Below are 57,671 nucleotides of genomic sequence, written 5' to 3' on the forward strand. Positions count from 1 at the left end.
GCATGAATGAGAGACGGAAACGACGATACCCACGGCTCGGATTCGACCCGGATTCGACCCCACGAGTTTGTTTAGCCGATAAACATACGCCCTGACCTGCGAAAATGCAGAGCGGCAGACGAGTCGGGCTGTACGCCGGGTATTCCTGAGCACCCTTCTGACCTGCGCTTTTGCGGGCCGTATCGGTTGTGACCTGCTAGGACGGGTTGCAGAGGCGATCGGAGGCAGTCAGAGGAAACCGCTCTGATTCGACCCGGGTTCGACCCGAGCTGCTCGGAGCCAGTCAGAGGCAATCGCCCTCTGCTTGGCCCCGAATCAGCCGAGGTCAGGACCGTGTCGAACTGGTAAGGACTCCTCTGGCGGCCCTCCGAGTCGTACTCGGTCGAGCCGCGATGGGGACGCCTGCCTCTGATGCGGGGGCCAGGCATACGAAGGCCTCCAGGACGGCAATCCTGGAGGCTTCGCCTGGCACCGATTGGAGGTCGGTTCCGGACACCACCCGTGGTTTTAGCGGGCCTCGGTGGCGTCCACGTCCTTGCGAGACGACCCCACAGTGCCCCACCACACCCACCAGGCAGACCCATCCCAACGACCCATTCACCCGAGCGAGCGACTGGGGCTTCACCGGCTGTCTCCGGCTGCGGCTGACCTGGTTCTGCTCGGAGACCTCACCGGCCGCTACGCGGCGGGAAGCTACAGCAGGCTCGGCTCCGACCGTCGGAGCGTGGTCCTGCGCGCGGACCGTCAGGGCGCGGCCGAGCACGGTCACCGGATCACCGCGGCCATCGCCTGCCACGTGGCCCGTGCCGGCGGTACCGTCGACCAGCTCACGCAGCTCCTGCTGCACCCCGAGCACGAAGGCGGACGGCACACCCGGCACATTGCGCTGCGTTCCGGGCAGTCGCGCGCCCTGGACTACATCCGCCGGGTGTGGGCCAGCGCCTCGGACGCGATCAGCACCACCATCGCGCTGAGTTCCCGGCACGAGGCGTACGAAGTCCTCGCCGCACTGCGCGACCGGATCGAAACGACACCGTGGCGCGGGGAGCGGGGACGGACCGCGCTGCGGGTGCTGCGGGCGCACCTGAACTTCGCCGAGACCGCCGGCGGGCCCCTGCACCTCGCCAGTGAGCGGCAGACCGCGGAGGAAGCCGGGGTCTCCCGCACGACCCTGCGGGTCGTCTACGAGACGGTCCTCCGGCCACGGGGCTGGCTGCGGCGTCTGCGGGTGGGCCATGGCAGGGAGGGCTCGACCTGGTATCTGGGCAACGGCGACGGCAAGATCCCCGACCGCGGTGGCCCGGCTCTGCTGTCTCGTTTCCGGTCCACTCAGTTCCCCCCCGACCCGGCACTTGAGGAGTGGACCACCCCTGAGACGGCCACGACGGCCGACATCGACTCCACCGTTCTCGGCCGCCTGATGGGCCACGACGCCTTCGCACACCACGCCCTCGGCAGCGCCGCCCTCCTGATCATCAGCGCCCTGCACCAGCACCCCCACCAGACCGCTGCCGAACTCGTCGATACGTCCTCGGTCTCCCGCGCCACCACCTACCGGACCCTGCGACGCCTCGCCGACCACGGCCTCGTCCAGCACACCGGGGAGACCTGGACCCTCGCGCCACATGCTCTGGAGGGCTTCGGTATCCGCCTCCCGGACGCCGACAACGGCCGCACCACAGCGCCGGCACAGGGCTGGGACAAGGTCGCCGAGCAACACGGCACCTGGGGAATCGCGACCAGGCGGAAGGCCCTGCACGCGGCCGAGCGGGCGGTCTACCAGGAGGCACTGAACCGGCTTGCGGAGCACCGCAGCAGGGCTGTGGTGATCGTCCGCGACGGCCGTCAAGTCCTGGTGCCAGTGCCGCGTCCCGACGAGATCCCACCGCCGTGGCACGCCCCGGGCGGGCGGGTCATCGACCCGGTCACCGGTCGTCCGGCCGCCGACTGGCGCATCGCCACCGACGGCCGCCTGATCCTCATCACGCCCGCCGACCAGCGCAGCTACGACGAGCTGTCTGCTGCCCATGCCGAAGCCCTCAGCGAATGGGAGTCCGTCGCATGAACCCACATCCCCCGGTCACGCCCGACACGAGCAAAGCGGTGACGCCCCAAGCCCTGCGCGAGCAGTACGAGTCCGGTGCCACGGTCGACGAACTCGTCACCGCCAGCGGCCTGTCCTACGGCACCGTCCTCAACCGGCTGCACGACGCCGGAACCGTCATGCGCACCTCCTGGCAGACCCGCCGGATGCAGCAGAACCCACAAGCCCGCAGGCGACTCGCGGCCCGTCTGCGCACCCTGTACGAGCAGCACGGCGCAACCCTCACCGAACTCGCCACGGCAGCAGGAGAGACGAGGCGCGGTGCCCGGCGCCTGCTGATCGAGGCCGGCGGCACCGTGCGCACCAGCCAGCAGACCCTGCGGATGCGCGCCGCAGCACGGGCCGCCGAACGGCACAAGGTCGCGCTGTCCCTGCGCACACGGTACGAGGCCGGAGCCACGGTGCCGGAACTCGCCAGGGAGCACAGCTACTCCGTCGCCACCGTCTATCGGCTCCTGCACCAAGCAGGCACCCGCATGCGGCCCCAGCACAAGCACGGCCCGGCCCGCGACACGAGGGAGCGGCCATGAGCCCCCACATCCGCATGGGTGTTCCCCACCCTGCCTGGCAGATCAAGAAGGCGGCCGTGGCCGGCCGCGGCAAGCCAGCACGGGCACCCCCGTCGTCGACCCGCTCGCTGACGCGCACAACACGACACCCCTTCCAGTTTCAGGAGATCAAGCACACGTGAACGAGAACGCCCGTCACAAGACCCTGGCCGCAGCCACAGAACACGACCGAGACGCCTTCGTCATCGTCCTCGGCATGCTCAAGGGCGGCACCGGCAAAACCACCTCAGCCTGGTTCATCGCCCTCTACTACGCCGTCGTCCTCAACCTGCCGACGCTCTTGCTGGACGCCGACGCCACCAGCCAGTCCGCCTACGACTGGTTCAAGGTCGCCCAGGCCGCCGGCTTCGAGATTCCCGAGAACCTGATCGTCGAGCGGTACCCGTTCGACGACATCGCCGAGTACATCCGTGCCAAGCGCGCCGAGTTCGGCGCGATCGTGGTCGACGCCGGCGGCGGCAGCGCCCGCATCTTCCACGAGGCTGTCACCGAAGCGAACCTGCTGCTCGTGCCGGTCGCCCCCACCAAGATCGAGCGCCGCAAGCTCGTGGCCACCTTCGACGAGGCCGAGCGCGCCGCCGCACGCAACGAACACGGCGTCACCGCCCACGTCGTCATGGTCAAGGCCGACGACCGCACCAGCCTGCCCGGCCGGGCAAAAGACCAGCTCCTCGACCCCGCCGAGGGCGAGGGCATCGGCCCGGAACGCGACGAGGCGTTCCCGCTCGCCGAGACCACCATCCACTCCTGGGTGCACTACATGGAGGCCTTCGGCGAGATCCCGACCGAGCTGAGCGAGTACGCCAAGCTGATGAAGGAGCTGACCGCAGCATGACCGAACGCATGAAGCCCCCAGCCCGACGTACGGGCGGTCGTGCCTTGGGCGGAGCCAGGAAGACGACCCCTCCGCCTCCTCCCCCGGCCGCCGAGCTCACCCCCGAGCAGTACGCTGCCGAACAGGCCGCCGCCCCGGGCGAAGGCCGTCCCGCAGCCAGCAAGCCGCAGGTTCAGCCCGCTCCTTCCACCGTTCCCAACCCCGAGGGGTCGGCACAGGGCCGGGCCGAGGCGATGCCCAAAGTGGCACAGACCGCCGCCCAGCCGACTGCCGAGGCACCGAGCGGCCCCGTCCCGGAGCCGGCCGCCAGTCAGCCAGTTCGCCCGGCCGTCGCCGCCACCGAGGCGGGGACGGAATCCGCCGGTCAGCCGGTGGAGCGGCAGGTATCGCCTGCACTCCCAGTCGCCGAGCCCGCAGCACCTGCCATCCAGCCCACGCAGCCAGCCGAAACCGTTGTGCAGCACGGCACGTCCGCGGCTCCTGGCGCAGCCTGGGGCGCCGAGGTGGCGCTTCGCCCTGCAGATTCTCCGACGGCAGGCGGCAACGGGTTCCCGGTGAGGACCGATGTTCCGCAGGCTCACCAGGAACAGGCTGCGCAATCGCAGGCAGCGCCCAGCGAAGGAACACCGTGGGCTCAGGGATCCGGCCGTCCCAAGGACATTCCTGAGACCGCCGTCGTTCTCAACCAGCGCATCATCGCGCGCGAGAGTCTCGACTCGTCGGTCCCCGCGGCGCTGAAGCTGAAGAAGCGGCTCAAGCGCTTCGCGCTGGACAACGAACTCGACCACCTGCCCATCGGCGACATCGTCTCGGTCGCACTGGACGAGTGGCTCACCACCCGCGGGTTCTGACCCGACCGCCAGGCACAGGGCGGCCACCCTCACGCAAGGGGCGGCCGCCCCTTGCCGACTATTCCAATAACCCAATAGGCGGATAGCTATCCACCTAACCAGATCGACCGGAGCAACTCACGTGCCTGATCACTCCCCCTACGCCCGCCGACTACGTGAAATCGCCGACGCGCTCGACGCCGAGCCCCAGCCGACCGATGACGTTCTCACGCCGCACCCGGACACCCTGGACGTCATCAGAAACCGGCACACCAAACGCGGACAGTTCAACCACGCCGTCCCCGAAGTCCTCCAGCTCCAGCGCCGGATCCGCCGCTACAACGCCGACACAGGCCTCCCCCACGGCGACATCGTCGCCCTCGCCCTCGACACCTGGCTCCGTGTAAAGGGCTACCCGCCCGGCCCCGCCTCGACCGGGCTGGAAACGCCATGACCGAACAACCCGACAACTGGGTCCGGCGGGTCAGCTCTCGTGGGCGTCGCGCGTGGGAAACGTAGTGGTGTCCACCGTCACACGCTCCCCACCGACGGGGAGAAAGGGGGACCGGATCTGTAGGCGAGTTCCTCGGACTCCTGCCGACGGCTGCCTGACCGGATGTGGCGCGCCTGCCTGCCCGGGTCAGGCGTCGTCAGCGGTCGCGGGAGCGTCGGCGTCACGGGCGGACACCGCGGCCACGCTGGGCCGGGTCTCGACCGCGGGGGCGAGGAAGGCCGCACAGCCGACGCAGGCGAGGACGATGAGCATGGCGAGGCGCAGGCCGAGGTGGTCGCCGAGGAATCCGAGGCCGGGCGGCCCAACGAGGAAGGCGACGTAGCCGATGATGGCGACCAGACTGACCCGAGCCGTCGAATCGGGGCCGGACTCCCCGGCCGCCGAGAGTGCGAGGGGGAAACCGAGCGAGGCGCCCAGCCCCCACAACAGCACGGCGGCTCCTGCGAGGACGGCGTTGTCGGAGACGATCACAAGGAGCAGGCCGAGTGCCCCGGACACGGCACTGGCCCTGACGACGACGGCGCGGCCGAAGCGGTTCACAAAGAACGTGCCGGAGAAGCGGCCCAGTGTCATCGCGGCGGCGAATCCCGCGTAGACGAGAGAACCCGATGTGGCGTCCATGCCGTGCCCGTCGACCATGAGCAGCGGCAGCCAGTCGTTGGCCGAGCCCTCGGAGAGCGCCATCGCCAGCACGATCGCACCGATGAGGAGGAGCTTCCCGTCCCTCCACACCGCCGGGCGGTGGTGCCCTCCACCATCTGCTCCGCGCGGTTCCTCGGGGAGGACACGGCCGGTGCCCTCCGGGATGGCGCGCGCCGAACAGAGGTAGAGTCCCGCGGCGAGCGGAACGACCGCCGCGAGGTGCCACTGCACCGGCACCCCGGCCGCCGTCGCTGCCATGCCCGCACCGGATCCGACCACCGTGCCCAGGCTGAAGAAGCCGTGCAGGGCGGGCAGGGTGGTCCTGCCACTGACCCGTTCCACGTCCGCTCCGTCTACGTTGACGGCGACGTCACCGACACCCAGACCGGAACCGAAAACGCACAGTCCCGCGGCCACCACCACTGCCGACGCGGCGAGACTGCCGACGCTGATCACGGCCATCCCAGCCATGAGCAGCCATGTCCCCCAAGCGATCACGCGCCGCGTCCCGAACACCGCCACCAGCCGCCCGGATAAGGAGATCCCGGCCATGGAGCCGAGCGACAGCCCGAACAGCACCAGCCCCATCTGTGCGGTGGACACGTCCAGGCGGTCCCGGATCGCGGGCGTGCGGGTCACCCACGACGCCATCGCGATTCCGGCCAGCAGGAAAAGCAGAAACAGCGCGTGACGGCGCCGACGCACGGACTGGTCCATGAGAATGCTTCTCCGAGGGGTGAGACAGCTGTCGGCCGGGCATCGGCACCCACCCGGTTCGGATCAATGTACATGCCCGCTCCCGGCCGCGAGAAAGCGCTTGCAATTGCTTCGGACCACCTCTGCCGCAGGCGCGGCGCGGCTCGTCCGTCTGCTGCTTCGACGATCCGATGCAGCCGCTGCCAGGGGGTCCGCCGGAGCTCTCCTACGGCTGCTCCAGTCGCGTGTATGCGTGCACGCGGCTTTCCAGCCCCTGCGGGTTGGGGCCGTAGACGGCGAGCATACGGGCATACTCCGGCGCCCAATAACGCCCGACGCTGCCGGCCGGGACCCGGATCACGTCGCCCGTGACCGCGTCGACGGTCTCTCCGTCGCACTCGACGAACAGGTGGCCTTCCAGGACGTAGTTGAACTCGTCGTGCGGATGCTCGTCCGTCCATGATTCGCCCCGCAGTTCCCACTCCATGAGGGCGACTTCCGGTCGGCGGCCCTCACCCGGCGACACGAAGGCGTGGCCTCTGGGCCAGTTCTCCTTCCGGCGGGCGAGAGGTCCGGAGGGGTATTTCCGCGGCGTCATCGTCTGTCCATTCCTCTGGCCTTCACGGGAGCTTCGATGGCGGCCGGTCCTCAGTCCTTCGCGACTTCCAGCAGAGCGAGGGTCGCGGTGCGCGCCTTCTCGACCAGCGCTGCGAGCGAGCGCGGCCTGCCGTCCCACATGGCCCAGCGGTTCGCGCCTTCGAGGACCGTCATAGCGAGCTTGACCTGCTGGACCGAAGGGCCGAAGCCCATGTCCTCGGCCGCGGCGCGGAAGAGCGCCTCGTACAGGTCGACCCAGGCGTCGACCTCCTCGCGGAGTTCCGTCGGGAGGAAGTGGACGACATGGTCGGTCGCCACCAGCAGGTCCCAGAGGTTGCTTTCAGGAAGCTGGATCTGCCGGGTCAGGTGGACATGCACCATGCGGCGCCAGCCCTCCCTGGGGTCGGAGACACCTCGCACCTCGTCGAGCACGGCGATGCCGAACTTGTAGAAGTGCCAGCGGAGGGACTCGGCGACGATCTCGTCGCGGCCGTCCGGGAAGTGGTTGTACAGGCTCGGGGCCTTGATCGCCATCTCCCTGGCGATCATGCGCATGGTGACCGAGTTGAACCCGTTCTCGGTGGCGAGCCGGAGGAACACCTCGAGGATCGTCCGCCGGGACGCGCTCTGGCTGCTCCAGTCGAGCTTGCCCAGGTGCTGGCCGAACTCCTCGACAGCGCCGGGCCACCGTTCCTTGCCCACCGACTTCTCCTTTGCCGCCGTCCGGGACGGGACGTCGAAAACTACCTTACGTTAGTGAGGTCCACCCCGTCGCGCCTCATCACGCTCCGCACGGCAGTAGCGAAGCTACCTTACGTTAGTTAGTCTGAAGTATGCCGATCCACGCACATCCCGCATCCGACGAATCCCGGGAAGGCTCATCGACGGCCCCTCGCGATGACCTCGCCGCCGCCCTTCGCGCGGCCGGAGTCGAGTTCGACGACTCGCCGGTGACCCGAGCGCTGTACTCCTCCGACGCGAGCCTGTACCGCGTCGTCCCGTCCGCGGTCGTCAGGGCACGGAACGCGGAGGACGTGATCGCCGCGCATGGGGTGGCGCGTGAGCTGCGGGTTCCGGTCACGATGCGCGGTGCGGGCACGAGCATCGCCGGCAACGCGGTCGGAAGCGGCCTCGTCATCGACACCCGCCGGTTCAACCGGATCCTCGACATCGACCCCGTCGCGCGTACGGCACGCGTGGAGCCTGGGGTGGTGCACGCAGACCTGCAGCGGGCGGCGGCGCCGCACGGACTGCGGTTCGGTCCGGATCCGTCCTCGCACAGCCGCTGCACGGTCGGCGGAATGATAGGGAACAACGCCTGCGGGTCGCGGGCGCTGGGCTACGGCCGGACGGTGGACAACGTCGAGTCGCTGCGCGTGCTCTACGGGAACGGCGAACTGGCCCTGGAGCAGGGTGGTCGGCCCGGCGGCGTCACCGCGGCGCGGCTCGCGGCCGTCGGGGAGGCGAACCTGGCCCATCTGCGGACCGAGTTCGGCCGCTTCGGCCGCCAGATCAGCGGCTACAGCCTGGAGCACCTGCTCCCCGAGAGGCGCCGCGTCGACCGGTTCCTCGTCGGCAGCGAGGGGTCGCTCGCCACGGTCCTCGAAGCCACCGTCCGGCTCGTCGACGACCGGGTCGAACGCAGGATGCTGGTGCTCGGCTACCCGACGATGGCCGACGCGGCCGATGCCGTACCGGCCCTGCTCGCCGCGGCGCCGGGGCGTCTCGTCGCGTGCGAGGGCATGGACTCACGCATCGTCGGTCTGGTGCGCGAGAAGGGTTCGCCCGTCCCCGACCTGCCACGGGGAAGCGGCTGGCTGTTCGCGGAGGTCGCGGGCGAGGACGCGTCGGACGCGATACTTCTGCTCGTCGCGGCCGGCGCCGCGCTGGACACCAGGATCGTCGACGACCCGCGTGAGGCAGCTGCTCTGTGGCGCATCCGCGAGGACGGCGCCGGGCTCGCGGGCCGGTCGCTGCCGACGCCGGCGTACGGAGGCTGGGAGGACGCAGCCGTTCCGCCGGAGAACCTGGGCGCTTGGCTGCGCGACTTCGAGGAACTTCTGCGGGAGCATGGCCTTCAGGGCATTCCGTACGGGCATTTCGGCGACGGTTGCATCCACTGCCGCATCGACTTCCCGTTCCGGCCCGGCGACCCGGCTTCGGCCGGGGTGTTCCGCGACTTCATGACCGCCTGCGCGAAGCGGCTGCGTGACTACGGCGGCACGCTGTCGGGGGAGCACGGCGACGGCCGGGTCCGAGGCGAGCTGCTGCCCCTGATGTACGACGAGACGTCCCTCGCCCTGTTCCGGCAGGTCAAGGCGGTCTGCGACCCCGACGGCATCCTCAACCCGGGGATCATCGCCGACCCGGTTCCGATCACCGACGATCTGCGTCCTGTACGCCCTCAGGCACCGGTGCGCTCCGGTCTGCGGCTGGTGCACGACGACGGGGACCTCGGTGCCGCGGTGCACCGTTGCACGGGCGTCGGGAAGTGCGTGGCGCCGAAGACCGCCGGGGTGATGTGCCCGTCCTATCTCGCCACCAGGGACGAGCGGGACTCCACCCGTGGCCGTGCCCGGGTGCTCCAGGAAGCGCTCGACGGCGGGCTCCTGCGCGGCGGTCTGAGCGACCCGGCCGTCGCCGAGGCACTCGACCTGTGCCTGGCGTGCAAGGGATGCTCGAGCGACTGCCCGAGCGGCGTCGACATGGCCACCTACAAGAGTGAGGTCCTGCACCAGCGGCACGACGTCGCCGGGATGAGACGGCCTAGGTCGCACGTGTTCCTCGGGCAGCTCCCCAAGTGGGCCCGCCTCACCGCGCCGCTGGCGCCGCTGACCAACCTGCTGCTGCGCGTCAGGCCGCTCGCCGGTCTGGCCAAGTGGGTCGCCGGGGTCGACCGCCGGAGGTCCCTGCCACGGTTCGCCTCCCCCACGCTGCGACGGGCGACGGACACCTCCCGGGTGGCGGACGCACCGGCCGACGTGCTGATCTGGGCCGACTCCTTCACCGACCACTTCTTCCCGGAGTCCGGCCTGGCGGCGATCCGGTTCCTGAAGTCGCACGGCCTCGTGGTCCGCGTCATCCAGGAGGACGCCTGCTGCGGCCTGACCTGGATCACGACCGGCCAGCTCGACCACGCGCGGGCCCTCGTCGCGCGGACCGTGGGAACGCTCGCGCACTACGTCCGCAGCGGGATCCCGGTGATGGCTCTGGAGCCGTCCTGCCTCGCCACGCTGCGCAGCGACGCGCGGGAGCTGTGCGACTCCGAGGAGACCGACGTGGTGGCGTCGGGGGTGCTGAGCTTCGCCGAGCTCGTCGAGCGCCTCGACCTGACGCTGCCCGACCTGACTGGTGTGGAGGTGGTGGCGCAGCCGCACTGCCACCACAGCGCGGTCATCGGCTGGGACACCGACCAGCGTCTGCTGGAGCGGGCGGGGGCGACCGTCACCAAGGTGCCGGGGTGCTGCGGCCTGGCGGGCAACTTCGGTGTGGAGAAGGGACATTACGAGGTCAGCGTCGCGGTGGCCGAGTCGCACCTCCTCCCGGCGGTGCGGGCTCACTCGGACGCGGTGGTCCTGGCGGACGGCATGTCCTGCCGCATCCAGCTGGGTGACCTGGCCGGTGTGCCGACTCTGCATCTGGCGGAGCTGTTGGCTTCGCGCGGCTGAGGCCCGGGACGACTGATGAAACGCGTTTGCGGAGCCGGCCCCTGGGGCCGGCTCCGCGAACGTGAGAGGGGGGGGTTCAGACGACCTGGTTGCTCAGCACCCCGATCTTCTCCAGGCGGACCTCGACCTTGTCGCCGGGGCGCAGCCACAGGGGCGGATTCCGCTTCGCGCCGATGCCCTCGGGCGTACCGGTGGCGATGACGTCGCCGGGGCTCAGGGTGAGGAACTGGCTGACGTAGGAGATGATCCTGGCGATCGGGAAGATCATGTACTTCGTGTTGGAGCCCTGGACCCGGCTGCCGTTGACGAACGTCTCGATGTCCAGGCTCTGCGGGTCGCCGATCTCGTCCAGGGTGACGATCGCCGGTCCGAACGGCGTGGCCCGGTCCACGGCCTTGCCCGCGAGCCACTGTGTGCCGCGGTACTGCAGGTCGCGCGCGGTGATGTCGTTCAGGACGGACAGACCGGCGACGTACGACAGCGCGTCGCTCTCGTCGACACGACCACACTCCTTGCCGATGACGACGGCGAGTTCACCCTCGAAGTCGAGGTTGTCGGTCACGTCGGACCGGTCGATGCTGTCGTAGGGGCCGATGAGGCTGCTGGCGAACTTGGCAAACAGGTCGGGGTGGGTGGGCATGGCGCGGCCGGTCTCGCCGACGTGGTCGGAGTAGTTCAGGCCGACGCAGAGCACCTTGAGCGGGTCGGTGACCGGCGGGCCGAGGACCACGGAGTCCAGACTCCCCACAGCCTCCGGGGTTCCGCCGTCGAGGACCGGTCCGACGGCTGCGGCGATCTGGGGCAACTGGCCGCCGTGCTCCTGGAGGAAGGCGCGGACGGACGGCAGGTCCGAGGAGGCCCGGCGGCCGGCAGCCCAGAGCGCGGCGTTGAGGTCGAACACCTGGTCGCCGTGGAGGACGCCCGGCTTCCAACCGGTACCGCGGTCGTAGGAAACGAGCTTCATGGCATGTCCTTCGGGGGTGAGTCGTAGGGCGGGACGTGTGCCGTTCACGGCTGCGCCCTGCCCGCCGGGGAGGGTTGCGGGCAGGGCGCCGTGTGAGGGCCGAAAAACCGTCAGGAGAGGCGGACGGTCTTCTTGTTGGCGAACTCGTCGAGGCCCAGGCGGCCGAGCTCGCGGCCGATCCCGGATGCCTTGACGCCGCCGAACGGCATGTCGGGCTGGCTGCGGATGAGGGTGTTGAGGCCGACCATGCCGACCTCGAGCCGCTCGGCGATGTCGGCGGCCAGGTCCTCGTCGCGGGTGAAGACGGCCGAACCGAGCCCGAAGCGGGAGTCGTTCGCCAGCGCGACGGCCTCCTCGACGGAGTCGACCTTGTACACGACCGCGACGGGGCCGAAGAGTTCCTCGCCGTAGGCCCGCATGTCCGGGGTGACGTCCGTCAGGACGGTGGCCGGGTAGAAGGCACCGGGGCCGTCGGGGACCACGCCGCCGAGGTGCAGCCGAGCGCCCTTGGCCACGGCGTCCGCGACCTGCTCGGCGATCTCCGTCCGGCCGGACGCGGACGCCATCGGGCCGATGCGGGTCTCCGGGTCCAGCGGATCGCCCGTGTTCCACTGCCGGGCGCGGGCGACGAATCCCTCGAGGAAGCGGTCGTAGACGTCGCTGTGGACGATCATCCGCTTGGAGGAGGTGCAGGACTGGCCCGCGTTGCTGAACCGGCCCGTCGCGGCCAGGTCGAGCGCGAGGTCGAGGTCGGCGTCGGACAGGACGATGAACGGGTCCGAGCCGCCGAGTTCGAGGACGCACTTCTTGAGATGCCGGCCGGCCTGGGTGGCCACGATCCGGCCGGCCTCCTCCGAGCCGGTCAGCGAGACGCCCTGGAGGCGGTCGTCGGCGATGAGGTCGCCGATCTGCGAGGACGACACGATGAGGTTCTCGTAGACGCCCTTCGGGGTGCTCGCGTCGGCGATGACGGCGTCGATGAGCAGCGCCGTGCGGGTGCAGGAGCGGGCGTGCTTGAGGAGGACCGTATTCCCGAGCAGCAGGTTGGGGGCGACGAAACGCGCCACCTGGTAGAGCGGGAAGTTCCACGGCATGATCCCGAGCACCGGGCCCGTGGGGGCAGTGCGGACGACGGCCCGTCCGCCGGCCTTGACCTCGATGACCTCGTCGGCCAGCAGCTGGGCACCGGAGCGGGCGTAGTACTCGTAGATCGACGCCGAGAGGGCGATCTCGCCCTCGGCCTGGGCGAGCGGCTTGCCCATCTCGGTCGCCATGGCCTCGGCGAGTTCGGCGCTTCGCTCGCGGTGGAGTTCGGCGATGCGGGCCAGGACGGCGACCCGGTCGTCGAGGGACACGCCGGCCCAGTCGCGGTAGGCGTCGGTGGCACGGGTGAGCGCCGCGGTGACCTCGGTGTCGGTCATCATCGTGTACTCGGCGAGCACCTCGCCGTTCAGCGGCGAGACGGTCTTGTACGTGTGCATGGCTTGCTTCTCCAAACCGCTTGCGGGGGGGTGGTCAGACCACGGACGGGACGCGGACCTCGTAGCTGGGGTATCCCTGGGCTGCCTCGGCCTCGGAGATCGCGATGAACTTGTCGAGGCCGCCGACGTAGAAGTTGGCGGTGCGGGCCTTGCGCTTGCCGGGGATGTTGTTGCCGAAGATCCACGAGCCGGTCTCCAGGAACAGGGAGCCCTTGAGTTCGTCGAGGCAGGTCCGCAGCCAGTTCTCCTCGGCCTCCTCGCGCAGCCGGATGGAGGCGCCGTGGGTGTCCTTGACGGTCTTGACTGCCTGGGCGATCCACTTGGCCTGGACGCCGATGGCGGAGGGGAGGTTGACGAACGGGCCGTTGGGGCCGAGGACCATGAACAGGTTCGGGAAGCCGGACACGGCCATGCCCATGTGGGTGCGCGGGGCGTCGGCCCAGTGCTCCTGGAGGGTCCTGCCGCCCGTTCCGCGGATGGACATGTTGCGGTAACTGCCCTCGACGGCGTCGAAGCCGGTCGCCAGGACCAGGACGTCGAGTTCGTGCAGGATGCCGTCCTCGGTGACGATGCCGCCCGCCACGAACTCCGCGATGGGGTTCTCCCGCGTGCTGACGAGGGTGACGTTGGGCCTGTTGAACATCTCGAAGTACCCTGAGTCGCAGATGGGGCGGCGGGCGAACAGCTCGGTGGGGGTGAGCTTGTACGCCGTCTCCTCATCCTTGACGATCTCCCTGATCTTCCGCTTGATGAAGTCCGCGGCGAGCTCGTTGGCGGCACGGTCGCTGGTGACGTCGCAGAAAGTCTCGTTGGCGAAGGTGTAGTTGCCGCCCTTGCGCCAGGCCCACTCGAAGATGGCCTCGCGCTCCTCCTCGGAGACGCTCCAGATGCTGCGCGTGGTCTCGTCGATACCGAAGCCGATCTTGGAGGTGCGGAACTCCTCCCAGCGGTCCTCGCAGGTGGCCTTGAACTGCTCCAGCTCCGCCTCGGACCACTCGCGGTTGCCGGCGGGGACGGAGTACTGGGCGGTGCGCTGGAACGTGGTCAGGTGCGCGGCGGTCTTGGCGGCCTCGGTCATGAACTGGATGCCGGTGGAGCCGTTGCCGATGACGCCGATGCGCAGGCCGGCGATGTCGAGGTCCTCGGGCCAGTCGGCGGTGTGGACGATGCGGCCCTCGAACCGGTCGATGCCGGGGAAGTCGGGGATGTTGATCTGGGAGAGCAGCCCGGCGGCGGTGATCAGGAAGCGGGCGCGGAACCCTCCCTGGTCGGTGACGACGTGCCAGCGTGCGTCCTCCTCGTCGAAGGCCGCGCTGATCAGCGTGGTGTCGAGCTGGATACGGGAGCGCAGGTTCCAGAAGTCGACGGCGTCCTCGACGTACTGGCGGATCTGGGGTGCGGGGACGTAGCGGGTGCGCCAGTCGGTCCGCTGGAACAGTTCCTTGTCGTAGGGCAGCTGGTACATGAAGCTCTGCGTGTCGGAAAGGGCACCCGGGTAGCGGTTCCAGTACCACGTGCCCCCGACCTTCGGCGCCTTGTCGATCGCGATCGCGTCGAGGCCAGCGTCGGCGGTGAGTGTACGCAGGGCCATGACACCGCCCAAGCCGGTTCCGACAACGAGTGCGTCGATTTCGCGCACGGTTTCTTCGCTGCCCATGGATGCTCCTTTGCGGGGTCTCGCGCACAGAAAAACGACTCGACCGGCGGGGCGAGTACCGCATTGTTCTGCGCGGCCATTCGTTTCCCCGATATTGCCGGGGAGAGTCGAGTACGATTTCGACAACGCGACGTTACTTCTCGGAAATGTTCAGCACCAGACGGAATTGATGCGAAGGCCACGGGTGATTGTTTCCGGAACCGGAACAATCGGTGCGGCCAAGAGCGAGGTTCAGGCTGCGACCGTCGGCCGGTCCTGGTGCAGACGGCGGCGCAGGTGACCGAGCGCGGCCGCGACGGGCGGGGTGACCGCCCCGGATCTCCACGCGGCGCGCAGGTGCACATCGGGCACGAGTTCGCATTCGCGTTGGGCGAGCGGGACGAAGACGACGTTGGGGTTGGTCGTCGACCGGGCGACGGACCGCAGGGCGAGGTGGCAGCCGACCTCGGCTCCGACCAGCGCCAGACAGGAGGGGGTGTCAGGGGCGAACTGGACGTTGTTGACACCGCCGGCGCCGTGGGCGTAGCCGAGGCGCCAGAGCCGGTCGGTGGTGACCGAGCCGGTGGCGTAGGGCAGGGAGACGAACGGCTCGGCGGCCACGTCCCGGAAACCGACGACCTGGGCTCCGGCGAGCCGGTGGGCCCGGGGCACCGCGACGACGAGTGAATCGCTGATCAGGACCTCGCTGTCGAGGCCGGGCGGCAGGTTGTCGAAGCGGCCGAGACCGACGTCCACCTCCTCGTCGAGGAGGCGGCGGATCGTCGGCCTGGACACGGCCTGCGAGGTCAGATCGAGGCGGATACCGGGATGGTCCGCGCGCATGCCCCGGGAGAGCGCGGCCACCAGGGGGTGTGCCGCGACCCCGCAGAACTCGACACGGACGGTGCCGGACTCACCGGAGACGGCGGCACCGACGGCGGACTCGGCGCAGGACACCGCCTCCAGTACGGCGCGGGCGGGCTGGACGAGGGCCTGGCCGGCCGGCGTGAGGGAGACCGAACGTGTGTTGCGCTCGAACAGGCGGGCGCCGAGATCTCCCTCCAGGGCCTGGATGGTGCGACTGAGGGGCGCCTGGGCCATGAAGAGTTGCTCCGCGGCGCGTCCGAAGTGCAGGTGTTCGGCGACCGCGAGGAAAGCCTGAAGTTGTCGCACGTTCACGGTCGTACACCTCCGGTTGCGATGCTCGACACCCAGCCTATGCTTACGACCGTTAGTTCGCTAGAGTTCGAAAGGAACGGGTTGCGGAGCACCGCACCAGCGATCTTGGGTGATCCCGCGCCATGGCTTGAGCCTCGCGGAGACCAATCCGGTTTCGACAACACACTGTTCCCAATCGAGTCCTATTCCGATCCCGTGCGGACGGAGTCGTTGACGGATCATTCGGCCGTCCTTACGTTTCATTTCACTTTCCACACGAACACGTTTAGGCGCCCTGAGATCACGGCTGCCGAACACCTTCGCCCTGATCCGAGAGGGTTGAAATGTCACTTGCAAGCAGCACCGAAATACCGGCCCGCATCCCCGATCGTGCCGGTGGCCTGCTCCTTGTCGGTCCTCAGCAGTACCCGAGCCTGGAGCGGGAGCGGGCACTGGCCGAGGAGTTCGGGCTGGAGTTCGCGGTGGCGGCGGACCGGAAGGCCTTCCGTGCGTCGATCCCGGAGGCGACCGTGGTGCTGGTGACCCCGTACGCGCCCGTGGAGGCCCAGGACTTCGCCGCGATGAAGAAGTGCGTCGCCGTGGTGAGGTACGGCATCGGCTACGACAACATCGACGTGTCGGCCGCCCGGACGACGGGTGTCCCGGTCGCGATCGTGCCGGGTGCCGCGACCGAGGAGGTCGCGTCGCACGCCCTCACCATGGGCCTGCTGCTGGCGCGGCGCATCCCGGCGGGCCAGTCGGCCATCGCTGCCGGCCAGTGGGCCGGCAGCGTCGGAATGGACACGCCACGGTTCTCCCAGCTGGACGTCGCGGTCGTGGGCATGGGCCGGATCGGCCGCCAGGTAGCCCGGTGGTACGCCGCCCTCGGCACGAACGTCCGCGCCTACGACCCGTTCGCGACCTTCGACTCGGTACCGGCCGCGCCGCTGAAGGAACTGCTCGAACAGTCCGACGTGGTGTCGCTGCACCTGCCGTTGTCGGCCGAGACCCGCAACCTGGTGTCGACCGAGGTCATCCGCCGTATGCGGCCCCGCTCGGTCCTCGTCAACGTCTCACGCGGCGGGCTCGTCGACGAGGCCGCGCTGGCGGACGCGCTGCGCTCCGGCCACCTGGCAGGCGCGGGTCTGGACACCTTCACAACCGAGCCACTGCCGGCGGATCACGTGCTGCGCGACGTGCCGAACCTGGTGATGACCCCGCACGTCGCGTGGCGGTCCGACCTGGCCATGGACGCACTCCAGGAGGCCGTAGTGCTGCGCGCCCGGCAGGCGCTGACAGGCAAGCCGCTGTCGGACCTGGTCACCTGACCGGGCCGGCCCCTCGCCACGGCCACCTCCCCCCACTCCAGAACGTCTGCGCGGGCACCGGCCGGCGCAGCGAGCTCCACGCGGTGAGCGCGTACCTGAACAGGACGGGCGTTCCCCAGGGAGGCGACACCAACCCCAACCGGCCCCGCGGTAGCTCGGGTGGGCCCCACCAGGAAGAGAAACTCATGGCAAGACACGAGCAGGTCCCCACCGTGAGTGGTGAAAGACGAATGGCTGAAGTCGTGGAAGAGCCGCGGCGTCTGCAGGGCAACATGGGCGTCGGTGAGCTCGCCATGAGCGTGCTCGCGTTCTCCGCGCCCCTGACCACGGTGGCGGGCTTCATCCCGGTGCTGCTGATGTTCGGCGGCAAGACGGGACCGGCGATCTACATCGTGGCGACGGTCATACTCATGGTCTTCTGTGTCGGCTTCACCCTGATGGGCCGCGCCGTTCCGAACCCGGGAGGCTTCTACGCCTTCGTGACCCAGGGGCTCGGACGTCCGGCCGGACTGGGCGGCGCGTTCCTGGCGACGTTCGGCTACTTCATGATCGGGTTCTTCGCCCCGCCGTTCTTCGCCATCACCGTCCAGAGCTACGTGGAGAAGAACCTCCACGGTCCGCACATCGCGTGGGGCTGGTACGCGCTGGCGATCGTCGCGGTGACCACCGCGCTGGCCTACCGGCGCATCGACCTGTCCGCGAAGGTGCTGACCGCGGTCATGGTGCTCGAAGTGATCGTCGTCATCGTCTTCGACGTCGCGTCGTTCCTCCACGGCGCGCCGTCCGGCTCCGGGGGCCCCTCCCTCGGCGTACCGTGGGTCACCGACCCCAACATCGGTCTCGCGCTCCTGTTCGTGGTCGGCAACTTCTTCGGGTTCGAGGCGACCGTGATCTTCCGCGAGGAGGTCAAGGACCCCGACAGGACCATCCCCCGGGCCACCTACCTGTCCGTGGCAGGCATCGGCGTCTTCTACGCCCTGGCCGCATGGGCCTACATCGCCTTCACCGGCGCGGACAAGGCGCAGGCGGCCGCCACGGCCAACACCGGTGGAATGTTCACCGACGCGCTGACCGTGCTGGTCGGCAAGACCGTGGTCGACATCGTCACCGTGCTGCTGATGACCTCGATCCTGGCGTCGATGCTGTCCATCCACAACGTCACGGCGCGCTACATGTACTCGCTCGGCACGGACGGTGTGGTGCCGACGGTTCTGGGCAAGGTGCACCCCCGGCACGGGTCGCCGTACGTCGCCGCGTCCATCATCGGTGCGCTGTGGGCCGTCGGCGTGGTCCTCTTCGTGACCCTGGGCAGCGACCCGAACGTGCTGTACGCCCGGGCGTCCGGCATCGGTTCCTTCGCGATCCTGCTGCTCCTGTTCGCGGCGAGCGTAGCGGTGTTCGTGTACTTCCGTCGCAACCCGTCGCAGGAACCCGTGTGGAAGACCGCCGTCTCACCGCTCCTGTCGGCCCTCGGTATCGGCGTGGTGGCGTATCTCGCGGTGATCAACTACTCGGACCTGCTCGGCGGTTCCGGATTCGTCACGTCGTTCTTCCTGATCTTCACCTTCGCGCTGTTCCTGATCGGGATGGCCGTCGCGCGAGTCCTGCGGAGCCGGCGTCCCGAGGTGTACCAGCGCATCGGCCGCCAGGAACTGTGACCTCGTGTTACGTGCGACCGCGACGGTAGGTGGTTCGCTTACACGACAGGGAAGGGCCGGCACGCCGGCCCTTCCCTGTACCGACAATCGCCCCCTCTGTACTAACAACCGTTAGTTAGTTACCGTTCATCTCGTCTTCTGAACTCCTTCGCAGTAACCGAGGTAGCCATGAGAACTCCGGCAGAGACAGCCAACGGCTTTCCGCTCCAGGTCGCGGTCGTCGGCGCCGGCCCCAGCGGGTGCTACGCGGCCCAGGCTCTGCGCAAGGGACAGCCGGACATCGGGATCGCGGTCTTCGACGCGCTGCCGACGCCGTACGGACTGGTCCGGTACGGCATCGCGCCGGACCACCAGGGCGCCAAGGCGGTGTCGCGCCAGTTCGACCGGCTCTTCGGGCAGCCGGGGGTGGAGTTCGTCGGCAATGTGTCCGTCGGGACCGACGTGAGCCTCGAAGCACTCCTGGAGAGCTTCCACGCGGTCGTGCTGGCGACCGGACTGGGGACGGACCGGCAACTGGGCATCGAGCAGGACCCGGACGCCCTGGTCATCGGCGCCGGTGACCTGATCCGGCTGCTGAACTCCGACCCGGACGCTCGCCTGCGCCACCGGCCGGCCGGTCCTCGGCGCCTGGGGTCCGAGGTCGTCATCCTCGGTACCGGAAACGTCTCGGCGGATGTCGCCCGACTGCTGTCCAAGTCCGACCTGGACTTCATCGCGTCGGACGTCGACGACGACGCACTGCGCGCGGTGGCGCCGGCCCCGGTGCGGACCATCCACATCCTGGGCAGGTGCGAGCCGCATGCGGCGAGGTGGGACGCGTCGATGGTCAGGGAACTCGCCGAGATCGTCGGTGTTCACCTCAGCGTCGACGGCGTGCCTCTGCTCGGCGAGCCCGCGGCCGCGCCGCGTACCACGGTGAACGTGCGGTTCCGGCAGGTTCCGGTTTCCGTTCGGCGGCACGACGGCCGGGTCCGTGTGACGACACATGACGCGGGGGACAGCACACGGGTCGGCCACCTCGACGCCGACACCGTCATCACGGCGCTCGGCTTCGACCCTTCTCCGGCGCAGTCGGCGCGGTTCGGTGGCATCGAGGCGTCGAACGTGTTCCGGGTGGGGGGTCCCGCCACCGGTCGGCTGGGAAATCTGGCGGAGAACCGGAAGCTGGCGGCAGAGACGGCGAAGGGCGTCCTCGAGTTCCTGCGCGATCAGGAACCGCCGCACCGTACGGGCCTGGCGGGGCTCCGCGACCGGCTGCCGGCCTCGGTGGTGAGTTTCGAGGCGTGGCAGCGCATCGACGGCGCCGAGGTCCGGCGCGCCCGGCCCGACAGGTGCCGGACGAAGTTCACGACCAGGGACGAACTGCTCGCCGCGGCGGCGGGCTCCGGTGCCCTGGTTTCCATCCCGACGGCCACGACCGCGGCCCTCGACACCACAGGAGAAGTGAAATGACTGTCGTACATGTCCTGTACGGGACCGAGTCGGGCAACGCGGAGATGGTCGCCGACGACATCGCCGCCGCGTTCCGCGACCAGGGGTTCGAGACGGTGACGGCGGAACTGACCGACGTCGAGGTGTCCGACCTGGCGGCCATGAACCTCGCCGTGTTCGTGAGTTCCACCTACGGGGAGGGCGGTCTGCCGGAGACGGCGGCGCCGTTCCACGACGCCCTCGTGACGGAACGCCCCGACCTGTCCGGTGTGCGGTTCGCGGCGTTCGGGCTCGGCGACAGCATCTACGAGACGTTCAACAACGCCATCGACACCCTCCGCAGAGCGCTCCTGGAGCTCGGCGCTGAGCAGATCGGAACCACGGCCAAGCATGACGCCGCGTCGACGACCCCCGCCACGGAGCTCGCCGACGCGTGGGCCCGGGACCTCCTGACCCTGATACCCGCCTGACCCGGCCTGACCGGACCCGAAGGAGTGACGGAGATGAGCTTGACCATCGAGGAAGCCTCGGCGCTGTTCCCGTGGAACGACGAGGGATTCCGGACGGACCCGTACCCAGCCTACGAGCGGGCCCGCCGAATCGCGCCCGTGCACCGGACGACCGAGAACACGTACGTGGTGCTGAACCACGCGGACACCACGCACAACGCGAAACTGCCGTGTATGCGGATCGCGGAGCCGCCGGCTTTCGCCGCCACCTCCGCCGTGGAACACCCTCACCCGTGGACCGCGTTCGACAACACCGTCCTGTCGAAGGACGCGCCGGAGCACACCCGGATGCGGCGGCTGACGAATCGTTGGCTGACGCCGAAGATGATCGGCACCTGGGCGCGGCTGACGCACGACTTCACCGTCGAGGCGCTCGACGGGCTCGCGCCGGGCGAGGTGGTGGACGCCCACTTCGACCTGGGTGTGATGCCGACCCATCTGACGATGTGCCGCATCCTCGACATGCCCGTGGGTGATGTGGAGGGGATGTTCTGGGCACTGTGGGACGCGATGCTCATCAACGCGACCGCACCCGGTGAGGGAATCCATGCGCGGTCGCTGGCCGGGATGAACTTCATGTTCGCCGAGACCGAGCGGTATGTACGGGAGAAGCAGGCCGCAGAGGAGCCCGGGAACGGGCTGGTCGACGAGCTGCTCGCGGCCCACGGGCGCGGCGAGCTCACCTGGCGCGAGGTCCTGGAGACCACGGTGCTGCTCTACATGTCGGGCGGCCCGAATCCGGCCTACCTCATCGGTGCGGGCTTCAGGCTGTTCGCCGAACGGCCGGACCTGATGGCCGAGTTCAGGGACAAGCCGGAGATCCGGGACGCGTTCATCAACGAACTGGCGCGGCTGAACCCGGTCGAACTGATCATCACGCGGTTCCCGAACGCGGACATCGAGATCCAGGGCGTGCACATCCCCGCGGGATCCTGCATCAAGTACCCCATCGGGGCGGCGAACCGGGATCCGGAGGTCTTCGAGAACCCCAACGAGTTCGACTACAACCGACCGCCGGACGCCAGCCGGAACCTGACGTTCGGGCTCGGTACGCACGCGTGTGCCGGGCAGTTGCTGGCGCGGGCCGAGACCAGCGTGATCCTCGGCCTCGTCGCCGAGCGGTACTCCTCGGTCGAGCTCGCCGGCGATCCGCTCGAGGTCCGCACCGATCGTCTGGTCGCCTTCGACAAGCTGCCTGTCCGCCTCTCCTGAGCCCGGCTGTCGGTCCCGTGCCGAATGCGGTGCACGGGACCGGCGGCCGGTACGGACGCCCCGGTGTCAGTCGGTCGACATCGTGGCCAGCATGGCGGCCGGGTACCGGCTTCCCGCGGAACCCTGCGGAAGGATCTGCCTGATCCGCTCGAGGTCGGCGTCGGTGAGTTCGACGTCGACCGCGGCGGTGTTCTCCGCCAGGCGGTCGGCGTTGCGGGTGCCGGGGATCGGGACGACGTCGTCACCCTGGGCAAGCAGCCAGGCCAGCGCGAGCTGCGCGGCGGTGATGCCCTTCGCGGCGGCAAGCTGCTTGAGCTGCTCGGTGGCGTTGAGGTTGTACGTGTAGTTGTCGCCCTGCCAACGCTCGTCCCAGCTGCGCATGTCGTCCGCCGGGTACTCGGCGGCGGGCTTGACGACGCCGGTCAGGAAGCCGCGGCCCAGCGGGGAGTACGGCACGAGACCGATGCCCAGCTCCCGCACGACCGGCAGGATCTTCTCCTCCACCCCCCGTTCGAAGAGCGAGTACTCGGACTGCAGGGCCGAGACCGGGGTGACGGCGTGGGCGCGGCGGATGTACTGCGGGCCGACGTTGCTGAGGCCGAAGTACTTCACCTTGCCCTCGGCGATCAGTTCGCCGACCACGCCCGCGACCTCATCGGCCGGCACGTCGGGGTCGGCCGCGTGCTGGTAGAAGAGGTCGAGGTAGTCGGTCTGCAGATAGCGCAGGCTGTTCTCGGCGACCTTGCGGATGTTCTCGGGGCGGCTGTCGAACCCGGCACCGATCTGCTGCGCGGTCATGTCGAAGCCGAACTTGGTGGCCAGGACCACCTTGTCGCGGAAGCCCTTCACCGCCTTGCCGAGCAGGATCTCGTTGCTGCCGGTGCCGAGGCCGTACAGCTCGGCGGTGTCGAAGAAGTCGACCCCGAGTTCATGGGCACGGCGGATGGTGGCGGTGCTCTCGTCGTCGTTCGAGGAGCCGTAGGCGAGGGTCATCCCCATGGTGCCGAGGCCGAGTGCGGAGACGCGCAGGCCCTGGGAGCCCAGATCGCGGTGGTGCATGAGTTCTCTCCAGACGTGGGTACCGGTCCGGCCAGCATCAAACCAGACCGTTTGGTTTGACCATAGCCGTCGATCGCCCGAATGCCAAACCAAACAGTTCGGCGGCTTATCCTGGTCGTATGCCTCGCTCGACCCCGACCGACCCGACCTCCGAGCCCGCCGCTCCGGAAGGTGCCGACTCCACGCGTGCGCGGATCGTCGCCGCCGCCACGGACGAGTTCGCCCGCCACGGAATCGCCGGGGCCCGGGTGGACCGCATCGCCAGACAGGCCAGGACCAGCAAGGAACGCGTCTACGCGTACTTCCGCGGCAAGGAGGCGCTCTACGCGCACGTCTCCCTGCTCGAACTGGCCCGGGTCGCGGAGGCCACCCCCATGGACCCGGCCGATCTGCCGGGCTACGCGGGCCGCCTCTTCGACCACTTCACCCTCACCTGCCCCGACCACCACCGTCTGATCACCTGGGGTCGCCTCGAACTCGCCGACACCGCCGCCTCCCCCGGCGCCGACCCGATCCGGAAGACCGTCGCCCGCAAGATCGAGCAGCTGCACGAGGCACAGCGGGCGGGGCAGCTCGATCCCACCTGGGATCCGGTCGACGTCCTCGCCCTGGTCAACCAGATCGCCACCACCTGGGCGGCCCAGACCGAGATCGGCGCCGTCGCGGCGGAACAGGCCGCGGACCCGTCCCTTGCCGCTCGCCGCGCCGCCGTGGTCAGCGCCGTGGAACGTCTCTTCCCCCGGGCGACGGGGTGAGCCGATCGGCGCCTGCCCGTCCACGACGACCGCGGGCACGTACGGCAATGCCACGGCGGGTCCCCGCGCCGTTGAAGGCTGCGGCGCAGGGGCCCGCCGTGGCCGTTTCCGTGCTCGTCCGGCCGACGGACGAGCCTCAGGGGATCAGCCGGTGGTGCACCACCTCGGCGCGGAAGAGCCCGCCGCCTCGAACTGCCGCTCCCAGAACAGCGGGGTCCCCTCGACGGCGACGGGGAACGCGAGGCGCTTCACCGGGCGGCCGTCACCGCTGACGTGGACGCGGTCCTCGTACGGCCCGTCGAGTGGCAGCCGGATCTCCGGTTCCTCGGCGACGTGGCCGGCGCCGACCAGCATCGCCGCGGTCCGGGCGAGCGAGAGCCGGGAGACCGAGCCTTCGCCGGTGGTCACTCTCCGCGTCAGTCCCCGGATCGCGGCCGCGGCGATCTGGTATCCGGTCGCGAAGTCCAGTGCCTCGACGGGCAGATGACGGGGCCGACTGGCGTCGACCAGTCGGCCGAGCGCGTTGATCGGTGTCCTGTGCTCCGGGTCGTTGAGCGCCCAGATCGTCGTGGCGTCGGCGAGGCCGCTGCTGTACTGAACGAGGGTGTCGAAGCCTCTGCGGTCCTTCCAGGGACCTGTCCAGCCGTACGCGTTGAGCGCCACTTCGACCAAGCCGGGCCGGGTGGCGGCCCGGACCTCGGGGGCGACGAGGCTGTCCAGTCCGCCGGGGCGGTATCCGTGGACGAGCACGTCCGCCTCGGCCAGCAGTCTGAGGAACCTGTTCCGTCCGTCCTCGGTCCGCAGGTCGAGGAGTGCCCACCGCTTGCCCAGCATGATGTCGCTGCCCCGTCCGAAGACGCCGCTGCTCTCGTCCGAGCCGGGACGGTCGAGGCGCAGCACCTCGGCGCCGCAGGCGGCCAGGAACCGGGTCGCCATCGGTCCGGAGATGACCCGGGTCAGGTCGAGCACGCGGAGACCGGCCAGCGGGCGTCCGGGCGTCGGCCTCCAGATGTCGTCGCCCGCGTCGCCGGTCTCGATGCGCACGACGGGCTCCGTGGCCACAGCGCGGCCCTGGGCGTGTGCGCGCCATTCCCTGACCGTGCGGCTGATGGCGACGGCAGCGCCCGCATCGACCAGGAACCGCTCGATGTCCTCCGCGGGGTGCCTGCGGATCTCCGCCTCGAACGCGGCCGGGTCCTCCGCCGTTCCGAGTGCGCGCGCGATACGGGAGCGCAGGGTCGGGAACGTCGCCTGTACGCGGAGCCACCGGTCGTCGGCCGTCTGGAACTCGCACATCCAGGTGTGCGGAACACCTTGCCGCGCCGACGGATCGAGGGGCTGGGAAGGCCCGACCGGCAGATCGAACCAACCACTGGCGAGAACCCGGTCCACCCGGACCCCCGGTCCCCCGCCTCCGGCCGTGGCGACGAGATCGCTGAGGGCCAGTCCGGCGGCGGCGAACGAGGCCGCGGCAAGGTCGGTGACCGCGAAGGGGGACCGCAGCGCGCCGTGTCCTTCGAAACGGACTCGCTCCAGCGCTTCCTTCTCTCCGCCGAGCGAGTCCCAGATCTCCGCAAGGAAACTCCGAGCGACGGGGTGATCGGGATCGTTCATGACGCCGTCCTTCCCGTTGCCGCCGGTGCCGGAAGCTGCAGCGCCTTCGGCTGGAGGAACTCCTCCAGACCGTGGACGCCCAGTTCACGACCGTTGCCGGACTGCTTGTAGCCGCCGAAGGGAGCGAGCAGGTTCAGCGTCGCGCCGTTGATGTGGACCATGCCGGTGTCCAGGCGGCGGGCGAACGCGACGGCCCGTTCCTCGCTGGCCGAGAACACCGCTCCGGACAGGCCGTAGAGGGAGTTGTTCGCGATGCGCAGGGCGTCCTCCTCGTCCGCGTAGGGCATGAGGACGACGACCGGGCCGAAGATCTCCTCCTGAGCGATGGTCATGTCCTCGGTGACGTCGGCGAAGACGGTCGGGCGGACGTAGTAACCGGTGGACAGGCCGTCCGGCGGCTCGACGCCGCCCGTCACCAGCCGGGCGCCCTGCTCAATCCCCTCGGCGATGTACGCGCGCACCCGGTCGCGCTGGGCCGCGGAGGCGACCGGTCCGACCTGGGTCCGCTCGTCGGCGGGATCGCCGACCACCGTGCTCTCGGCCGCCTCCCGGGCCAGTTCCACCGCGCGCTCGTAGGAGTCCCGGTGCACGAGCATCCGGGTCCATGCCGTGCAGGTCTGGCCCGAGTTGCTCAGGACGTTGGCCACACCGTCGCGGACCGCGGAGTCCAGGTCCGCGTCCGGGAGGACGACGTTGGCCGACTTGCCGCCGAGTTCCAGGGCGACCCGCTTGACGGTGGCCGCGCCAAGTTCGCCGATGCGCTTTCCGGCGCGGGTGGATCCGGTGAAGGAGACCATGTCGACGTCCGGATGGGCGACCAGTGCCTCACCGGCGACCGCCCCGGTGCCGGGCACGAGGTTGAAGGCCCCCGCGGGAAGTCCGGCGGCGTCGAGGATCTCGGTGAGGAGGTAGGCGTCGAGCGGGGTCACCTCGGACGGCTTGAGGACGACGGTGCAGCCCGCGGCGAGCGCGGCCGCCACCTTGGCGACGACCTGGTGCAGCGGGTAGTTCCAGGGGGTGATGGCGGCGACGACGCCGACCGGCTCCCTGACGACGAGAGAGGCGGCTATGCACTCCTCGAACTCGTACGTCTCCAGCAACCGGGCGTACGACTCGGCGACCGCGATGGGCAGGCCCGCCTGGACCCTCGACGCCAGCTGCCGAGGAGCGCCCATCTCCGCGGTGACGGTCGTGGCGATCTCGTCTGCCCGCTCCACCAGACCTTGGTGGAGCCGGTCCAGGAAGACCTTGCGCTCGGCCGGGGTCGTCCGGGACCAGGCGGGCAGCGCCGCGCGGGCGGCGGCCACGGCCGCGTCGACATCCCTGGCCGTGGCGGCCGGCACGGTGGCGATGACCTGCTCGGTGGCCGGGTTGACCACCTCGGTCACGTCGTCATCGGAGGGGCGGCGCCAAGCGCCGCCGATGTAGAGGTCTTTGTGCTCCAGCACGGTGATCGGAAACTCCCTCGTGTCAGCGCCGGCCGAACATCTGCGGGTTGCCCTCATCGATCCACACGGACTTGGTCTCGGTGTAGTCGTCGAGCGCGTCGGGGCCGAGTTCTCGGCCGATGCCGCTCTGCTTGAACCCGCCGAAGGGCACGGCGTAGTGGACGACGCGGTAGGCGTTGACCCAGACCGTGCCCGCGCGCAGCCGCCTGACCATGCGATGGGCGCGGCCGACGTCCCGGGTCCACACTGCGGCCGCGAGACCGAAGTCGACGTCGTTCGCGAGCCGGGCCGCATCGTCCTCGCCGCTGAACCGCACGACACTGGCGACGGGCCCGAAGATCTCCTCCTGGGCGAGACGCGAGGAGTTGTCGACTCCGGCGAAGACGGTGGGCCGTACGAACAGGCCGCGCGTCAGCTCCGTGGTGGAGGTGTCCCGTACGCCGCCGGCGGCCAGGCGGGCCCCCTCGGACTGCCCGATGTCGATGTAGTCGAGGACCTTGTCGAACTGGTTGCGGCAGGCGAGCGGGCCCACGTCGGTCGCCGGGTCGAGCGGGTCACCGAGGACCAGCTTGTCCGCGGCCGACGACAGGGCGTCGACGAACTCGTCGTACACGTCGTCCTCGACCAGGACCCGGGATCCGGCCATGCAGGTCTGCCCGGTCGCCGCGAAGATGCCGCCCATGACGCCGTGCACGGCGTTGTCGAGGTCGGCGTCGGCGAAGACGATGTTGGGTGACTTGCCGCCCAGTTCCAGGGTGACCCGCCCGATTCGGGGGGCGGCAGCGCTCAGCATGGCCTTGCCCGCGGCAGTGGAACCGGTGAACGCGATCTTGTCGACGCCGGCGTGCCCGGCCAGTGCGGCGCCGGTCGGCTGCCCGAAGCCGGTGACGACGTTGACGACACCCTTGGGGAAGCCGGCCTGCTCGCAGAGTTCGGCCAGGCGGAGGGTGGAGGTGGGGGTCACCTCGGACGGCTTGATGACGAGAGTGCAGCCAGCCGCGAGCGCGGGGAACAGCTTCCACGACAGCAGGGTCAGCGGCGAGTTCCAGGGGGTGATCGCCGCGACGACGCCGACCGGTTCGCGCACGGTGTAGGCGGTGAAGCCGGGGTGCGCGGGGAGGGTGGAGCCGTGGTGGCTCTCCGCCAGGCCGGCCACGTAGCGGGCGTGGGCCGCCATCGCGCGGGCTCCGGGCAGCATCTCGCTGATGAGCTTGCCGTTCTCGTGGACCTGGATGAGGGCCAGTTCCTCGGCGTGCTCCTCGATGAGGTCGGCGAGCTTGCGCAGCAGTCCGGCGCGCAGCGAGGCCGGGGTGCGGGACCAGCCGTCCTCGTCGAAGGCCCGCCGGGCCGCGCGCACGGCCCGGTCGACGTCCTCCGTGGTGGCGGCGGGGACTCGGCCCCAGGAACGGTTCTCGTACGGGTCGGTGCAGGAGAAGGTCTCGCCGTCGGAGGCGGGGATCCACTCGCCGTCGATGAGCATCAGGTAGTCGCGGTCCGTCCCGGCCGGAAAGCGCTCCGAGCCCGAGGAGGCCGCCGGGGCCGCCGTCTGGTCTGTCATGTCTCGATTTCCCATCTGGATGGTTCAGAGCAGTTGCTTGAGGGGGACCGACAGGTCCCGGAGCGCTTCGGGCGCGACCCGGGCCCGGGCCGCTACCAGCTTTCTGGCGGCGGTGAAGTCCCGGGGGCTTGAGACCACGTCCGCGGCGCGGACCTGGCCGTCCTTGAGGTAGAAGGCCGCGAACGACCGCCCGGCCTCGGAGGTGCCCCGGATGACGACGTCGTCGTAGCCGGTGGACAGCCCCGTGGTCTGGAGCTTCACGTCGTACTGGTCGGACCAGAACCACGGGACGGCGGTGTACGGCTGGAGGCTGCCGGTCACGGTGGCCGAGGCGACCCGCGCCTGCTCGGAGGCGTTGGGAACCGATTCCAAGCGGCGACGTCCGCCGTGCTCGCCGCAGGGGTGGCTGGTGCAGTCGCCTATGGCGAGGACGGCGGGGTCCTCGGTGCGGCAGTGCTCGTCCACGACGATGCCGTTGTCGACCGCGAGCCCGGCCTGCTCGGCGAGTTCGGTGGCGGGGACCAGGCCGATCCCGACGAGGACGATGTCGGTGTCGATCCGCTCGCCGCTCTTGAGCTCCACCGCCTCCACCGAGCCGTCGGGGGCGAAGACGAACCCGGTCACCGCGGTGTCGACGCGGATGTCCACGCCTTCCTCGGCGTGCACCCGCTGGTAGAACGCGGAGACCTGCGGGGCGGTCACCCGGGCCAGGACGCGGGGCAGCGCCTCGAGGACCGTGACGTCCAAGCCGAGCCGCCGGGCGACCGCTGCCACTTCGAGCCCGACGTAGCCTCCGCCGACGACGACCAGCCGGGCGCCCGGCACGAAGCGGGGACGCATGGCGGTCACGTCGGCGAGGGTTCTGAGGTAGTGGACGTTGGGCGCGTCGTCGAGTCCGGGGGCTGGCAGTCTGCGCGCCCGCCCGCCGGTGGCGAGCACCAGGTGTCCGTACGGCAGCCGCTCGCCGTCCGCGAGGACCACCTCGCGGGCGGCCCGGTCGATCGCGGTGACCCGGGTGCCGGTACGCAGGTCGATGCCCTGCTGCTCGTACATGGCGGGCGGCCTGATGTACAGGTCCTGGGCCGTGGCCTTGCCGGACAGGTACGCCTTCGACAGCGGCGGGCGGGCGTAGGGGTGTCCGGGTTCCTCGCCGACGAGGGTCACCGGGCCCCGGTGGCCTGCCATGCGCAGGGCGGCGACGAAGTCCGCGCCGGCCTGACCGGCGCCGACCACGACGACGCGGTCGGTAGGGGTGGGTTCTGTGTGCATGGTGTGCTCCCGCCCGGTCCTACTTCTGGGTCTTCGGGATGTGCACGACGATGCCGTCCAGCGAGGCGTCGAGCGTGATCTGGCAGCACAGGCGGCTGGCGTCGGTGGGTTCCTCGGAGGTCGCTTCCAGCATCTCCTCCTCGTCGTCCGACGGCGCGGGCAGCGCCCCGAGCCACTGCTCGTCGACGAAGACGTGGCAGGTGGCGCAGGACAGCTCGCCACCGCACTCGGCGACGATGCCGGGTACCAGGTTGGCGGTGGCGGCCTGCATGACGGTGGCTCCGTCGGCGGCTTCGGTCTCCTGCTTGGTTCCGTCCGGGCGGACGAACACGACACGGGGCATGGCGGTCTCCTGATCGGGGCGTGCGGGTGCGGGGTGCGGGCAGGTCAGCGGGTGGACGCGGGCCGGAGGGGGCCGCCGAGGAGTGCGTCGAGGGCGGCGGCGTCCAGATGCCCGGCGTTCTCGCCGAGCGCGGGGGCGGGAGCGGGGTCGGGTGGTGTGTGGCCGTGCAGGATCATGGGGAATCCCTTCAGCCACTCCGGTGCGCGCAGTGCCGCGCGGCGCTCGCCGTAGCGGGGGTCGCGGGCGCGGTCCGCCGCGGTGTTCACCGGCACGGCAGGGACGCCCGCGCGGCGGAGTTCCGCCACGGCCCGGTCACGGGGGCGTCGGGCCGTCCACTCGGCGATGGTCGCGTCGACGGTGTCCTGGTGCTCCAGCCACCACTCCTCCGGCTCATTGCCGGACAGTGCGGATATCACTTCGGCCAGCGCCCGCCGGTGTCCGGCGCCGGTGCACGCAATGGCCAGCCAGCCGTCGGGCTCCGCGGTGGGGTAGGTGTCGTGCGGGGTGGCGCCGGGGCGGCGGTTGCCGTCCGGTACGGGCAGCCGCCCCGTCCAGACGTACTCGCCGAGCTGGTCGGCCAGGGTCCAGGCGACGGCCTCCCGCTGGGAGACATCCAGATGGATGCCGCGCCGGCCTCTGGTGACGGCGTCCGCCACCAGAGCTGCGCCGACGAAGGACACCACCTGGTCCGGATAGTTGACGTCGCCGCCCGACCACATGGGCCGCTCCCCCGGATAGCCCGTGACGGCCGCCAGTCCGGAGAGCAGGTCCAGCGTCGAACCGAACGAGCCGTACGAAGCCTCAGGTCCGAAGACACCCTGACTCGACAGGGACAGATAGACCAGGCTCGGGTTGAGGCGATGAACGGTGGCGTAGTCGATACCCATGCGGGCGGTCACGCCCACCCGGAAGTTCTCGACCAGGACGTCCGCCCTGCGGATGAGCTCATAGGCCGTGGCCCGGCCGTGTTCCGTTTTCAGGTCGAGGCTCAGGCCGCGCTTGCCCGCGTTGTTCGAGGCGAACATCGGCGAGACCAGAGGCCGCGCCCCGGCCGCCTGGTCTGCGCTGCCCGGCATCACCCACGCCCGGAACGGATCCGGGCGGCCGTGCGACTCGATCTTGATCACGGTCGCGCCGTAGTCGGCGAGCAGCCGGCTGGTGGCCGCCCCGGCGGTGATGGTGCCGAAGTCGAGGACGACCAGACCGTCCAGGGGCGGCGCGGCCGCGGTCACGAGTGGCGTACGGGTCGCCGCCAGCCGGGGCGGAGTGATCAGGCTGCCGTCGTGTTCGCCCAGCCGGGGTGCGGGTACCGAGGCCTGGGACCCGCCGGGCACGGTCCACGGAAGGCCGACCACGGGAGCGTCCCTGCGGCGGTCGCCGGGCGGAAGGACGAAGCCCCGGGCACGGAGTTGCTCGTCGGCCAGCAGGTCCTCGGCATCGGCGGCATGGCCGAAGGGCAGTCCGAGACGCTGTGCCTCGGTGTAGAGGTCCACGGCCGCACGGCTCGCCGCCGCTTCGGCGATCACGGACCACCACTCCCCCGAACGCCGGGCGCGCTGCTCGGGGTCGTCGAGGCCGGGTGCGCTCAGGCGCGGGTCGCCGAAGACTTCGACGACGGCGGGCCACTGGTGGGCGTGGAAGATCACTCCGACCCAGCCGTCCTTGGCGCGCACCACGCGCCATCCGCCCTGCGACGAGCCCGCGCGTTTCGGGACGCTTCCGCCGAGGTGGTGCAGGACGTCGCTCTTCCAGTCCATATAGGCGGCGACGTCGCTCAGCGCGACCTCGACGAGATCCCCGCGTCCGGTACGGTCACGGCCGCGCAGGGCGAGCATGGCACCGTACAGGCCGACGAAGGCAGCCGAGTGGGCGCTCTGTTCGCCGCCGAGTGCGAGCGGGCGCCGGTCCGGCTCACCGATCATGGTGGCAAGGCCGCCGTACGCCTCCGCCAGGAGGCTGTCACCGGCGCTCTCGGCGTACTCCCCGGTCAGCCCGAAGGCGGTGAGCGAGACGATCACCAGCCGGGGGAAGCGTTGCCGGAGCCGGTCGAGGTCCAGGCCCTCGGCGGCGGCCGCGGCCGGCGTGAGATCGGTGATCAGCACGTCGGCGGCGGCCAGCGGGCTCGTCTCGCGGGCTGCCAGCTGCTCGGTTCTGAGTACGGCGCTGCGCTTGCCGGCGCCCAGGGCGGCGAAGGTGAACTCCCTGGCCCGCAGCGGTGTGCCGGTGGGTGGTTCGCACAGCAGCACATCGTGCCCGAGGGCGGCGAAGAGGCGGCCGCATGCCGCTCCCGCGACGGACTCGGTTACCTCGACCACCCGGAAGGTGCGCTGCCCGGACATCAGCCCTGCCCCGGGTTGCGCTCGCCCGCCCGGAACCGGCCCAGGCCCTCGGCCAGAGCGGTGCTGCGGGCGCGGAGTTCACCGGCGACCTCATGGCCGTAGGCGATGGCCTCGGTCCACTCGGAGATCTCCCCGGGAATCTTCCACAGTGCCTTCTTCGACCACTCCAGCGCCGTCGCGTCGAAGGAGGCGACGCGTTCGGCGAGAGCCATGGCCGTGGCGTCCAGCTCCTGCAGGGGCACGGCGCGGTTGACCAGGCCCCACTCGGCCGCGGTGGTGCCGTCGATGCGCTCGGCGGTGAGCACCAGCCAGGCCGCGTGCTTCGGCCTGAGCCGCAGTTGGGCGGCGGGCCCGGCGAGCGTCGGGTAGAGGCCGAAGCCGATCTCCGGCATGCCGATCTGGGCCTCGTCCGCCGCGACAGCCAGGTCGGCGACGTTGATCAGAGTGGAACCCCCGCCGAGGGCGGTGCCGTTGACGGCGGCGATGACGACGGCAGGATGGTCGCGGATCTCCTCCTGCACGGCCGCCCACTCGCTGCGCCGGTCGAGTTCCGCGTCCCCGGTGCTGACGTCGCCCTCCTTGAGGTCGACGCCGGCGCAGAAGGCGGGACCGTTGCCGGTCATGACGATCACCTTGGACCGGCCCCGGCACTCGTCGAGGGCGCGCACGATCCCCACACGGGCGGCACGGTTCATGGCGTTGCGCTTCGCGGGGCGGTTGAAGGTGATGCGGGAGATGCCGCCCGCCCGGTGCTCGACGAGGACGACCTCTTCGGTCACGCGGGTGCTCATCGGGTGACCACCTTGAACTTCGGGATGGCCCGGTCCTCGGAGAGTTGCTCGAAGACGACCTCCAGCGGCATCCCGCACTCCAGGTGCTCCGGCGGATCGACGAGGGTGGTCATCAGGTACGGCCCCTCCTCCAGCTGGACGAAGGCGACCAGGTAGGGGACCTCGTCGGCGAAGGCGGGGAAGTACTTCTGGTGCATGACGATCCAGGACCACAACGTGGCCCTGCCGCTCGCCGCGCGCCACTCGAAGTCCGTACCGAGGGTCACCGGGTCGACCGGGGACTCGGGGTAGCGGGGCGTTCCGGAATCGCCGTACTGGAGCCGGAGTTCACCGGCGAGGGTGCCCTCCCAGAAGGCGCGGTTGGCGTCCGTGACCGGCGGCAGCATCTCGATGAGTTTCTGGTTGTCCATGGCTCCTGCTCACTCCCCGACCAGGACGTGCGAGGTGACGATGGGTGAGGCGCAGATGTACTGGGCGACGTCGCAGTCCGCGACCTGGCGGGGGCCGGCCTCGCCGCGGATCTGGCGTACGGCCTCGACGTGGTGGCCCCAGCCCTGCATGTAGCTCTCGCCGGTGTGTCCGCCGGCGGTGTTGATCGGCATCTCGCCGTCGCGGGCGATGCGGTCAAGTGTCGCCCACTTCCAGGCCTCGCCCCGCGGCGCGTGGTCGAAGCCCTCCAGGCTGAACAGGACGGTGGGGGTGAAGTTGTCGTAGATCTGCAGGCAGTCCATGTCCTGCGGGCCGTAACCCGACTCCGCGTACACCCGCCGGGCCACGTCCTGGGAGGCGGCGTGGAAGAAGTCCGTGCTGGTGTAGTAGTTGCTGACGCTGCCCCGCGCTGCGGTGGCCGCTACCCGCACCGGGCGCTTGGCCAGGTCGCGGGCCTTCTCCAGGGTGGTGAGGATCAGCGCGACGCCGCCGTCGTTGATGATGCAGTAGTCGTACAGGCGCAGCGGGTCGGCGATGTAGCGGGAGGTGAGGTACTGCTCCTCGGTGATCTCCTCGCGCATCACGGCCGCGTCGTTGAGGGCGGCGTTGCGGCGGTTGTTGATCGCGATCGGGGCGAGGGCACCGTCCGGCACGCCGTACTCGTGCATGTAGCGGCGGTACATCATCGCGACGTACGCGCCCGGGGAGGTCATGCCGTACATCGCGTCGTAGCGGGCCGTGGGGCTGCCGGCGTAGCCGTCGCCGCCGTACGTCATCTTCACCGAGCGGCCGTTGTTGCCGTAGACGAGGGCGATGGTGTCGGCCTGACCGGTCTCGATCAGGGAGACGGCGTGCTGGACGGCGACGCCGCTCATCCGCCCCGATCCCTCAAGGGCGTTGATCACACGGGGAGTTGGGATACCGAGCACGTGGGCGCCGTGCTCGTAGTGGATACGGGCCGTGAGGAGGCCGTCGACCTCGTCCTTGCGCAGGCCGGCGTCGTCGAGCGCGAGGCGCAGGGCCTCGGCGCCGAGTGCGTAGGCATCGCGATGGGCGTCCTTGTTGGCGTAGAGGGCGCCGAAGTCGGTCTGGCCGACTCCGACGATCGCCGCTTGCCTTCGTTCAGGCATGGTTCGGTCCTGGGGTGTGGTCATCCGCTGGCGTGTGGTCGTCCACGCGAATGACGGGCTGACGCGAGGGGCCGTGAGGCGCGGTTTCCGCTGCCCGGCCGCTGATCGCGGGAGGGTGAGGGGTGAAGCAGAGAAACAGGGGGATGTCCCCGAGAGCCGACTGTCACGCGTCCGGTGACGCGGGCGGCAACGGGTTGCTGCTCAGCCCTGCGAGAAGGGGCACTTGGACGCGTCGCCCGTGCCGTCGTGAGCGTGGTCGTCCGGGCCGTCCAGGAGGGGAAGCGCCTGGATGTCGGCCATGAGGTCGCGCGCGTGCTCCATGGCGAAGGCGCGGCTGTGCGGATTGGTGGCGATGACCGCAGTGCCCTTGAGCAGGCCGTCGAACGCCGCGGCGGCGACCTCGACGGGCTCCTGGGCGAACGGTTCGATGGCGGCGGCCACCTGCGGATCGGCGGCGACGAGCGCCCTCACCCGCTCGGTGCGGACCCAACCGGGAGTGAGGAGGGAGACACCGATACCGAAGTCCTTCAGGTCGCGGCGAGCGGTGTCGGTGAGGCCGAGCGCGGCGTACTTCGACGCGGTGTACGTGCTCATGGGCATCACGTGGGGCGGGACGCCGAGGGAGTGCTCGGAGCCGGTGTTGAGGATGTACGCCGGCCCGCCCCGCGCGGCGGCGTCCTTCAGCAGCGGAGCGAAGGCGTGGACGACGTGGAACATGCCGAGCACGTTCACATCGAAGAGACGTTTCGCCTCAACCGGATCCACGTCCTGGAGCGCACCGGCCACACCGATGCCGGCGTTGTTGCACACCACGTTGACCGTACCGAACCGCTCAACAGTGGCCTCGGTCAACTTTTTGACCTGTGAGTAGTCCACGGTGTCGGTCCGCAGCCACTCCGCCGTGGCGCCGCCGGCCCGCAGGCTCTCCACCGCGGCGCCCGCGTCCTCCACGTCGGCGATCATCACCCGGGCACCGCGGGCCGCGGCTTCGCGGGCGAGGGCCAGGCCGATGCCGGTGGCGCCTCCGGTCACGACGACGACGGCGTCCGTCAGATCGCTCATGAGCGGGCCTCCTGCCGGTCGGCCTTGGTGACGGTGACGGGCATGGACAGGAGCTTGTTGATGAAGGTGCTCCAGCCGCGCCTGGGCTCGCCGTTCAGGGCGCAGCTGATACCGCGGCGGTGCATCTCCTCGAAGAGGATCTTGAGTTCGAGCTTGGCAAGGTTCTTCCCGACGCAGTGGTGGGGACCTCCACCGAAGGCCATGTGCGCGTTCGCGGTCCGGGACGGGTCGAAGCGGTGCGGGTCGGTGAAGACGGCGGGGTCGCGGTTGGCGGCGGTGAAGAACATCTGCACCAGGTCGCCCTCACGCATCGGGGTGCCGTGGAAGTCGGTGTCCCGGGTCACCGTGCGGGCCATGTTCATGGCCGGGGTGACGAACCGCAGGAACTCGTCGACCAGCCCGTTCAGGTTGTCGGCGGCGACGGCCTCGCGGGTGGCGTCGGCGATCTGCGGGTCCTCCAGGATCAGCCGCATCGACTGGGCGATCACGGTGTGCGTCGTCTCGAATCCGGCGACGAGGAGCAGACTCAGGTAGTGCAGGAACTCCGGCTGGCTCATCTCGCCGCGCTCGACACACTGCGCGAGCACCGTGGCGAAGTCGTCCTGGGGCGCCCGCAGCTTGTCCGCTCGCAGCTGGTCCAGGTAGGCGAAGACCTCCGGAAGCAGCGCCATGGTGGACGCGCCGCCGTCGGGCTGCTCCGCGGCGTCGAAGATCGTGAGCGTCCAGTCCACGATGCGCTGACGGTCCTCGTACGGGACTCCCATCACGCGTGCGATGACGCGGGAGGGGATGATGGCCGCCACGTCGTCCACCCAGTTGACGTCGCCGCGGGCGGCGATGTCCTCCAGCACCTCCACGACGATCTCGCGCACCCAGCCGTCGAAGTTGGCGATGACCCGAGGGCCGAAGGAGCGGGCGGCGGCCCGGCGCAGCCGACTGTGTACGGGCGGGTCGTTGTACATGATGTTGTGGCGGAACTCGGTCTCCGGCGAGGGAAGGCTCGGGAAGAACGGACCCCATCGGGAGCTGAAGAGCTCGGGGTTCCGTTCGACCTCGGCGATGTCGGCCTGCCGGGTGAGACACCAGAACCCGCCGTTGAGCGTGCCCGCCTTGGCGGGCTGCCAGTACAGCCCCGGCAGCTGTCTGACCGTGTCGAGGGTCTCATGGGGCACCCGGGAGGCGAAGGTCGCCGGGTCCGACAGGTCCGGTATCGCCGGGGCGATGATTTCCGTACTCATTGCTGCACTTCCTTGTGCTCTCGGTCTTCTCGCCGACCTTCAAGCCCTCAGTCGGCGTCCTGTTCCAGCAGACTCATCGCGATCTTCGCGGACGCCCTGGCCGCGGCGACGTGCCGCCGGGCCACCTCCGCCGCGTCGGCGGCGGAACGGTTGCGGATCGCCTCGACGAGGTCGGCGTACTCCTGCTTGGTGACAGCCATGCGACCCGGGGTGGCGGCCGAGACCCGACGCAGCGCGTGGATACGGCTGTACAGACCACCGAGCATGTCCGCCAGCATGGGGTTGCGGCAGCCGTCGAGCAAGATCTTGTCGAAGCGGTCGAGGACGTCCTTGTTGCCGTCGCCACCCGGGGTCACCTCGTGAGCGACGGAGGCCAGTGCGTCCACCTCTTCGGCGGATGCCCGCTCGACGAACAGACGCACCACGAGCGGCTCCAGCTCGGCGCGGATCTCGTAGATCTGCTCGATCTCCTCGGCGGTCGGAATGCTCACCCGCAGACCACGGCTCGGCGACTCCTCGACAAGCCCTTCGGCCTGCAGACGCCTCAGCGCCTCACGGACCGAGGTGCGGCTCACTCCGGTCAGCTCGGTGAGCTCGCGCTCGGTGAGTCTGCGACCAGGCTGCAGAGCCCCGTCCAGGATGGCCTCGCGCAGCGCGTCGACCACCTTGTCCCGTACGAGCTTGTCCTGCTTCACCCGAAGGTCGAGCCCGGCCACGTCACACCTCTGCTTCCCGGGGATGAACTTTGTATGACGGAATACAGAGTGCCGTAGGCCAGGTACCGTCGTCAATGGTCCGGACGGGACCGAACAGGGACGCTTGGGGCCGCGCCGCAGCCGCACGGGGCGGATCCCCCCTCCCCGCCCAGCAGCGAACTGCCGCCCCACAGTGGCGTGGACCAGGCGCTCGCAGTCGTCCGGCACGAGCACGCCGAGGTTCGGCGAAGAGCCCGGCGAGCCGGTCCAGGGCGGGCCCGGCCCCCAGGTCGGTGATGCCCACGGCGGCAGCCGGGCCCGACCCCGCTGCGGGGTCTCGCACAGCGCGAGACCCCGCCAAGAGCACCGAACGCGGGCAGAGGGGAAGCCGCCGGCCCGCTGGGGATGTGGGCGGGCCGGCGGCGGTATGGGGAGAGGTGGGCGGCGTGATCAGCTCACCTGACGGTGCGGTACGCGTCGATCAGCGTCTGGGTGACCGTGTTGCCCTCGGTGTCCTTGGCCGTGGCCTTGAAGGACACGGGGCCGGGCTTCTTCGGATGGGTCAGGGTCACCGAGCGCTTGCCTTTGGCCGAGGCCTTGACCGGCGCGCTCCGCCAGGTGCGCCCGCCGTCGTAGGACACCTTGACGGTCAGCGAGGCGAGAGCGCCCGGGGAGGCCGCCGCGCCCTGGACCACCAGCGGAACGGTGAAACGGGCTCCCGACCTGGTGGTGTCGTGCAGGCCGAGTTTCGGAGCGAAGCGGACGACGGACAGCGGCATGCTGGCGAAGTCGGTGGGCGAGGGCCGCAGGGCGAAGTCCCAAACGACCGAGACGCGGGTGCCCACGCGGTACACGGCCGCGGACCGGGACGCGTCGACGCTGAGCCGGTCGCGGGCCGGCCGATCCTTCAGCCCACTGTTGACCAGGTAGTCGCACAGGTCCTGCTTCTCGTCGAAGAGAACAGTGTCTCCCGTGGTGAACCGGGTGCGGTAGGCGGCCTCGGAGGAATCGAGGAAACCGGTGTGACCGGCGCCGTCGCTGAACATCGGCACGCACAGCGCGTAGTCGGCGCCCGAGTGGACTCCGCCGAAGTCCGCGGGGAGGGACGGGCCGAACACGGCGGCACCGAAGCTCTTCTCGCGGTAGACACGTCCGGACGCGTAGCGGCGGAAGTCGCCCTCCCACCTGCCCATCCGGGGCCGGGCCTCGGAGCCGACAGCCGTGCCCAGTTTCCAGCGCAGGCCCCCTTCCGTGGACACGTAGTGGAGCCCGGACCGGTACGGCGCCTTCCGCGCGAGCCCGCCGAGGTCCCCGAGGAAGATCTCGTCCTCCCAGCCGGGCACGCTCCAGGTGGCCATGGAGGTGACCCGGGCGCCCGCGGGGGCGGGGCCGCCCGCCGTGACCACCTTGGCCAGGCCGCGTGCGGACACGGTCCGGTCCAGGCCGGTGAACATCGAGCCCTTGCGGGTGACGACCAGGTCGTACTGCGGATCGGTGGCCCCGCGCTGCCAGATCCCGCCGTACTGGGCGATGAACTCGCCGGGCGGGGCGGACGGCCCGGCCTGGGCCACCCGGATGCCGTCGTAGTCCTCGGCGACCAGCAAGCTGCTCCAGCCCCGCTCCGGCGTGCCGGCCGCGAAGACCAGCTGCTCACCGCGCACCCGGGCCCGTGTGTCGGGTGCGCTGACCCGGACGGGCTTGGCGGTGCGGGCATCCAGTGCCAGGGTGCGGTCCTTGTCCATCGCCAGCCTGGGTGTCACCAGCCAGGAGGCCTCGGTGCGGCTCCCGGTGGTGTGCCCCATCAGGGTCTCCACCACATAACGCCCCTTGGGCAGCCGGAGGGTGACGACGCCGTCGCCGTCCTGGTCTCCGTAGTCGTACGGGAGGTGGAGGCGGCCTTGGTCCGGGTCGGCCACGGAGACACCGATGTCCCGAGCCGGCTTTCCGTCACGTCCGGTGGCCTTGAGCGTGAGCGTGTACGACTGCGCCTCGCGCACCACCCCGACCGGGGTGCGCGTCGTCGTCCCGCCGCCCGTCGCGGTGACCGACGCGGACCAGAGCCCGTCGGAGAGGCTCTCTGGCCGGGTGTCCGCGGTGACGGTCGCATCGGCCGTTCCGCCCGCCGGGACGGTCAGCCGTGCCGGGGAGACCCCGAAGACGGCCGTGGCCGGCGTGTCGCCGCGCGGACCGATCGGATCCGACATCGACAGGTCGAGCGTGACCGGTCGGTCGCCGAGATTGCTGTAGGTGAGGGTGCGACGGACCGGCTGGTCGTCGTCGTGCGGCCACTGCTGGACGCCGAGATCGACCGAAGCGGGCTGCGTGATCACCGAATGGCGTATGGCCTGGGCGAGGTCGGCCCGGCCGGCCCCCGCCGCGTAGGCGCCCTGTCCGGCGAGCGGTTCGGAGGAGGCCATCAGGGCGGCCTTCACCCGCTCTCCCGTCCAGTCCGGGTGCTGCCCGGCGACGATGGCGGCGGCACCGGCCGCCGCGGGGGTGGCCATCGAGGTGCCGGACATCGAGACATATCCGGGGGCCGCCGGACGTCCTCCGGTGCCGTGCGCGGCCTTGGCCGCGACGATGTCCACGCCGGGTGCGGAGAGATCGGGCTTGAGGGTGTCCTCGGCGGTCGGCCCCCGGCTGGAGAAGTCCGCGAGGCGGTCGTCACGGTCCACGGCGGCCACGGTCAGCGCCGCCTCGGCGGAGCCGGGAGAGCCCACCGTGTAGGCGTCCGGTCCCTCGTTGCTCGCCGCGACGGCGAACAGGGTGCCCGAGGACTTCGACAGGTCGTTCACCGCCCGCTCGACCGGGTCCGTGCCCGGGGAGTCCGTACCGCCCAGGCTCATGTTGACGATTTTGGCCTTCTCCCGAACCGCCCACTCCATGCCGGCGATGATCGCCGAGTCCGTGGCGAAGGGGCCGTCGAAGATCTTTCCGATGAGCAGCCGGGCGCCCGGCGCGACGCCGATGTACTTGCCGTCGCTCCTGGCTCCCGACCCGGCGATGATCGACGCCACATGCGTGCCGTGGCCGTCCGTGTCGTCGGTGGTGCCGCTGCCGCCGAAGTCCTCGGCGCCCACGACGGCCTCCTTCAGGTCGGGGTGGGAGGCGTCCGCACCCGAGTCAAGGACCGCCACGGTGACGCCCTTGCCGTCGTAACCCGCCTTCCACGCCACCGGCGCGCCGATCTGGACCGGGCCGCCCCGGGGGTCGGGCGCACCCGCCTTCGGCACCGCTCGGGAGCCCTGGTCCGCGGGGAGTCTCCAGCGGCCGTCCAGCCAGACCCGGTCGATGCCGGGAGCGGCTGTCAGGGCCCGGTCCGGACCTGAGGGACGGTCGGTCAGTGCCGCCATGAACCGGGCCGCCCGCTCCTTGGGCACGGTCATCGACTCACCGTTCAGCACGGGCAGCCGATGCCCCATGTCGGCGTCGGTGGAGCGCAGCTCCCGCTGGGCCTCGGACCGCGCGGTGCCCTTCTCGTACGTCACGATCAGCGGCAGGCTCCGGCGGTGCGCGTCGTCGTAGTCCGCTGCCGCGAGTCCTGTCACGTCGAACAGCCGCCGGTCCAGGGTGCCGTCGGCCAGGAGGCCCACGACATCGGACGGAGTCACATAGGTGTGCCCGGCGACGCGCTGCACGGACACCGGTACACGCTCGCGCCCCGCGCCGTGCGTGACCTTGGTGACCCGGCCCCGGGCGTCCAACTCCACCGTGTCCCCGGTGATGAGTGTGATCGACTCGACGGCCCGGCTCACCGGGTGTGGCGAGGGCGGAGGAGACCCCGCCCCGCCGTCCGCTCCGGTGCCCGGTGCGCCGGTCGCCGACGGGGCGCCGCCGGCCATACCCAGCAGGGCCGCGGCTGTGGCGCCCGCGAGTACCGCTCTGCGTGTCGCACCTCGTCCGCTGCTTCCGCGTTCCAACCTCACCTGGTCGATTCCCTTCCGAACAGGCCTGCGCGGCAGCGGACTTGAGCGACCGACACGGCACAGGACATGGGCGGCCACGGTCCGCTCCGCGCCGACCGGCCGTGTCCGACTCTCGCCCGTGAGGGCGGTCCGGCACGTCTGCCGATCGGCCACGGCTGCTCGTCCGGTCGGTAGAGGGCGTGGGTGGTTTCCGCGGGGGCGAGTGACCGCGCGGTACCGACGGGGTGGGGACGGAGCCGTTACGGAAGGGCCGCTCACTCGCCGGGCAGCAGTCCCGCCTCATGGGCGAGGATCGCGGCCTGGACGCGGTTGGCGCAGCTCAGCTTGGAAAGGATGTGCCGCACATGGGTCTTGACGGTTCCTTCGCCCATGTGGAGCCTGTCGCCGATCCCGGCGTTGGACAGTCCGAGGCCGACCAGGACGAGCACCTCCTGCTCGCGGTCGGTCAGGTCCGCCATCAGGTGTCGGGCCTCGGTGGTCCGCCGCGCACGGGTGATCACGTACTGGTCGATCAGCCCGCGGGTGATGCGCGGGGAGAGGATGGCGTCGCCGCGCGCCGCGACGCGTACGGCGTGGATGAGTTCCTGCGGGCCGGTGTCCTTCAGCACGAAGCCCGCCGCGCCGGCCTCCAGGGCGCGGGTGAGGTACTCGTCCTCCCCGAACGTGGTGAGCATGACGACCCGCGTCGACGGAGCCAGGGCGGCCAGCCGTTCGGCGGCGGCGAGTCCGTCCACGCGCGGCATCCGGATGTCCATCAGCGCCACGTCGACGCGGTGGGAGACGGTGAGATCGACCGCCTCGGCCCCGTCGGCCGCCTCCGCGACCACCTCGATGTCCTCGGCATGGGCCAGGACGAGGCGCAGCCCCGCCCGCATCAGCGCCTCGTCGTCGGCCAGCAGGACCCGGATCGGCCCGGCGGTGTCGTTGCTCATGCGTGTCATACCCGTGGCGCCCGTCATACCCGTCATTCCCGCCATATCCGTTGTGTCTCAGGGGGTTTCGGCGCCGTCTGCGCCGATCTCATAGCGGTCGACGCCGATCAGACGGTCCTCGCGGAAACAGAACCGGACGATCACGACCTGCTGCTCCACCAACCATTCCGTGGAGTACAGACAGGGACCGGCGGGCGACGGAGGTGACTCCACGGCCTGTGCGGCGAGCCGCGCCACGGGATCGTCGGCACCGATGACGGAGGTCACCTCGTCACGGGTCATACCGGGGGTCACCGCCTCCGACAGCGGCCTGTCCACCAGGCTGCGGTACTCCGCGGAGGACCAGGGCACCAGGTAGAGCGATACGGCGACCAGCGCGGCGACACCGACCAGGCCCACGGCGAACACCGCCGACGTCCCCAGCCGGACCCAGTGACCGAACGACGTAACTGACTTGACGGGGGCAGATGTGACCGGTGGCACCCGGTCGTCCACAACCGTCTCCGTCCGCCGGACACGCCCCGTGCGGCTGACGGGCACGACGGGCGCGCGCAGAGGCAGTTCGGCGCTCAGCCGGAAGCCGTCGTCCTCGGTGGGCCCGGCGGAGAAGACGCCGCCGAGCAAAGCCACTCGCTCCTGCACGCCGACGAGGCCCATTCCGGTGCCGGGCCCGAGCGGGATGCCGCCGGGGACCGGCCGGGGGGCGCGTCCGTTACGGACCTCCACACGGACGGTGTCCCGGCCGCGCTCGACCACGACCGTGACGACCGCACCGCACGCGTGCCGGTGCACATTCGTGAGCCCCTCAAGGACGACACGGTGCACGGCCCGGCGTACGGGCGCGGCGACCTCGCGCAGATCGTCGCCCCGCCACCGCAGACCGACGTCGACGCCCGCCGAGCGTGACTGCCCGACCAGCCCCGCGATGTCCGTGCGCAGACCGGTCTCCTCGACCGGCCGCAGTGCCGCGCCCTGGTGGTCCGTGGAGCGCAGGACGCCCAGGATCAGGCGCAGTTCGCGCATGGCGGTCTGGGCCGTGCCCCGGATCAGTCCGGCCTCGCCCCCGTCGGCCGCGCCGCTCTCGCCATCCTCCTCGCCCCTCGCCGTCCGTGATCTCCCCATCGACGCCAGCTCCAGGGCCCCCGCGTACTGGGCGATGAGACTGAGCCGATGGCCGAGCTGGTCGTGCATCTCCTGGGCTATCCGCGACCGTTCCTCGAGGCGTGCCGTCGACTGGGCCAGCCGGTAGTTCTCCTCCAGGAACAGCGCACGCTCCCGCAGCGCCAGGATCACCCGGTCCGCCGTTCCCAGCAGGGCCCGCACCCCGACCGGCAGGCCCAGACAGACCAGGGACATGGAGAGGTGAAACATCGTCACCACGGCTGTCGGCATGGGGCTGGAGAGCACGGCCACGCCGTAGCCGGTCACGGCGGCCACCTGCAAAACTGTGAACCGCCTTGCCACCGACCGGTGTTGCCCGCACAGACGGAACGCCGCCACCGCGACCGCGATGCCCGACGCGGGCCACCAGCCGAACTGGGCGGTCGCGGCGATCACCGCGACGGTCGGCGACCGGAGCCGGAGCAGGGTGGTGAGGACGGCACCGCCCACGGACGCCCAGATCCGTGTGGCGTCCGGAACGGAGTCCGCCGGAGTCCATTCGGGGGTGACCCACTGACTGGCCGACGTCCAGGTGATCAGCGCGACCAGGCCGAGCAGCCCGATCTCCCGCACGGCCCGTTCCGCCGGGTGCGCGCCCGGAGACGCCAGAGCCCGAGCCTCCCGCATGACACGGGATACGGTCGTCAGCCGCACCGCGTTCAGTACCGGTCCCGGGAGAGTCAGTCCGGGACGCCCGAGCCGACCGGCAGGTCGTTCCTCAGCGCCAGGAAGAGTTGTCGTGCCCGCGCGTCGTTCCACCGCACGGCGATCCCTTTGGAGGTACGGAACCGCACGTCGGACACGGGAACGTCGATCTGTCGGCCGCTGTCCGCGGAGGCGTCGCGTGCCGCCCGGAGCAGCGTGAGGAGTTCCGGCAGGCTCATGTCCTTGTCGACGACGAGCGTGTCGAGCACCGCTTCGGTCGCCGAGAGGAGCCGGGACGGGTCGAGCACGACATCGGACCGGGTGGCCCGCTGCGCGAGGGCGGCCAGGAACCTGCGCTGGTTCGCGGTGCGGCCCAGGTCGCCACGCGCCTCCTGTTTGCGCTGCCGGACGAACGAGAGAGCCGTCCTGCCGTCGAGGACCTGACAGCCCTGCCGTACGTCCAGGCCCGAGGACGGGTCCTCGATGTCACGGTCGACGCACATCTCCACACCGTCGACGGCGTCCACGACATCGACGAAGCCCCCCAGATCGATCTCCGCGTAGTGGTCGACGCGCAGGCCCGTGTTGAGTTCGACGGTCCTTACCAGCAGTTCGGGACCGCCCAGCGCGTACGCCGCGTTGAGCTTGTCGTCGGACGACGGGGTGGTCTTGCCGGTCTCGGGACGGAAGAACTCCGGGACGGTCACCCACGAGTCGCGTGGCAGACTCACCATCGTGCTGCTGTGCGCGCCGGTGTGCAGCAGGATCATCGAGTCGGTGCGGGCCCCCTGGAACGAACCGGTGCGCAGTTCCTTCCGGTCCGCCTCGCTCAGCCCCTCCCTGCTGTCGGAGCCCACGATGAGGTAGTTCGCGCCCCGGCCCAGCGGCGGCCGGTTGCCCAGGCTGCCGAGATCGACCTGCCGGTTGAGCGCGGAGTCGGCCCAGAGGTAGGCGCCGACCTGCGTGAGCTGGAGGACGACGGCGAGGAGCAGCAAGGTACGTCCGATCCGTCGGGCGGGGCTGCGGCGGACACGCACCGCGCGTCGCCTGGATGTGAGGCGGAAGTGGGTCTCCCGCGCGGCGGTTCGGGCTTCAGGCGTGACCACTCCTGAGGCGAGTCGCTGTTCGGACATCACCCGTCCCTCCGTGTACCGGTTGTCGCACGGGGCATCTGGCCCGCCAGTCCGGCGCGGTGCTGACGCTGCCATCTCAGTCTTCCGCCGACCGCCAGCGTGACCAGGGACTGGATGACGACCAGGTACATCAGTTGCCGATAGACGAAGGACTGCAGGGGCATCGCCCACAGTGCCCGGGCCGGTTCCCCGTCCAGCCGCAGCGCGTAGCCCGCGCAGAGCATCTCCAGGGCCAGGAAGCCGAGCCACAGCGCGGCCGCCTGCGCGGGATCGCGGAAGAGCGCCCCGTACAGGGCGAAGACGTCGATGACCGGGGCGAAAAGCGGCAGAAGAACCTGGAAGAGTGTCAGATGGGCCAGCCCGCGTCGGCCGAATCGCCCGGCGGTACCCCGTTCGACGAGGGCCCGCCGGTGCTTGCACACCGCCTGGAGGGTGCCGTAGCACCAGCGGTAGCGCTGTCGCCACAGCTGGCCCAGTGAGACGGGGACCTCGGTCCAGGCGATCGCGGACTCCTCGTAGACCGCCCGCCAGCCGGCCCGCCACAGGGCCATCGTGAGGTCGGTGTCCTCGGCGAGGGTGTCGTCGCTGAGTCCGCCGACGTCGACGAGCGCCCTGCGGCGGACGGCGCTGATGGCGCCGGGCACCGTCGGCATGCACTGGAGCACATCGAGGGTACGGCGGTCGAGGTTGAAGCCGAAGACGTACTCCAGATGCTGCCATCTGGCCAGCAGGCGCCGCCGGTTGCCGACCTTGGTGTTGCCGCTGACCGCGCCGACGGCCGGGTCCGCGAACGGCTGGAGGAGCCGGTGGACGGCGTCCGGTTCGAAGATCGTGTCCGCGTCGACCATGACCACGATCTCGTGCGCCGCCCACGCCAGACCGTCGTTGAGGGCGGCGGCCTTGCCGCGGTGGGGGCGGCGCAGCACCGTCACCCGGGGATCGCCGACACCTTCGGCCACGGCGGCCGTCCGATCCGTCGACCCGTCGTCGATCACCAGGATCTGCAGATCCCGGTGGGTGGAGGAGAGCAGTGAGAGGACCGTGGACTCGATCCCTGCCTCCTCGTTGTACGCCGGGACGAGGACCGTCGCGGGAACGGACACCTCCTCGCGTGGGAAGCGGCCGCGACCGGTCGCCGCGCGGTCCACGCGCCGGACATGGACCCGGGCCAGGAGGGACAGCGACAGCAGCCGCAACGCGACCAGCGTCCCCACCACCGCGACCGCCCAGGTCATCCCGTCGGCCAGCGCCTGCCCGGTCTCTCCGGCCCAGAGCAGGACGGCGCCCTCCCGCCGCTCGGCGGCGGCCGCGGACGGGTTGGCCGAGGCGAGGCCGAGTCCGGCCGTCACCGTGGTGTACACCTCGGAGGGCTGGTGCCCGCGAAGCAGCCGCTCGGCCTCGCCGTACCCCAGACCGGTGTGGCCGAGCTGACGGACCGCTCCCCGCGCGGGCTTGCGGGACAGGGGATCGGCGGCCACCAGCACATATCCGTCGGCCGCCGCGCGCACCGCCGCCTCCCACTCCGCCCCGCACAGCGTGTCCACCGTGGTGGTCCCCGGCAGACGCAGCAGGGTGGTGCGTACTCCGGCCGTGCGGGCGAACACCCTTTGGGTGAGCGACAGTTCGAGCCGGGCACGGGTCCGGGACGCCGGACCCAGAGCGTCGCCGGTGTAGGTGTGGGACCCGATCTCGTGGCCCTCGGCGAGCAGTCGGCGTACCAGTTCCGGATGGTCGGCCGCCCGGGCCCCGTCGAGGAAGAAGGTGGCCTTCGCCCCGCGCGCACGCAGCAGGGCCATGAGCCGTGGGGTCCAGACGGGGTCCGGCCCGCCGTCGAACGTGAGCGCCACGGTACGCGGGGGCAGCCGGGCCGACGTCACCCTGTCGTCACCGATCCACAGCAGTGGCCCGCCTTCGTCCACGGCCTTCGGCACCGGCCGCGCGCACGCGAGCCGCGCCCGCGAGGCGTCCACCTCGTTGTGGGTCCAGCCCTCGAAGAGCAGGGCGGAGAGCAGGACGAAGAGCAGAACCGACAGCAGAAGCCAGTGCCCACGGGGGGGGTGGGGGATACAGCGTGCCGACCCTTCATCCTGCGGCGCCCTCTCGTCGGATTCGCGATGCGTCGATGTCCTGGTTCCGCAGCAGAATGGCGTGGCGAACCCGCGTACCGCGTCTACCGAACGGGCCGAGCGCCTCTGCCGACCGGCACAGACGCTCGGGGTACGGCGGACGGTGTGAACCTCGGGGCGGGAGCCGAGTGAAGGTGCGTGGGAGAGGCGGTTCACTCACTGAGCGCTCAGTGGGCGTTCGAGGTCGGCGCGGGCAGACGTCTCAAACTGCTCTGCCGTCTTTGTCACCCGGGTGCACTTCTGGAACTCTGACCCCACGGCGCGGAAGGCGCGGTTCCGTGGAGGTCCCATGCAGGCATGGCACGTGAGCGTGAGCGGTGAGCCGAGCGATGTGATGCGGCTCGCGGAGGTGGAACGGCCCACGCCTGGCGCGGGACAGGTGCTGCTGAAGGTGCGCGCCGCGAACGTCAACTTCCCCGACGCGCTGCTGTGCCGGGGCCAGTACCAGGTCAGACCACCGCTGCCGTTCACGCCCGGCCTGGAGTTCTGCGGCGAGACGGAGGACGGACGGCGGGTGATCGCCACCCCGGTGCTGCCGCACGGCGCGTTCGCCGAGTACGCGATCGCGGACGCCGTCGACGTGCTGCCCGCTCCCGACGCGCTCGACGACGCCGAGGCCGCGGCGCTGCACGTCGGTTATCAGACGGGCTGGTTCGCGCTGCACCGGCGGGCCCGGATCGAGGCGGGTGAAACCCTCCTCGTCCACGCCGCCGCAGGAGGGGTCGGCAGCGCCGCCGTACAGCTCGGCAGGGCCGCCGGAGCCAAGGTCATCGGCGTCGTCGGCGGGGCGCGGAAGGTGGCCGCAGCACGCGAACTCGGGTGCGACGTCGTCATCGACCGGCTGACGGAGGACGTCATCGCCGCCGTGAAGGAGGTCACGGGCGGCCGGGGCGCGGACGTGATCTACGACCCGGTCGGCGGCGAGGCATACGTACAGTCCACGAAGGTCGTCGCCTTCGAAGGGCGCATCGTAGTGGTGGGCTTCGCCGGCGGATCCGTCCCGCGCCCGGCCCTGAACCACGTCCTGGTCAAGAACTACTCCATCCTCGGTCTGTACACCGGCCGGTACAGGACCGAGAACCCGAAACTGGTCCAGCACTGCCATGAACAGCTCACCGAGTTGTCCGCGCAGGGGGCGATCAGGCCGATGGTCAGTGAGCGCGTGCCGCTGGAGCGGGCAGCGGACGCCGTACAGCGCGTGGCCGACGGCCTGACCATCGGCAGGGCGGTCGTATTGGCGGGGAGCGACACCGCGGCGTGAAAGCCGCCGCGCCCGCCGGCCCGGGGCCGGTCGGGCGCGCACGCAGGTACGGGTGGCATGGCCGGCGCCGGCGGAGGCGAGTCCGGCGACCGCCTCGGGCACCGGGCTGGAAGCGCGCCCGGCTCTTCGCCGCCAAGGAGTACGGCGACCTCGTCCATCGGTGCGCGTAACGAGGTCGCCGTAACGGTCGGCTACCGGACGCCTCGATGGACCTCGACGGCACTTGAGGGGACCGCAGACGCACGACTCAGGAGAGTTCCGGCCAAGGCCCCGGAGATCGTGATCCAGGTACGGACCTCGTAGAACTACCGGTACCGGGGGGCCGACGCCGCCCCGATGCTTGTCGACGTGGACGCACGACGGCGGACATGACACATCGGTGGCACGGATCGTCCGTCGGCACAAGCAGTCGCTTGCGATCCCGCCTTGCAACCGCTCCTTCGTCACCGGCCAGGCCGGCTCCAGGCGGGACACGCAGCCCCGTCGGCAGACGGCCCCCACCGGCCAGACGGACCGGCCGCACTAGGGCTCTCGAGTACTCCCAACCAGTCCGGAGCACACATGATCAAGCGAATCACGCTACGCACAAGAAGGCGTACGGCAACCGGGACCTCCGTCGTCCTGGGGCTCCTCCTGGCCCTCCTGGCCATCGCCTTCCTCCAGTCACCGCTGGGAACCACGAGGGCAACGGCCGCGACGAGCGGAGACTGCCCGGGGGGTTCCACTTCGGGACAGGCGTCTTCGAGCTGTTCCAACCTGCATAACGCGCAGCTTCGAACCCAGAGGTATTTCCCGGGGATGCTGTACCGCGGTGACTCCCGGACGCCGTACACGCTGTTCAACACCGGATTCGGTGCACGCGGGGGCAACAACGACCTCGTCGCGCATGTCCAAGGCGACCGGGCCGGCAACAGCAACTACATTTCGACAACCGGGACACTCGGCGTCGCAATGCCGTTCGCTCAGAGCCAGGGACTGCGCAACCTGGAAAGCGCCGCCCGAATCCGCTGCCAGCAGATACAAGCCGCGAACAACGCACGACGGGGGTGGGTCTCGAGAATATTCCCGTCGAACTGCAACGGGACGCAGGTGGTGGCCGCCGAGAGCTACGTCTACTTGATCGACCCCCATTTGGCCAGGAACGCACTGTACGTACCGGACCAGATCCGCGGGAACGCGAACCTCTACAACCACTACGCGTCCCAGGACGAATGGGCTTTCGTCCATCGAATTCCGCGCGAAGCGATCCAGGGCGTCCGTGTCTACCGGATGACCGCACGAACCAACAACGGCCTGATAGACACGCGCTCCATCACCTTCGCCTACGACCGCTTCATCATCAATCCCCACTATGCGCAGGTGACGATCAACTACAACCCCAGCAGCGACGGGAGCTCCAACTTCGTCTACTCCTCGAACCTGAACATTCCCGGACTTCCCGCGAACCCGTACACCCGTGGCTGCAGCGCCATCACCCGGTGCAGAGGCGGCGGAAACTGATGACGCGAGAAATGAGAGAACCGGACCCCGAGAAGAAGGAAATCGCATCGTGAAGAACAACCAGCGAAATTCGGCGGTCCGGGTCGGCGCCTCGCCCCGCCGGGGGATCCGTGGCGGCCTCCTCGCCGCCCTGACCCTCGTCGCCGCGAGCACCCTGACCTTCGCCGCGCCGGCCCACGCCGTCACGGCGGACAGCGTCTGGGAGCAGGTGGCGGCCCTGGCCGACTACGACGGCGCCATCGCCGCCTTCGACGACCCCAACATCGGGCCGGTGATCATCTTCCCGAAGGACTACACCGGGGACATCGACCACCTTCAGCCGCCGCCGAACTGGAAGGACTCCACCGGAGCCACTCCCACCAGCTGGCCCACGCCCACCACCGCGAAGAGTGTCCTCTTCACCAGCGACGACATCAGCGACATCATCAGTGCGGCCTACGCGGCAGTGCAGCCCGAGGGCGACCTGACCTACGAGCTCCTCGTGACCTACGACGGGCCGACCGACCGGGTGGTGGTGCAGACCAACGCCCCGGCCTCGGTCACCGACCCTCTGGCCGGCACGTACTCCGGCAAGATCGTCATCGACCGGACCACGCCCGAGCAACCGCAACTCGCCAAGTGCGACCCGGCGCACGGGCCCCTCACGTCGGGCTACATCTCCGACCCGCTGACCCAGCTGCAAGCGCTGGCCAACTTCAACTGCGCCATCTCGTACTTCAACGACCCCGTCATCGGGCCGGTGATCATCTTCCCGAAGGACTACGCCGGGGACATCGACAACCTTCCGAAGCCGACGAACTGGACCGACGCCGGCGGACAGGCACCGAGCAGCTGGCCCACCCCCACCACCGCGCACAGCGTGCTGTTCACCACCGCCAAGTTGAAGGAGGTCAGCGAAGCCGCCTACGCCCAGCTCGCCCCCAACGACACCAACACCTACAACACCTTCGTCTACTACGACGGCATGAGCGACCGGATCGTGGTGGTCACCGCCGCTCCATCCTCGCTCACCAACCCACTGCTCAGCAGCTATCCCGGCATGATCACGATCAAGCCCAGCCCGAGCAACAACGTCCGCCTGATCAACGTCAACAGCGGCAAGGCCCTCAACGCGGCGAACTGCGGTACCGCCGACGGAACCACCACCAACCAGCAGGCCAACCAGAACGACACCTGCCAGCAGTGGCAGTTCGCCCCCACCACGGACGGCCACTACACCATCACCAACGTCAACAGCGGCAAGGCGCTCGAGAACACGCAGTGTGCGACGGCGAGCAGTTCGGTGATGGACCTGGTGACGCCCGCCGACACCGCCTGCCAGAAGTGGGACTTCGTCCAGGGGGATGACGGCCACTACACCATCACCAACGCCACGAGCCACCTGGCCATCGACGTGGCGGACTGCGGAACGACCGACGGTACTCTGGTCCGCCAGTGGACCGCGCTCGGCAACTCCTGCCAGAAGTGGGACATCGCGCTGGTCAACCCCTGATCGCCTCCGGCCGTACTACGACGGTCCGCCGGCTCCGCCGGCGGACCGTCGCGCACGATCGAGGCCAGCGGTTCCCGTCCGGCACTCAGTTCAGTCGATCGGCCCATGGGAGGACACCCACCAGCCCGCGATACGGGCGCGGGTTCCGAAGCCGAGCTTGGCGCGGATGTTCCCCACATGGAAGTCGACCGTGCGCAACGAGAGGACCAGCCTGGCGGCGATCTGCCGGTTGCTCATGCCTTTGGCCACCAACGCCGCCACCTCCAGTTCCCGAGGCGTCAGGGGACCGTGAGCGGGGGCCTGGGCGGCCGGTTCGATGCTTTCGGCCAGGGCGCAGTCGATGGCCTGGCTGGGGCTGTCGTGGCCGCCGCCGACCGCGAGCGCCTTCTCGTACGCCTCCGGCCCCAGTGCTCGTACGACCGACTGCTCGCACCTCGTATGATCCTCGCCCAGTGGCGGACCGAAGGCGGAGATGTCCGTACCCACATCACGCCACAGCTTGCGCACGGAGCCCAGTATCCGGCCGGCCCGCTCGTACTCCCCGCGAGAAGCGACGATCCAGGCGAGTGTCTCCAGCATCAACGCCGCACTGAACGGCTCGTTGAAGCCCCGCTCGATCTCGAGCGCGGCCCGGATCAGAGCCAGGGCCTCCTCGTGTTCACCCTGCCGCCAGGCGCAGCGGCTCAGCGTCCACATCGCGTGCGCGCGCGCCCACCGCTCACCACGTGCCTCCGCCAACGCGACCGCACGTCGGCCCGTCTCGGCCCCGAGCGGATTTCCCAGGTCCAGCTGAACCGCGGCCAACTGGAACAGCACGAACACGGCCGAGGCCTCCCCCTCGGCCGCAGTGTGGGCAGCAACCGCGCGCTCGAACAACGGCACTGACTCCGCCCACCGCCCCTGGAACGACACCAGTGAGCCACGAAAGCCCACGACACTTGCGCACAACGCGCGATCCTCCTGCTGCTCGGCCAGTTGCCCGGCCTCGGCCAGCCACCGGTCGGCCACCGCGTGGTCGCCCTGCAGCAGCGCCACCCAGGACCCGGCGCACAGCGCCCGGGCGCGAGCCGGGGTCGGTTCGGGCGCGGCGGCGAGCGCACGATCGAGCTGCCGCCGCCCTTCGGCGACGAATCCGCCGGCGCACCAGTGGTAGCGCAGCGCCGCGGCCAGCGCGAGGGTGACCTGCGGGTCATAGCCATAACTCAGCGCGGCCAGCAGATTGGCATGCTCGGCACGCAGGCGGCTCAGGGCCTCCTCCTGGCCGGGGCCGTACCAGCCGTCGGCGATGCGCTCGGCGAGGGCGAGGTGGAAGTCGCGGTGCCTTCGCAGCAGGCCCTCCTCCTCTCCGGACTCGGCGAGCCGCTCGCGGCCGTACTCGCGGATCGTCGCCAGAAGCCGGTAGCGGGGCATGCCCTCGACTTCCGTGGGCAGGACGACGGACTGGACCACCAGCCGGTCGAGGACATCCAGCACCTCCTGCACGGGAAGGCCGTCTCCGGCGCAGACGTCCTCGGCCGCGTCCAGGCCGAAGTCTCCGGCGAAGACCGACAGCCGGTTCCACAGCAGCCGCTCGGCCGGGGAGCACAGTTCGTAACTCCATTCCATCGCCGCGCGCAGGGTGCGCTGCCGAGGCCGCGCGGTCCGGCTGCCCCCGGTGAGCAGCGTGAAACGATCCTCCATACGGTCCACGGCCTGTTCGACGGTGAGCGTACGCAGCCGGGACGCGGTCAGCTCTATGGCGAGCGGCAGCCCGTCCAGCTCGTCGCACAGCCGGGTGATCGTGTCCCAGTTGGCGTCGGTGATACGGAAATCGGGACGTACGGCGCAGACGCGGTCTCGCAGGAGTTCGACCGCCTCGTCCGGCACCTTCAGGGGCGGCACGGTGAACACGTGCTCACCGACGATGCCGAGCGTCTGGCGGCTCGTGGCCAGGATGCGCAGCCCGGGGCAGGCCGACAGTAGCCCGCTTGCCAGTTCGGCGCAGGCGTCGACCAGGTGCTCGCAGTTGTCGAGCACGATCAGCGCCCGTCGATCGGCCAGGCGCTCGGCGAGCCGGTCGAGGGCGGGTCTGTCGCCCAGGTCCGCGATGCCCACAGCGGCGGCGGTCGTGGTCGCCACCGCCGACGGGTCCCGCACCGGTGCCAGGTCGACCAGCCACGTCCCGTCGGAGAAGGCTTTCCTGGCCGCGGCTGCCACTTCCAGCGCCAGCCGCGTCTTGCCCACTCCGCCCGTCCCGGTGAGCGTGAGCAACCGCGCCGAGCCGAGGACACGGCGCACCTCGGCGATGTCATGGCTCCTGCCCACAAACGTGGTGAATGTCTCGGGCAGGTTGCCCTTGCACGACGCCAGGACGGTCATGTCAGTCGCCTTTCACCAACTCCGCACCGCGTCCGCACACTCACTCGCCTGCTGGTCGGCGGCCGTACGCGCGCCAGGGTAACAACTAACATGTTAGATATCACAGCCTTGACATCTCGGTACAGATCGATCCTGTCGCCGGCCGGAGCGGTCATGCGTAGCGCCTTTGGCAGGCCGACACCAAAGCCCAGGCAGGTCTCTCCGCCGCGCCCTTCCCGTCGGCCGCCAAGTGATCACCTAGATGGCGGCAGGTGCCTCCAACCGGCTCAACAGTGTCTGGAGCGCGGGCATGGGGTGGCCACAGCTGCGGCCCTCGGCCAGGCAGTCGTACATGGTCGCGACGTCCTGGGCGCGGACCTTGCCGCCGTGATGGAACCGGTTGAACGCCTGGTAGTCCAGCGGCAGCATGTCCCGCTCAATGGCCTGGTGCGTTCGGGCGGTCTCGACCGGCCCCATGGCCTTGGCCATATGTGCGCCGGTCCGGCCGTACCGCGGGAGAGTCATGATCTCGGCCTGAGCGCGACACGCCAGATCCCAGAGCTCCTCGTCCCGGACGAGGGTGGTGAAGTCCGGCCACCCGGCCAGTTCGGCGGCCGCGTAGACCGGCGAGGCTGCGGTGCAGAAGACGTCGTCGACCTCACGGCTGACCTGTGCGCACTCCGACACGCCGCTGCGCTCGTACAGCTCGGCGAAACGCTGCGCGGCGGTGGCGTTGCCCGTCTCGATGCGAAAGCCGATCCGGTTCGTCGGGTGCCCGTAGCAGACGTTGGCCAGGGCCACCCGTGCCGGATCCGTGGGTGGATGGACCGGCAGGTCGGCCGAGGCCTGGTGGCTGAGCATGCCGAGGAATCCGTGGGTGAGCCGGTCGTCGTCGACACCGAGGGTCTCACGGTGGTGCTCACGGACGCCGAGGCCGAAACCGCAGATGACGACGTGCGCGTCGCAGGCTCGCACCAGCTTGCCCAGGCCGCGCAGCAATTCGACGCCTTCCGGCGTCCGGCTGGTGTGGCCGTCCAGCGTGATGACGACGAACTGGAAACCCGTGCCCGCCAGCTCCGTGACATCGTCGACGACGCGGTAGGTGTCGAATGTCTTCAGTTCCGCGTCGTCATAGCAGTACAGCCGCTGTGCGGAGCCCAGCACGGATTTCCGGCCGGGCCGCACGAGGAAGGTGACGTCGGCCCCCGCCAGGCCGAGGTGGTAGCCGACGGGTAGTCCCGTCGCTCCAGCACCGACGATGAGGACGGATGGGGTGTTCATGCGATACCTCCGGTGGAAATCGTTGAACCACGACTGCACCTCCGGAACGATACCGCACACATGAAACCGAGTGTCAGAAGCGATTCATGGTGCCGTAATTGCAATTACGCTTCTGTCGACAGTAGAGTCACAGCGTGCCCCCTGCCGAGACGCGAACCACCACCCGAGACATCGCACGCGGTGCCGTACGAGCCGAACTGGCCCGGGCCGCCTTCGGCCTGTTCCGCAGCGAGGGCTACGAGAACGTCACCGTGAACGACCTCGCCGCGGCGGCCGGTGTGTCACGCAGCACGTTCCTGCGCTACTTCGGCAGCAAGGAGGAGGCCGTTCTCGGCGTCTTCGACACGCATGGCGAGCACGTCGCCGCCGCGCTGTCCGCCCGCCCGGTGGCCGAGGACGACTGGACCGCGCTGCGCCGCGCTCTGGACACCGCGCTGGAGCACTACCGCCGGGACCCGGACAGCGCGCTCGCGATGACGAGGCTGGTGAAGGACACCCCGGCACTGTGCGCGAGCCGGCTGGGGAAACAGAGCGGCTGGCGGCCGGCACTGGCCAACGCACTGGCCGAACGCACGGGGTCGGCCGAGCAGCCGACGCTGACCCACGCAGTGCGCGTCGCCGCGGCGCTGGACTGCCTGAACGTCGCCCTTGACCACTGGACCGACTCCGACGGCCGTCTCGACCTCCCATCCCTGCTGGACGAGGCGTTCGCGGCCCTCACGCACTGACCCCCTCCGCCGCCAGGCAGGGCTGCCGCAACCCCGATTGTCGGGGTGCGCGGGGCTGAGTTGTCACTGAGATTCATGGACCTCGTCCGCGAACAGTACTGGCCTGGCGCCAGACGTCCACCGCGGCAACGAGGTCGTCGCCGCGTGCGAGGCGCGGGGGAACCAGGGCACCGAGATACAGGCCGCAGGACCGGTCGAGAGAGGGGCGACGCACACGACTGCCGTCAGCGGCGCAGCAGGTCGCGGAATCCGGTGAGCAGGGCGCGCAGCCCGAGATCGAAGGCCAAGGTGGCGCGGCTGCGGTCGGCGGGGGTCTGGTCGAGTACGGCGCTGAGGTGCGGAGTCGTGTCGCGGGCGACGTCGGAGACCATCACGGGCGGCGCCACCAGGTCGAGGGCAGAGCCGAGGACGAAGCTCTCCAGTGCGGTGATCAGCGGCATGACCTCGTTGGTTGCGAAACCGGCACCCAGGAGCAGCTCCGCGACCTTCTCGTACATCGCGTGCATGAAGGGTTCGGCCAGCGGGGCGGTGGCGAGCAGGGGTACCGCCCCCGGGTGGGCGGCGAAGGCGGCGAGGTAGGAGCGGGCCCAGCCTTCCAGCGCCTTCTCCCAGGGCCGAGACCAGTCCTGGTCGCCTCCGGTCGTCAGCGCCAGTTCCTCCCGCATCAGCGAGATGATGTCGTCGCGGCCGGCGACGTGGTGATAGAGCGCGGACGGGGCGACGCCCAGGGCTTTGGCCAGGGCCGGAATGGAAAGAGCGCCCTTCTCGTCGGCCAGGCGCAGTGCCGCGACCCCGATGCGCCGACGGTCCAGCAGGGGTGTACGCGGCCGTCCCACGATGGCTCCTCGTCTTCGTATGCCGTAACCCAGAAGTTACCGAATGGCATTCAGTAAAACTCTTCCCAGTCGCCTGGACGGCGCCTACATTACCGGAAACCGAACACCTTTCAGTTAGGTGGTCGGCCGAAGGAAAGGCACCGCCTCACGCCATGCACGCCGACATCGTCTTCACGGGAGGAATCGTCCGGACCGGGGCCTCGGATGCCCCCGTCCACGACGCCCTCGCCGTCACCGACGGCCGGATCACCGCCCTCGGCGCACAGGCGCTGGCCGCCCGGGGACCGCGTACCGCCGTCGTCGACCTGGCCGGCGGCGCCCTGCTGCCGGCGTTCGGCGACGGACACGTGCACCCCGTGATGGGAGGGCTGGGGCTGGCCGGGGTACCGGTCCGGGACTGCACCAGCGCCGACGAGATCGTCGAGGTCGTACGAGGCTGGGCCGCCGCACACCCCGAGACGGAGTGGATCACCGGTGACGGCTTCGACCCGTGGCTCGCCCCCGACGGCCGGTTCGACGCCCGGTGGCTGGACGCCGCCGTACCCGACCGTCCCGTCGTCCTGCGCACGATGGACCACCACACCGCGTGGGTGAACAGCGAGGCCCTGCACCGGGCCGGTTACACCGCCACAACCCCGGACCCGGCGGGCGGGGAGATCCTGCGCCGGGACGGATCCGCCGAGCCGCTGGGCACCCTGCGCGAGTTCGGCGCCCTCGGCCCGGTGCTCGCCCTCATCCCCACGGCGTCCCA

General features: G+C 70.2%; 46 protein-coding genes (1 of these 46 running past the window's edge). 18 read left to right on the forward strand and 28 right to left on the reverse strand.

Going from position 1 to position 57,671, the window contains the following annotated elements; translation table 11 throughout:
* Positions 1-724 precede the first annotated feature (724 nt).
* From ABZ887_RS45320 to ABZ887_RS45345, 6 genes are all read left to right on the forward strand, one after another.
* Complete coding sequence (locus tag ABZ887_RS45320; RefSeq protein ID WP_361304390.1) at positions 725-2,065, forward strand: MarR family transcriptional regulator; 1,341 nt, start codon at positions 725-727, stop codon at positions 2,063-2,065.
* The gene (locus tag ABZ887_RS45325; RefSeq protein WP_361304393.1) at positions 2,062-2,634 is read left to right on the forward strand and encodes a helix-turn-helix domain containing protein; all 573 of its coding nucleotides are present in this window, start codon (positions 2,062-2,064) and stop codon (positions 2,632-2,634) included. Before ABZ887_RS45320 ends, ABZ887_RS45325 begins: the two co-directional genes overlap by 4 nt.
* Positions 2,631-2,795, forward strand: coding sequence for a hypothetical protein (locus tag ABZ887_RS45330; RefSeq protein WP_361304396.1), 165 nt, complete (start codon positions 2,631-2,633; stop codon positions 2,793-2,795). The genes ABZ887_RS45325 and ABZ887_RS45330 overlap by 4 nt, the downstream gene beginning before the upstream one ends.
* A complete protein-coding gene (locus ABZ887_RS45335) occupies positions 2,792-3,508 on the forward strand; it encodes a ParA family protein (protein WP_361304399.1) in 717 nt (238 codons plus the stop codon). The genes ABZ887_RS45330 and ABZ887_RS45335 overlap by 4 nt, the downstream gene beginning before the upstream one ends.
* The gene (locus tag ABZ887_RS45340) at positions 3,505-4,359 is read left to right on the forward strand and encodes a hypothetical protein (RefSeq protein WP_361304402.1); all 855 of its coding nucleotides are present in this window, start codon (positions 3,505-3,507) and stop codon (positions 4,357-4,359) included. Before ABZ887_RS45335 ends, ABZ887_RS45340 begins: the two co-directional genes overlap by 4 nt.
* A gap of 121 nt (positions 4,360-4,480) precedes the next feature.
* Complete coding sequence (locus ABZ887_RS45345) at positions 4,481-4,792, forward strand: hypothetical protein (protein ID WP_361304405.1); 312 nt, start codon at positions 4,481-4,483, stop codon at positions 4,790-4,792.
* Between the two features lie 186 nt (positions 4,793-4,978).
* On the opposite strand, the gene ABZ887_RS45350 is transcribed toward ABZ887_RS45345, so the two are convergent.
* The 3 genes from ABZ887_RS45350 to ABZ887_RS45360 all read right to left on the reverse strand — a co-directional run bounded on the left by ABZ887_RS45350 (position 4,979) and on the right by ABZ887_RS45360 (position 7,489).
* Positions 4,979-6,211, reverse strand: coding sequence for an MFS transporter (locus ABZ887_RS45350; protein ID WP_361304408.1), 1,233 nt, complete (start codon positions 6,209-6,211; stop codon positions 4,979-4,981).
* A gap of 205 nt (positions 6,212-6,416) precedes the next feature.
* Positions 6,417-6,788 (reverse strand): cupin domain-containing protein, encoded by a 372-nt coding sequence (locus tag ABZ887_RS45355; protein WP_361304411.1) that lies wholly within the window; start codon positions 6,786-6,788, stop codon positions 6,417-6,419.
* A gap of 50 nt (positions 6,789-6,838) precedes the next feature.
* Positions 6,839-7,489: a TetR/AcrR family transcriptional regulator gene (locus ABZ887_RS45360; RefSeq protein ID WP_361304414.1), complete on the reverse strand. Its 651-nt coding sequence runs from the start codon at positions 7,487-7,489 to the stop codon at positions 6,839-6,841.
* Positions 7,490-7,737: 248 nt separating this feature from the next.
* On the opposite strand from ABZ887_RS45360, the gene ABZ887_RS45365 reads away from it, so the two are divergent.
* Positions 7,738-10,455 carry an FAD-binding and (Fe-S)-binding domain-containing protein gene (locus ABZ887_RS45365; protein ID WP_361304417.1) on the forward strand — a complete coding sequence of 906 codons (2,718 nt, stop codon included), beginning with the start codon at positions 7,738-7,740 and terminating at the stop codon, positions 10,453-10,455.
* Between the two features lie 76 nt (positions 10,456-10,531).
* On the opposite strand, the gene ABZ887_RS45370 is transcribed toward ABZ887_RS45365, so the two are convergent.
* From ABZ887_RS45370 to ABZ887_RS45385, 4 genes are all read right to left on the reverse strand, one after another.
* The gene (locus ABZ887_RS45370) at positions 10,532-11,419 is read right to left on the reverse strand and encodes a fumarylacetoacetate hydrolase family protein (protein WP_361304420.1); all 888 of its coding nucleotides are present in this window, start codon (positions 11,417-11,419) and stop codon (positions 10,532-10,534) included.
* A gap of 110 nt (positions 11,420-11,529) precedes the next feature.
* Complete coding sequence (locus ABZ887_RS45375) at positions 11,530-12,900, reverse strand: NAD-dependent succinate-semialdehyde dehydrogenase (protein ID WP_361304423.1); 1,371 nt, start codon at positions 12,898-12,900, stop codon at positions 11,530-11,532.
* Between the two features lie 34 nt (positions 12,901-12,934).
* A complete protein-coding gene (locus ABZ887_RS45380; RefSeq protein WP_361304426.1) occupies positions 12,935-14,557 on the reverse strand; it encodes an NAD(P)/FAD-dependent oxidoreductase in 1,623 nt (540 codons plus the stop codon).
* A 231-nt stretch (positions 14,558-14,788) separates the two neighbouring features.
* Entirely contained in the window at positions 14,789-15,709 is a 921-nt protein-coding gene (locus ABZ887_RS45385; protein WP_361304429.1) for a LysR substrate-binding domain-containing protein, read from the reverse strand.
* 329 nt (positions 15,710-16,038) lie between these two features.
* Here ABZ887_RS45385 and ABZ887_RS45390 point away from each other — a divergent pair, with 329 nt between their 5' ends.
* From ABZ887_RS45390 to ABZ887_RS45410, 5 genes are all read left to right on the forward strand, one after another.
* The gene (locus ABZ887_RS45390; RefSeq protein WP_361304432.1) at positions 16,039-17,022 is read left to right on the forward strand and encodes a C-terminal binding protein; all 984 of its coding nucleotides are present in this window, start codon (positions 16,039-16,041) and stop codon (positions 17,020-17,022) included.
* A gap of 230 nt (positions 17,023-17,252) precedes the next feature.
* A complete protein-coding gene (locus tag ABZ887_RS45395) occupies positions 17,253-18,680 on the forward strand; it encodes an APC family permease (RefSeq protein WP_361304435.1) in 1,428 nt (475 codons plus the stop codon).
* 168 nt (positions 18,681-18,848) lie between these two features.
* Entirely contained in the window at positions 18,849-20,132 is a 1,284-nt protein-coding gene (locus ABZ887_RS45400) for an FAD-dependent oxidoreductase (RefSeq protein ID WP_361304438.1), read from the forward strand.
* Positions 20,129-20,581: a flavodoxin domain-containing protein gene (locus tag ABZ887_RS45405; RefSeq protein WP_361304441.1), complete on the forward strand. Its 453-nt coding sequence runs from the start codon at positions 20,129-20,131 to the stop codon at positions 20,579-20,581. The genes ABZ887_RS45400 and ABZ887_RS45405 overlap by 4 nt, the downstream gene beginning before the upstream one ends.
* Before the next feature lie 33 nt (positions 20,582-20,614).
* On the forward strand, positions 20,615-21,832 hold the full coding sequence (locus tag ABZ887_RS45410; RefSeq protein ID WP_361304444.1) for a cytochrome P450: 1,218 nt from the start codon (positions 20,615-20,617) through the stop codon (positions 21,830-21,832).
* A gap of 66 nt (positions 21,833-21,898) precedes the next feature.
* Here ABZ887_RS45410 and ABZ887_RS45415 read toward each other — a convergent pair whose 3' ends face one another.
* Entirely contained in the window at positions 21,899-22,891 is a 993-nt protein-coding gene (locus tag ABZ887_RS45415) for an aldo/keto reductase (protein ID WP_361304447.1), read from the reverse strand.
* A gap of 119 nt (positions 22,892-23,010) precedes the next feature.
* Between ABZ887_RS45415 and ABZ887_RS45420 the strand changes: the two genes are divergently transcribed.
* Entirely contained in the window at positions 23,011-23,646 is a 636-nt protein-coding gene (locus ABZ887_RS45420; protein ID WP_361304450.1) for a TetR family transcriptional regulator, read from the forward strand.
* A gap of 144 nt (positions 23,647-23,790) precedes the next feature.
* Here the strand turns inward: ABZ887_RS45420 and ABZ887_RS45425 are convergent, their stop codons facing one another.
* From ABZ887_RS45425 to ABZ887_RS45505, 17 genes are all read right to left on the reverse strand, one after another.
* Entirely contained in the window at positions 23,791-25,260 is a 1,470-nt protein-coding gene (locus ABZ887_RS45425) for a CoA transferase (protein WP_361304453.1), read from the reverse strand.
* Positions 25,257-26,708 carry an aldehyde dehydrogenase family protein gene (locus tag ABZ887_RS45430; protein WP_361304456.1) on the reverse strand — a complete coding sequence of 484 codons (1,452 nt, stop codon included), beginning with the start codon at positions 26,706-26,708 and terminating at the stop codon, positions 25,257-25,259. The genes ABZ887_RS45425 and ABZ887_RS45430 overlap by 4 nt, the downstream gene beginning before the upstream one ends.
* A gap of 22 nt (positions 26,709-26,730) precedes the next feature.
* Entirely contained in the window at positions 26,731-28,266 is a 1,536-nt protein-coding gene (locus ABZ887_RS45435; RefSeq protein ID WP_361304459.1) for an aldehyde dehydrogenase, read from the reverse strand.
* 24 nt (positions 28,267-28,290) lie between these two features.
* Positions 28,291-29,535: an FAD-dependent oxidoreductase gene (locus tag ABZ887_RS45440; protein ID WP_361304462.1), complete on the reverse strand. Its 1,245-nt coding sequence runs from the start codon at positions 29,533-29,535 to the stop codon at positions 28,291-28,293.
* A gap of 19 nt (positions 29,536-29,554) precedes the next feature.
* Complete coding sequence (locus tag ABZ887_RS45445) at positions 29,555-29,878, reverse strand: 2Fe-2S iron-sulfur cluster-binding protein (protein ID WP_361304465.1); 324 nt, start codon at positions 29,876-29,878, stop codon at positions 29,555-29,557.
* 44 nt (positions 29,879-29,922) lie between these two features.
* A complete protein-coding gene (locus ABZ887_RS45450; RefSeq protein WP_361304468.1) occupies positions 29,923-32,217 on the reverse strand; it encodes a CoA transferase in 2,295 nt (764 codons plus the stop codon).
* Positions 32,217-33,008: an enoyl-CoA hydratase/isomerase family protein gene (locus tag ABZ887_RS45455; protein WP_361304471.1), complete on the reverse strand. Its 792-nt coding sequence runs from the start codon at positions 33,006-33,008 to the stop codon at positions 32,217-32,219. Before ABZ887_RS45455 ends, ABZ887_RS45450 begins: the two co-directional genes overlap by 1 nt.
* Complete coding sequence (locus ABZ887_RS45460; protein ID WP_361304473.1) at positions 33,005-33,418, reverse strand: OB-fold domain-containing protein; 414 nt, start codon at positions 33,416-33,418, stop codon at positions 33,005-33,007. Before ABZ887_RS45460 ends, ABZ887_RS45455 begins: the two co-directional genes overlap by 4 nt.
* 9 nt (positions 33,419-33,427) lie before the next feature.
* Positions 33,428-34,567 (reverse strand): thiolase family protein, encoded by a 1,140-nt coding sequence (locus tag ABZ887_RS45465; protein WP_361304476.1) that lies wholly within the window; start codon positions 34,565-34,567, stop codon positions 33,428-33,430.
* A gap of 201 nt (positions 34,568-34,768) precedes the next feature.
* On the reverse strand, positions 34,769-35,629 hold the full coding sequence (locus tag ABZ887_RS45470) for an SDR family NAD(P)-dependent oxidoreductase (RefSeq protein ID WP_361304479.1): 861 nt from the start codon (positions 35,627-35,629) through the stop codon (positions 34,769-34,771).
* Positions 35,626-36,867, reverse strand: coding sequence for a cytochrome P450 (locus ABZ887_RS45475; protein ID WP_361304482.1), 1,242 nt, complete (start codon positions 36,865-36,867; stop codon positions 35,626-35,628). The genes ABZ887_RS45470 and ABZ887_RS45475 overlap by 4 nt, the downstream gene beginning before the upstream one ends.
* 47 nt (positions 36,868-36,914) lie before the next feature.
* The gene (locus tag ABZ887_RS45480; RefSeq protein ID WP_361304485.1) at positions 36,915-37,583 is read right to left on the reverse strand and encodes a GntR family transcriptional regulator; all 669 of its coding nucleotides are present in this window, start codon (positions 37,581-37,583) and stop codon (positions 36,915-36,917) included.
* A 434-nt stretch (positions 37,584-38,017) separates the two neighbouring features.
* Positions 38,018-41,317, reverse strand: a complete 3,300-nt coding sequence (locus ABZ887_RS45485) for a S8 family serine peptidase (protein ID WP_361304488.1) — start codon at positions 41,315-41,317, stop codon at positions 38,018-38,020.
* A gap of 425 nt (positions 41,318-41,742) precedes the next feature.
* Positions 41,743-42,420, reverse strand: coding sequence for a response regulator transcription factor (locus ABZ887_RS45490; protein WP_361304491.1), 678 nt, complete (start codon positions 42,418-42,420; stop codon positions 41,743-41,745).
* Positions 42,421-42,477: 57 nt separating this feature from the next.
* Positions 42,478-44,154, reverse strand: coding sequence for a histidine kinase (locus ABZ887_RS45495; RefSeq protein WP_361304494.1), 1,677 nt, complete (start codon positions 44,152-44,154; stop codon positions 42,478-42,480).
* 107 nt (positions 44,155-44,261) lie between these two features.
* Complete coding sequence (locus tag ABZ887_RS45500) at positions 44,262-45,221, reverse strand: LCP family protein (protein WP_361304497.1); 960 nt, start codon at positions 45,219-45,221, stop codon at positions 44,262-44,264.
* A gap of 137 nt (positions 45,222-45,358) precedes the next feature.
* Positions 45,359-47,425: a bifunctional polysaccharide deacetylase/glycosyltransferase family 2 protein gene (locus ABZ887_RS45505; RefSeq protein WP_361304533.1), complete on the reverse strand. Its 2,067-nt coding sequence runs from the start codon at positions 47,423-47,425 to the stop codon at positions 45,359-45,361.
* Between the two features lie 349 nt (positions 47,426-47,774).
* Here ABZ887_RS45505 and ABZ887_RS45510 point away from each other — a divergent pair, with 349 nt between their 5' ends.
* From ABZ887_RS45510 to ABZ887_RS45520, 3 genes are all read left to right on the forward strand, one after another.
* Positions 47,775-48,746 (forward strand): NADPH:quinone oxidoreductase family protein, encoded by a 972-nt coding sequence (locus ABZ887_RS45510; RefSeq protein WP_361304500.1) that lies wholly within the window; start codon positions 47,775-47,777, stop codon positions 48,744-48,746.
* Between the two features lie 561 nt (positions 48,747-49,307).
* Complete coding sequence (locus ABZ887_RS45515) at positions 49,308-50,246, forward strand: hypothetical protein (protein ID WP_361304503.1); 939 nt, start codon at positions 49,308-49,310, stop codon at positions 50,244-50,246.
* Between the two features lie 49 nt (positions 50,247-50,295).
* The gene (locus ABZ887_RS45520; protein ID WP_361304506.1) at positions 50,296-51,738 is read left to right on the forward strand and encodes an RICIN domain-containing protein; all 1,443 of its coding nucleotides are present in this window, start codon (positions 50,296-50,298) and stop codon (positions 51,736-51,738) included.
* 90 nt (positions 51,739-51,828) lie between these two features.
* Here ABZ887_RS45520 and ABZ887_RS45525 read toward each other — a convergent pair whose 3' ends face one another.
* Both ABZ887_RS45525 and ABZ887_RS45530 read right to left on the reverse strand, forming a co-directional pair.
* Positions 51,829-54,096: a LuxR C-terminal-related transcriptional regulator gene (locus ABZ887_RS45525; RefSeq protein ID WP_361304509.1), complete on the reverse strand. Its 2,268-nt coding sequence runs from the start codon at positions 54,094-54,096 to the stop codon at positions 51,829-51,831.
* 237 nt (positions 54,097-54,333) lie between these two features.
* Positions 54,334-55,356, reverse strand: coding sequence for a 2-dehydropantoate 2-reductase N-terminal domain-containing protein (locus tag ABZ887_RS45530; protein ID WP_361304512.1), 1,023 nt, complete (start codon positions 55,354-55,356; stop codon positions 54,334-54,336).
* A 134-nt stretch (positions 55,357-55,490) separates the two neighbouring features.
* Between ABZ887_RS45530 and ABZ887_RS45535 the strand changes: the two genes are divergently transcribed.
* Positions 55,491-56,084, forward strand: coding sequence for a TetR family transcriptional regulator (locus ABZ887_RS45535; protein WP_361304515.1), 594 nt, complete (start codon positions 55,491-55,493; stop codon positions 56,082-56,084).
* Between the two features lie 224 nt (positions 56,085-56,308).
* Here the strand turns inward: ABZ887_RS45535 and ABZ887_RS45540 are convergent, their stop codons facing one another.
* Positions 56,309-56,920: a TetR/AcrR family transcriptional regulator C-terminal domain-containing protein gene (locus ABZ887_RS45540; RefSeq protein WP_361304518.1), complete on the reverse strand. Its 612-nt coding sequence runs from the start codon at positions 56,918-56,920 to the stop codon at positions 56,309-56,311.
* Positions 56,921-57,072: 152 nt separating this feature from the next.
* On the opposite strand from ABZ887_RS45540, the gene ABZ887_RS45545 reads away from it, so the two are divergent.
* Positions 57,073-57,671, forward strand: partial view of an amidohydrolase gene (locus ABZ887_RS45545; RefSeq protein WP_361304521.1) — the start only. It continues 1,057 nt past the right edge of the window; the window shows 599 of its 1,656 coding nt (coding positions 1-599); it begins with the start codon at positions 57,073-57,075; its stop codon lies beyond the right edge, outside the window.

It is taken from the genome of Streptomyces sp. NPDC047061, assembly GCF_040643955.1.
GTDB lineage: Bacteria > Actinomycetota > Actinomycetes > Streptomycetales > Streptomycetaceae > Streptomyces.

Coding starts and splice junctions, on each gene's coding strand:
- ABZ887_RS45325 (WP_361304393.1), top strand. CDS start 2,062: ATGAACCCACATCCCCCGGTCACGCCCGACACGAGCAAAGCGGTGACG.
- ABZ887_RS45330 (WP_361304396.1), top strand. CDS start 2,631: ATGAGCCCCCACATCCGCATGGGTGTTCCCCACCCTGCCTGGCAGATC.
- ABZ887_RS45340 (WP_361304402.1), top strand. CDS start 3,505: ATGACCGAACGCATGAAGCCCCCAGCCCGACGTACGGGCGGTCGTGCC.
- ABZ887_RS45350 (WP_361304408.1), bottom strand. CDS start 6,211: ATGGACCAGTCCGTGCGTCGGCGCCGTCACGCGCTGTTTCTGCTTTTC.
- ABZ887_RS45355 (WP_361304411.1), bottom strand. CDS start 6,788: ATGACGCCGCGGAAATACCCCTCCGGACCTCTCGCCCGCCGGAAGGAG.
- ABZ887_RS45370 (WP_361304420.1), bottom strand. CDS start 11,419: ATGAAGCTCGTTTCCTACGACCGCGGTACCGGTTGGAAGCCGGGCGTC.
- ABZ887_RS45375 (WP_361304423.1), bottom strand. CDS start 12,900: ATGCACACGTACAAGACCGTCTCGCCGCTGAACGGCGAGGTGCTCGCC.
- ABZ887_RS45380 (WP_361304426.1), bottom strand. CDS start 14,557: ATGGGCAGCGAAGAAACCGTGCGCGAAATCGACGCACTCGTTGTCGGA.
- ABZ887_RS45390 (WP_361304432.1), top strand. CDS start 16,039: ATGTCACTTGCAAGCAGCACCGAAATACCGGCCCGCATCCCCGATCGT.
- ABZ887_RS45395 (WP_361304435.1), top strand. CDS start 17,253: ATGGCTGAAGTCGTGGAAGAGCCGCGGCGTCTGCAGGGCAACATGGGC.
- ABZ887_RS45400 (WP_361304438.1), top strand. CDS start 18,849: ATGAGAACTCCGGCAGAGACAGCCAACGGCTTTCCGCTCCAGGTCGCG.
- ABZ887_RS45405 (WP_361304441.1), top strand. CDS start 20,129: ATGACTGTCGTACATGTCCTGTACGGGACCGAGTCGGGCAACGCGGAG.
- ABZ887_RS45410 (WP_361304444.1), top strand. CDS start 20,615: ATGAGCTTGACCATCGAGGAAGCCTCGGCGCTGTTCCCGTGGAACGAC.
- ABZ887_RS45415 (WP_361304447.1), bottom strand. CDS start 22,891: ATGCACCACCGCGATCTGGGCTCCCAGGGCCTGCGCGTCTCCGCACTC.
- ABZ887_RS45420 (WP_361304450.1), top strand. CDS start 23,011: ATGCCTCGCTCGACCCCGACCGACCCGACCTCCGAGCCCGCCGCTCCG.
- ABZ887_RS45425 (WP_361304453.1), bottom strand. CDS start 25,260: ATGAACGATCCCGATCACCCCGTCGCTCGGAGTTTCCTTGCGGAGATC.
- ABZ887_RS45435 (WP_361304459.1), bottom strand. CDS start 28,266: ATGACAGACCAGACGGCGGCCCCGGCGGCCTCCTCGGGCTCGGAGCGC.
- ABZ887_RS45440 (WP_361304462.1), bottom strand. CDS start 29,535: ATGCACACAGAACCCACCCCTACCGACCGCGTCGTCGTGGTCGGCGCC.
- ABZ887_RS45445 (WP_361304465.1), bottom strand. CDS start 29,878: ATGCCCCGTGTCGTGTTCGTCCGCCCGGACGGAACCAAGCAGGAGACC.
- ABZ887_RS45450 (WP_361304468.1), bottom strand. CDS start 32,217: ATGTCCGGGCAGCGCACCTTCCGGGTGGTCGAGGTAACCGAGTCCGTC.
- ABZ887_RS45455 (WP_361304471.1), bottom strand. CDS start 33,008: ATGAGCACCCGCGTGACCGAAGAGGTCGTCCTCGTCGAGCACCGGGCG.
- ABZ887_RS45460 (WP_361304473.1), bottom strand. CDS start 33,418: ATGGACAACCAGAAACTCATCGAGATGCTGCCGCCGGTCACGGACGCC.
- ABZ887_RS45465 (WP_361304476.1), bottom strand. CDS start 34,567: ATGCCTGAACGAAGGCAAGCGGCGATCGTCGGAGTCGGCCAGACCGAC.
- ABZ887_RS45470 (WP_361304479.1), bottom strand. CDS start 35,629: ATGAGCGATCTGACGGACGCCGTCGTCGTCGTGACCGGAGGCGCCACC.
- ABZ887_RS45475 (WP_361304482.1), bottom strand. CDS start 36,867: ATGAGTACGGAAATCATCGCCCCGGCGATACCGGACCTGTCGGACCCG.
- ABZ887_RS45490 (WP_361304491.1), bottom strand. CDS start 42,420: ATGAGCAACGACACCGCCGGGCCGATCCGGGTCCTGCTGGCCGACGAC.
- ABZ887_RS45510 (WP_361304500.1), top strand. CDS start 47,775: ATGCAGGCATGGCACGTGAGCGTGAGCGGTGAGCCGAGCGATGTGATG.
- ABZ887_RS45515 (WP_361304503.1), top strand. CDS start 49,308: ATGATCAAGCGAATCACGCTACGCACAAGAAGGCGTACGGCAACCGGG.
- ABZ887_RS45525 (WP_361304509.1), bottom strand. CDS start 54,096: ATGACCGTCCTGGCGTCGTGCAAGGGCAACCTGCCCGAGACATTCACC.
- ABZ887_RS45530 (WP_361304512.1), bottom strand. CDS start 55,356: ATGAACACCCCATCCGTCCTCATCGTCGGTGCTGGAGCGACGGGACTA.